At 65.5% G+C, this 55,157-nt stretch carries 53 protein-coding genes, 1 tRNA gene and 1 pseudogene (2 of these 55 cut by a window edge); 24 read left to right on the plus strand and 31 right to left on the minus strand.

Annotation, left to right across the window (positions count from 1 at the left end; translation table 11 throughout):
• Positions 1-1,229 carry the 3' portion of a YeaH/YhbH family protein gene (locus tag VA599_RS12145; RefSeq protein WP_021476279.1) on the plus strand. 52 nt of this gene lie to the left of the window's left edge, so 1,229 of the gene's 1,281 nt are visible here — the last part of the coding sequence; its start codon lies off the left edge, out of view; it ends in the stop codon at positions 1,227-1,229.
• Positions 1,226-2,767, plus strand: coding sequence for a SpoVR family protein (locus tag VA599_RS12150; RefSeq protein WP_234004346.1), 1,542 nt, complete (start codon positions 1,226-1,228; stop codon positions 2,765-2,767). The genes VA599_RS12145 and VA599_RS12150 overlap by 4 nt, the downstream gene beginning before the upstream one ends.
• Positions 2,768-2,868: 101 nt before the next feature.
• On the opposite strand, the gene VA599_RS12155 is transcribed toward VA599_RS12150, so the two are convergent.
• The 5 genes and pseudogenes from VA599_RS12155 to VA599_RS12175 all read right to left on the minus strand — a co-directional run bounded on the left by VA599_RS12155 (position 2,869) and on the right by VA599_RS12175 (position 6,387).
• Positions 2,869-3,336 (minus strand): hypothetical protein, encoded by a 468-nt coding sequence (locus tag VA599_RS12155; RefSeq protein ID WP_021476281.1) that lies wholly within the window; start codon positions 3,334-3,336, stop codon positions 2,869-2,871.
• Between the two features lie 70 nt (positions 3,337-3,406).
• A pseudogene (locus VA599_RS12160) lies at positions 3,407-4,159 on the minus strand (ABC transporter ATP-binding protein); the annotation flags it as partial.
• Between the two features lie 40 nt (positions 4,160-4,199).
• A complete protein-coding gene (locus VA599_RS12165; RefSeq protein WP_346788763.1) occupies positions 4,200-5,138 on the minus strand; it encodes a FecCD family ABC transporter permease in 939 nt (312 codons plus the stop codon).
• 62 nt (positions 5,139-5,200) lie between these two features.
• A complete protein-coding gene (gene dapB, locus VA599_RS12170; protein ID WP_346788764.1) occupies positions 5,201-6,007 on the minus strand; it encodes a 4-hydroxy-tetrahydrodipicolinate reductase in 807 nt (268 codons plus the stop codon).
• Complete coding sequence (locus tag VA599_RS12175) at positions 6,004-6,387, minus strand: outer membrane protein assembly factor BamE (RefSeq protein ID WP_021476285.1); 384 nt, start codon at positions 6,385-6,387, stop codon at positions 6,004-6,006. Before VA599_RS12175 ends, dapB begins: the two co-directional genes overlap by 4 nt.
• 97 nt (positions 6,388-6,484) lie before the next feature.
• Between VA599_RS12175 and fur the strand changes: the two genes are divergently transcribed.
• Genes fur through VA599_RS12190 form a run of 3 tightly spaced genes read left to right on the plus strand, consistent with a single transcriptional unit; the run spans position 6,485 to position 8,329 of the window.
• Complete coding sequence (gene fur, locus VA599_RS12180; RefSeq protein ID WP_021476286.1) at positions 6,485-6,916, plus strand: ferric iron uptake transcriptional regulator; 432 nt, start codon at positions 6,485-6,487, stop codon at positions 6,914-6,916.
• Complete coding sequence (aat, locus tag VA599_RS12185) at positions 6,913-7,614, plus strand: leucyl/phenylalanyl-tRNA--protein transferase (RefSeq protein WP_021476287.1); 702 nt, start codon at positions 6,913-6,915, stop codon at positions 7,612-7,614. The genes fur and aat overlap by 4 nt, the downstream gene beginning before the upstream one ends.
• On the plus strand, positions 7,601-8,329 hold the full coding sequence (locus VA599_RS12190) for an arginyltransferase (protein ID WP_021476288.1): 729 nt from the start codon (positions 7,601-7,603) through the stop codon (positions 8,327-8,329). Before aat ends, VA599_RS12190 begins: the two co-directional genes overlap by 14 nt.
• 8 nt (positions 8,330-8,337) lie before the next feature.
• Here VA599_RS12190 and VA599_RS12195 read toward each other — a convergent pair whose 3' ends face one another.
• The gene (locus VA599_RS12195) at positions 8,338-9,516 is read right to left on the minus strand and encodes an MFS transporter (RefSeq protein WP_234004347.1); all 1,179 of its coding nucleotides are present in this window, start codon (positions 9,514-9,516) and stop codon (positions 8,338-8,340) included.
• Positions 9,517-9,617: 101 nt separating this feature from the next.
• Positions 9,618-10,634, minus strand: a complete 1,017-nt coding sequence (locus VA599_RS12200; RefSeq protein ID WP_021476290.1) for an EthD domain-containing protein — start codon at positions 10,632-10,634, stop codon at positions 9,618-9,620.
• Positions 10,635-11,167: 533 nt separating this feature from the next.
• Between VA599_RS12200 and VA599_RS12205 the strand changes: the two genes are divergently transcribed.
• The 8 genes from VA599_RS12205 to VA599_RS12240 all read left to right on the plus strand — a co-directional run bounded on the left by VA599_RS12205 (position 11,168) and on the right by VA599_RS12240 (position 22,865).
• Positions 11,168-12,826 carry an FAD-dependent monooxygenase gene (locus VA599_RS12205; RefSeq protein ID WP_346788765.1) on the plus strand — a complete coding sequence of 553 codons (1,659 nt, stop codon included), beginning with the start codon at positions 11,168-11,170 and terminating at the stop codon, positions 12,824-12,826.
• Positions 12,826-13,032, plus strand: a complete 207-nt coding sequence (locus tag VA599_RS12210; protein ID WP_021476292.1) for a DUF2783 domain-containing protein — start codon at positions 12,826-12,828, stop codon at positions 13,030-13,032. The genes VA599_RS12205 and VA599_RS12210 overlap by 1 nt, the downstream gene beginning before the upstream one ends.
• 29 nt (positions 13,033-13,061) lie before the next feature.
• Complete coding sequence (locus VA599_RS12215) at positions 13,062-16,562, plus strand: indolepyruvate ferredoxin oxidoreductase family protein (RefSeq protein ID WP_346788766.1); 3,501 nt, start codon at positions 13,062-13,064, stop codon at positions 16,560-16,562.
• A 66-nt stretch (positions 16,563-16,628) separates the two neighbouring features.
• Positions 16,629-18,125 carry an acyl-CoA carboxylase subunit beta gene (locus tag VA599_RS12220; protein WP_021476294.1) on the plus strand — a complete coding sequence of 499 codons (1,497 nt, stop codon included), beginning with the start codon at positions 16,629-16,631 and terminating at the stop codon, positions 18,123-18,125.
• Between the two features lie 15 nt (positions 18,126-18,140).
• A complete protein-coding gene (locus VA599_RS12225; protein ID WP_021476295.1) occupies positions 18,141-19,358 on the plus strand; it encodes a hydroxymethylglutaryl-CoA reductase in 1,218 nt (405 codons plus the stop codon).
• Positions 19,355-20,845: an acetyl-CoA carboxylase biotin carboxylase subunit gene (locus VA599_RS12230; protein ID WP_021476296.1), complete on the plus strand. Its 1,491-nt coding sequence runs from the start codon at positions 19,355-19,357 to the stop codon at positions 20,843-20,845. The genes VA599_RS12225 and VA599_RS12230 overlap by 4 nt, the downstream gene beginning before the upstream one ends.
• 278 nt (positions 20,846-21,123) lie before the next feature.
• Positions 21,124-21,432 carry an acyl-CoA carboxylase biotin carboxyl carrier protein subunit gene (locus VA599_RS12235; protein ID WP_199776145.1) on the plus strand — a complete coding sequence of 103 codons (309 nt, stop codon included), beginning with the start codon at positions 21,124-21,126 and terminating at the stop codon, positions 21,430-21,432.
• 44 nt (positions 21,433-21,476) lie between these two features.
• Entirely contained in the window at positions 21,477-22,865 is a 1,389-nt protein-coding gene (locus VA599_RS12240; RefSeq protein WP_346788767.1) for an MmgE/PrpD family protein, read from the plus strand.
• Between the two features lie 51 nt (positions 22,866-22,916).
• Here the strand turns inward: VA599_RS12240 and VA599_RS12245 are convergent, their stop codons facing one another.
• The 9 genes from VA599_RS12245 to VA599_RS12285 form a co-directional block, all read right to left on the minus strand.
• Complete coding sequence (locus VA599_RS12245) at positions 22,917-23,369, minus strand: MarR family winged helix-turn-helix transcriptional regulator (protein WP_021476299.1); 453 nt, start codon at positions 23,367-23,369, stop codon at positions 22,917-22,919.
• 115 nt (positions 23,370-23,484) lie between these two features.
• Positions 23,485-23,946, minus strand: coding sequence for an outer membrane lipoprotein (locus VA599_RS12250; RefSeq protein ID WP_031296090.1), 462 nt, complete (start codon positions 23,944-23,946; stop codon positions 23,485-23,487).
• A 24-nt stretch (positions 23,947-23,970) separates the two neighbouring features.
• Complete coding sequence (locus VA599_RS12255) at positions 23,971-25,005, minus strand: quinone-dependent dihydroorotate dehydrogenase (protein WP_104946766.1); 1,035 nt, start codon at positions 25,003-25,005, stop codon at positions 23,971-23,973.
• Between the two features lie 73 nt (positions 25,006-25,078).
• A complete protein-coding gene (locus VA599_RS12260; protein ID WP_021476302.1) occupies positions 25,079-25,669 on the minus strand; it encodes a malonic semialdehyde reductase in 591 nt (196 codons plus the stop codon).
• Positions 25,666-26,502 carry a flagellar motor protein MotD gene (gene motD / locus VA599_RS12265; protein WP_346788768.1) on the minus strand — a complete coding sequence of 279 codons (837 nt, stop codon included), beginning with the start codon at positions 26,500-26,502 and terminating at the stop codon, positions 25,666-25,668. The genes VA599_RS12260 and motD overlap by 4 nt, the downstream gene beginning before the upstream one ends.
• A 16-nt stretch (positions 26,503-26,518) precedes the next feature.
• A complete protein-coding gene (locus VA599_RS12270; RefSeq protein WP_021476304.1) occupies positions 26,519-27,457 on the minus strand; it encodes a S49 family peptidase in 939 nt (312 codons plus the stop codon).
• Positions 27,458-27,500: 43 nt separating this feature from the next.
• On the minus strand, positions 27,501-27,860 hold the full coding sequence (locus VA599_RS12275) for a Rieske (2Fe-2S) protein (RefSeq protein WP_021476305.1): 360 nt from the start codon (positions 27,858-27,860) through the stop codon (positions 27,501-27,503).
• Positions 27,836-28,492, minus strand: a complete 657-nt coding sequence (locus VA599_RS12280) for an HAD family hydrolase (RefSeq protein ID WP_346788769.1) — start codon at positions 28,490-28,492, stop codon at positions 27,836-27,838. Before VA599_RS12280 ends, VA599_RS12275 begins: the two co-directional genes overlap by 25 nt.
• On the minus strand, positions 28,492-29,430 hold the full coding sequence (locus VA599_RS12285) for an RluA family pseudouridine synthase (RefSeq protein ID WP_346788770.1): 939 nt from the start codon (positions 29,428-29,430) through the stop codon (positions 28,492-28,494). Before VA599_RS12285 ends, VA599_RS12280 begins: the two co-directional genes overlap by 1 nt.
• Positions 29,431-29,955: 525 nt before the next feature.
• Between VA599_RS12285 and VA599_RS12290 the strand changes: the two genes are divergently transcribed.
• Both VA599_RS12290 and VA599_RS12295 read left to right on the plus strand, forming a co-directional pair.
• Positions 29,956-32,886 carry an Rne/Rng family ribonuclease gene (locus VA599_RS12290; protein WP_346788771.1) on the plus strand — a complete coding sequence of 977 codons (2,931 nt, stop codon included), beginning with the start codon at positions 29,956-29,958 and terminating at the stop codon, positions 32,884-32,886.
• A gap of 93 nt (positions 32,887-32,979) precedes the next feature.
• Positions 32,980-33,055: transfer RNA gene (locus VA599_RS12295), tRNA-Asn, on the plus strand.
• A gap of 54 nt (positions 33,056-33,109) precedes the next feature.
• Here VA599_RS12295 and VA599_RS12300 read toward each other — a convergent pair.
• Positions 33,110-34,012, minus strand: a complete 903-nt coding sequence (locus VA599_RS12300) for a ferritin-like domain-containing protein (protein WP_346788772.1) — start codon at positions 34,010-34,012, stop codon at positions 33,110-33,112.
• A gap of 349 nt (positions 34,013-34,361) precedes the next feature.
• Between VA599_RS12300 and VA599_RS12305 the strand changes: the two genes are divergently transcribed.
• The 3 genes from VA599_RS12305 to VA599_RS12315 all read left to right on the plus strand — a co-directional run bounded on the left by VA599_RS12305 (position 34,362) and on the right by VA599_RS12315 (position 37,631).
• On the plus strand, positions 34,362-34,964 hold the full coding sequence (locus VA599_RS12305) for an undecaprenyl-diphosphatase (RefSeq protein ID WP_346788773.1): 603 nt from the start codon (positions 34,362-34,364) through the stop codon (positions 34,962-34,964).
• A gap of 45 nt (positions 34,965-35,009) precedes the next feature.
• On the plus strand, positions 35,010-36,215 hold the full coding sequence (locus VA599_RS12310) for an MFS transporter (protein WP_234004348.1): 1,206 nt from the start codon (positions 35,010-35,012) through the stop codon (positions 36,213-36,215).
• 123 nt (positions 36,216-36,338) lie between these two features.
• The gene (locus VA599_RS12315) at positions 36,339-37,631 is read left to right on the plus strand and encodes an L-cysteine desulfidase family protein (protein ID WP_346788775.1); all 1,293 of its coding nucleotides are present in this window, start codon (positions 36,339-36,341) and stop codon (positions 37,629-37,631) included.
• A 50-nt stretch (positions 37,632-37,681) separates the two neighbouring features.
• Here VA599_RS12315 and VA599_RS12320 read toward each other — a convergent pair whose 3' ends face one another.
• Positions 37,682-38,485, minus strand: coding sequence for an AraC family transcriptional regulator (locus tag VA599_RS12320; RefSeq protein ID WP_346788777.1), 804 nt, complete (start codon positions 38,483-38,485; stop codon positions 37,682-37,684).
• 119 nt (positions 38,486-38,604) lie between these two features.
• Here VA599_RS12320 and VA599_RS12325 point away from each other — a divergent pair, with 119 nt between their 5' ends.
• Positions 38,605-39,759 carry an FAD-dependent oxidoreductase gene (locus VA599_RS12325; protein ID WP_346788779.1) on the plus strand — a complete coding sequence of 385 codons (1,155 nt, stop codon included), beginning with the start codon at positions 38,605-38,607 and terminating at the stop codon, positions 39,757-39,759.
• Positions 39,760-39,766: 7 nt separating this feature from the next.
• Here VA599_RS12325 and VA599_RS12330 read toward each other — a convergent pair whose 3' ends face one another.
• The 5 genes from VA599_RS12330 to VA599_RS12350 all read right to left on the minus strand — a co-directional run bounded on the left by VA599_RS12330 (position 39,767) and on the right by VA599_RS12350 (position 45,043).
• Positions 39,767-40,696 (minus strand): CysB family HTH-type transcriptional regulator, encoded by a 930-nt coding sequence (locus VA599_RS12330; protein ID WP_346788780.1) that lies wholly within the window; start codon positions 40,694-40,696, stop codon positions 39,767-39,769.
• Positions 40,693-41,763 (minus strand): sulfate/molybdate ABC transporter ATP-binding protein, encoded by a 1,071-nt coding sequence (locus VA599_RS12335; protein ID WP_346788782.1) that lies wholly within the window; start codon positions 41,761-41,763, stop codon positions 40,693-40,695. The genes VA599_RS12330 and VA599_RS12335 overlap by 4 nt, the downstream gene beginning before the upstream one ends.
• A 1-nt stretch (position 41,764) precedes the next feature.
• Positions 41,765-42,643 carry a sulfate ABC transporter permease subunit CysW gene (cysW, locus tag VA599_RS12340; protein ID WP_346788784.1) on the minus strand — a complete coding sequence of 293 codons (879 nt, stop codon included), beginning with the start codon at positions 42,641-42,643 and terminating at the stop codon, positions 41,765-41,767.
• Entirely contained in the window at positions 42,640-43,500 is an 861-nt protein-coding gene (cysT, locus tag VA599_RS12345) for a sulfate ABC transporter permease subunit CysT (protein ID WP_021476319.1), read from the minus strand. The genes cysW and cysT overlap by 4 nt, the downstream gene beginning before the upstream one ends.
• A gap of 547 nt (positions 43,501-44,047) precedes the next feature.
• The gene (locus VA599_RS12350) at positions 44,048-45,043 is read right to left on the minus strand and encodes a sulfate ABC transporter substrate-binding protein (RefSeq protein ID WP_104946780.1); all 996 of its coding nucleotides are present in this window, start codon (positions 45,041-45,043) and stop codon (positions 44,048-44,050) included.
• A 210-nt stretch (positions 45,044-45,253) separates the two neighbouring features.
• Here VA599_RS12350 and VA599_RS12355 point away from each other — a divergent pair, with 210 nt between their 5' ends.
• From VA599_RS12355 to VA599_RS12370, 4 genes are all read left to right on the plus strand, one after another.
• The gene (locus tag VA599_RS12355) at positions 45,254-46,129 is read left to right on the plus strand and encodes an EAL domain-containing protein (RefSeq protein WP_346788786.1); all 876 of its coding nucleotides are present in this window, start codon (positions 45,254-45,256) and stop codon (positions 46,127-46,129) included.
• Between the two features lie 60 nt (positions 46,130-46,189).
• A complete protein-coding gene (locus tag VA599_RS12360; RefSeq protein ID WP_152526863.1) occupies positions 46,190-46,390 on the plus strand; it encodes a hypothetical protein in 201 nt (66 codons plus the stop codon).
• Between the two features lies 1 nt (position 46,391).
• Entirely contained in the window at positions 46,392-47,369 is a 978-nt protein-coding gene (locus VA599_RS12365) for a GNAT family N-acetyltransferase (protein ID WP_021476323.1), read from the plus strand.
• Positions 47,370-47,479: 110 nt separating this feature from the next.
• Positions 47,480-47,977, plus strand: coding sequence for a P-loop nucleotide/nucleoside kinase family protein (locus VA599_RS12370; RefSeq protein WP_031296096.1), 498 nt, complete (start codon positions 47,480-47,482; stop codon positions 47,975-47,977).
• Here the strand turns inward: VA599_RS12370 and VA599_RS12375 are convergent.
• Positions 47,974-48,636, minus strand: coding sequence for a TetR/AcrR family transcriptional regulator (locus VA599_RS12375; RefSeq protein ID WP_346788789.1), 663 nt, complete (start codon positions 48,634-48,636; stop codon positions 47,974-47,976). The genes VA599_RS12370 and VA599_RS12375 overlap by 4 nt on opposite strands.
• Positions 48,637-48,731: 95 nt before the next feature.
• On the opposite strand from VA599_RS12375, the gene VA599_RS12380 reads away from it, so the two are divergent.
• Entirely contained in the window at positions 48,732-49,403 is a 672-nt protein-coding gene (locus tag VA599_RS12380; protein ID WP_021476326.1) for a DAPG hydrolase family protein, read from the plus strand.
• A gap of 14 nt (positions 49,404-49,417) precedes the next feature.
• Here the strand turns inward: VA599_RS12380 and VA599_RS12385 are convergent, their stop codons facing one another.
• The 7 genes from VA599_RS12385 to phnH form a co-directional block, all read right to left on the minus strand.
• On the minus strand, positions 49,418-49,981 hold the full coding sequence (locus VA599_RS12385) for a phosphonate degradation HD-domain oxygenase (protein ID WP_021476327.1): 564 nt from the start codon (positions 49,979-49,981) through the stop codon (positions 49,418-49,420).
• Complete coding sequence (locus tag VA599_RS12390; RefSeq protein ID WP_346788791.1) at positions 49,981-51,117, minus strand: alpha-D-ribose 1-methylphosphonate 5-triphosphate diphosphatase; 1,137 nt, start codon at positions 51,115-51,117, stop codon at positions 49,981-49,983. The genes VA599_RS12385 and VA599_RS12390 overlap by 1 nt, the downstream gene beginning before the upstream one ends.
• The gene (gene phnL, locus VA599_RS12395; RefSeq protein WP_346788792.1) at positions 51,114-51,821 is read right to left on the minus strand and encodes a phosphonate C-P lyase system protein PhnL; all 708 of its coding nucleotides are present in this window, start codon (positions 51,819-51,821) and stop codon (positions 51,114-51,116) included. The genes VA599_RS12390 and phnL overlap by 4 nt, the downstream gene beginning before the upstream one ends.
• A 4-nt stretch (positions 51,822-51,825) precedes the next feature.
• Positions 51,826-52,599 carry a phosphonate C-P lyase system protein PhnK gene (gene phnK, locus VA599_RS12400; RefSeq protein ID WP_346788793.1) on the minus strand — a complete coding sequence of 258 codons (774 nt, stop codon included), beginning with the start codon at positions 52,597-52,599 and terminating at the stop codon, positions 51,826-51,828.
• A 144-nt stretch (positions 52,600-52,743) separates the two neighbouring features.
• A complete protein-coding gene (locus VA599_RS12405; RefSeq protein ID WP_346788795.1) occupies positions 52,744-53,589 on the minus strand; it encodes an alpha-D-ribose 1-methylphosphonate 5-phosphate C-P-lyase PhnJ in 846 nt (281 codons plus the stop codon).
• Complete coding sequence (locus VA599_RS12410; protein WP_346788797.1) at positions 53,582-54,667, minus strand: carbon-phosphorus lyase complex subunit; 1,086 nt, start codon at positions 54,665-54,667, stop codon at positions 53,582-53,584. Before VA599_RS12410 ends, VA599_RS12405 begins: the two co-directional genes overlap by 8 nt.
• Positions 54,668-55,157: the 3' portion of a phosphonate C-P lyase system protein PhnH gene (phnH, locus tag VA599_RS12415; RefSeq protein WP_346788799.1), read on the minus strand. Its footprint extends 83 nt past the window's final position; only the last 490 of its 573 coding nucleotides appear in the window; its start codon lies beyond the right edge, outside the window; the stop codon is at positions 54,668-54,670. It lies immediately after the preceding gene.

The following is a 55,157-nucleotide window of genomic DNA, read 5'->3' on the forward strand; positions in this document are numbered from 1 at the left end:
ATCGTGAACGCTTTCTTCGCCGTTTCAAGGCGCAAATCAAGGAAGCCGTCTCCAAGGCGATCAAGGGGCGGAGCATCACTGATATCGAGAGCGGGGAAAAGGTATCCATCCCGGTGAAGGACATTTCCGAGCCCAGCTTCCATCATGGAAAGGGCGGCGTTTGGGAGAACATTCACCCTGGCAATGAGGAGTTCATCAAGGGGGATCGCATGCCGCGGCCCCAGGGCGGTGCCGGCGGCGGCGGCAGCAAAGCCAGCCAGGACGGCGAGGGCGAGGATGATTTCGTGTTCCAGTTGTCGCGCGAGGAATTCATGAACGTGTTCTTCGACGACCTGGCCCTGCCCAACCTGGTCAAGACGCAGCTGATGGGCATCGAGGAAATGAAAACGGTGCGCGCCGGCTATACCAACGACGGCACCCCCACAAATATCAACATCGTTCGTTCGCTGCGCGGCGCGTTGGCGCGTCGGGTGGCGATGGCCGCGCCGACGCTCAGCAGCATAGACGAGGCGGAAGAGGAGCTCGATACTCTGATCGAGTCCGACGACGACAACGCGATGGAAGTGCGCGACAGGCGGCAGCGCATCCACCAGATGAAGGAGCGGCTGGCCAGCATTCCGTGGATCGACCCGTTCGATCTGCGCTACAACAACCGCGTCAAGCAGCCCAAACCGACCAGCCAGGCGGTGATGTTCTGCATCATGGACGTGTCCGGTTCGATGGACGAGCAGAAGAAGGACATGGCCAAGCGCTTCTTCATCCTGCTGTACATGTTCCTGCAGCGGAATTACGAGAAGATCGAAGTCGTGTTCATCCGCCACCATACCAGCGCGGTTGAGGTCAATGAGCAGGATTTCTTTCATTCCCGCGAGAGCGGCGGCACCGTGGTGTCGTCGGCGCTGAATCTGATGAGCGACGTCATCCGCAAGCGCTACGCCAGCAGCGAGTGGAACATCTACGCCGCCCAGGCGTCCGACGGCGACAACTGGGACAGCGACTCGGCCAATTGCGGCCGTATTCTGGAAGAGAACCTGCTGCCGTACTGCCAGTATTTCGCCTACATCGAGATCACCGAAGGCGAGCCGCAGAACCTGTGGTACGAGTACCTGAAGGTCAAGGCTCAGTGTCCGCAGTTCGCGATGCAGAAAATCCGCTCCGCATCCGACATTTATCCGGTGTTCCGGGAGCTGTTCAAGCGCCAGCCGGCGAATGGGAGGGTGTCGGCATGAAACGGACGCGCAAGGGGGAGGGCATGACGCCGATTTCCACAGGGTCGGAATGGACTTTCGACCTGGTCGGCGAATACGACCGAGCGATACGAGAGATCGCCGTGGGCGAATTCAAGCTGGACGTGTATCCCAACCAGCTGGAAATCATCACCGCCGAACAAATGATGGATGCCTATGCCTCGGTGGGCATGCCGGTCAATTACAACCACTGGAGCTACGGCAAGCACTTCGTCTCCACGGAGAAGAGCTACAAGCGCGGCCAGATGGGGCTGGCTTATGAAATCGTGATCAACTCCAACCCCTGCATCGCCTATCTGATGGAAGAGAACTCCATGATGATGCAGGCGCTGGTGATCGCCCACGCCGCCTATGGGCACAACAGCTTCTTCAAGGGCAACTACCTGTTCCGTTCCTGGACCGACGCCTCGGCCATCATCGACTATCTGGTGTTCGCCAAGAGCTACATCATGAAGTGCGAGGAGCGCTATGGCATCGACGAGGTGGAGGAGCTGTTGGACTCCTGCCACGCGTTGATGAATTACGGCGTCGACCGCTACAAGCGGCCGCAGAAGCTGTCGCTGGCCAAGGAGCAGGCGCGCCAGGAAGAGCGCGAGCACTATCTGCAGATGCAGGTGAACGACCTGTGGCGCACGATACCGAAGCGCGACAAGGATGGCGGCGACAAGATGCCGCCGCGCTTCCCGGCCGAGCCTCAGGAGAACATCCTGTACTTCATCGAGAAGTCGGCGCCGCTGCTGGAGCCCTGGCAGCGCGAGGTGGTGCGCATCGTTCGCAAGGTGGCCCAGTACTTCTATCCGCAGCGGCAGACCCAGGTGATGAATGAGGGCTGGGCGACATTCTGGCACTACACCATCATGAATCGTCTTTACGACAAAGGCCTGATCACCGATGGCTACGTGCTGGAATTCCTGCAGAGCCATACCAATGTGGTGTCTCAGCCGCCGGTCACCGCGCGCTGGTACAGCGGGATCAATCCCTATGCGTTGGGTTTCGCGATGTATCAGGACATCAAGCGCATCTGCGAGGAGCCGACCGACGAGGATAGGGCCTGGTTTCCGGATCTGGCGGGCAGCGACTGGCGGGAGTCGCTTGAGTTCGCGATGCGAAACTTCAAGGATGAAAGCTTCATCTCCCAGTACCTGTCGCCCAAGCTGATCCGCGATTTCCGCTTCTTTTCGATCCGCGACGACGACCGCGACGACAAGCTGGAGATTTCCAGCATTCACGACGAGGAAGGATATCGGGACATCCGCAGCAAGCTGGCCGAGCAATACAATCTGGGCTCGCGCGAGCCGAATATCCAGGTGTGGTCGGTCAATATGCGCGGCGACCGCAGCCTGACGCTGCGCCACACCATGCACAACCGCCGGCCGCTGGAGGAACAGAGCGCGCAGGAAGTGCTGAAGCATGTGTGCCGGCTATGGGGTTTCGACGTGCGGCTGGAGAGCGTGGACATCAACGGCGAGGTCAAGCAGGTGTACGAGGTGCAGGCGGTGAGAGAGACTGAAACAGCCTGAAGACTTTGGGGATGTGAAACGAAACGGATGGCGCGGGCGCGCCGTCCGTTTTCTTTTCCCTGTCAGTTTGACCGGGAGGCCGGCCCGGCTCCAGGCGGTGATCAGGCGGTTCCGGCCACCGGCGACAGCCGGCAGTGGGAGCGGTCTTCGAAGCTGCCGTTGGGTTCGCCCCAGGCCTGGGCGTACAACAGTTGGCCATTGGCCTCGACGCGGATGGTGATTTCCTGGCGGAAATGCTCGCTCAGGCTGCGGGGGCCGCTGGCGAACACCACTTCCAGCACTCCGTGTCCGCCCTCCGCCTGGCGTATCGCGGGGTGGGCCAGCACATAGGGCAGCTCGTCCATCACCGGCCACAGGCACAGCGTGCCATCGGGCAGGTAGCCGAGCAGAGTGGTTTCTCGATGCAGGATTTCGCCGTCGGTGCCGCTGGCCGTGTAGTGCAGCAGCAGCGCGCGCTGGCCGGGCAAGGCCTGCCAGTGCAGGCAGCCGGTGAAGGTCTGGTCTTCGTGGTTGATGCCTTCGCCACAGAACTGGTTGGGAAGCGATTGCAGAGCGGCTAGCAGCGGCATGACTTCTCTCTTCCGGTTGTGGATGCGAGATGGTCAGGATCGCAGGTTTGCCTGGCGAATGCAATACGGGTCAGGCTTGCGGGGGCGTTTGTCCAGGCATGGGGATGAAAGCGCGCCACGGTTGCTCGGGGTGGGCCAATTCGGCCAGCCGTACGCCGTAGACGGCTTCCAGCCGTTCGCGCTGCATCATCTCGCGGTTGTCGCCGCAGCCAGCCGCGCGGCCGTCGTTCAGCAGCAGCACCCGGTCAGCGTGGCGCAGCGCCAGGTTGAGGTCGTGCACCACCGCCAGCGCGCCGATGCCCAGTTCACCGGCCAGTGCCCGGACCCGGGCCATCAGCGCGTCTGCCATCGCAAAATCCTGGGCCGCCGTGGGTTCGTCCAGCAGCAGATAGCGTTCGGGCCGGGGCGACAGCAGCAGCTGGCACAGCGCCCGCGCCAGTTGCAGCCTTTGCCGCTCTCCGCCGGAGAGGTGGGTCAGGTATCGATCGGCCAGGTCGGCGGCATCGCTGAGGCGCAGCGCCTCGGCCACGGCGGCGTCGACGCGTTGCCGTCCGGCTTCCGGGCGCAGGTAGGCGCCGGCGGCCACCAGCTCCGCCCCGCGCCAGCCGTCCGGCGTCACGGGGTGTTGTTCGACGACGGCGCGCCAGCCGGCCAGCTCCGCGCTGCGCATCCGCGCCAGCGGCTGTCCTGCGAGCAGAATGCTCCCTTGGTCCGGCTGCCACAGGCCGGACAGCAGCTTGAGCAGGCTGCTTTTCCCGGCGCCGTTGGGTCCCAGCACGGCTAGCAGCTCGCCGGGGCGCAGCGTCAGGTCTATATCGGCCAGCAAGATTCGGCCGCCTTTGCTCAGCGACAGGCCGCGGGCTTCAAGCATGGCGAGGTCCCTGGCGGCGAAGCAGCCATAGGAAGAACGGCGCGCCCAGCAGGCTGGTGATCACGCCGACCGGCAATTCCGCCGGCGCCAGCAGCGAGCGGGCCAGCCAGTCGGCGCTGACGGTCAGCCAGGCGCCCAGCAGCGGGGAGACGGCGAGCAGCCGGCGGGAGTCGCTGCCGAGCAGCTGGCGCGCCAGATGCGGCGCCATCAGACCGACGAAACCTATCATGCCGCAGCCGGATACCACCAGGCCGGCCGCGAGCGCGGCCAGCAGCACGATGCGCCATTCCTGCCCGCGCACGGAAAAGCCCAGATGGAAGGCAGCGCTTTCCCCTAGTTGCAAGGCGTTCAGGAAGCGCCAGTGGCTGAATAGCGCCAGCCAGACCAGAGGCGCGGACACGGCCAGCGCCAGGGCCAGCGGCCACTCGGCGCTGGCGAAGCTGCCCATCAGCCAGAAGGTCACTACGCGCAGAGAGCCGTCCGGCAGCATGGTGATCAGCAGGGTCAGCAGGCTGCCGAGCAGGGTACTGACCGCCAGCCCGCTGAGAATCAGCCGGTTGCCGTCCTTATCGTCGCCCAATAGCCGGGCCAGAAGCAGAGCGGCCAGGCCACCGGCGAAACCAGCCACCGCCACGCCGTACAGACTCGCGCCCAGGCTCAGGGCCAGGGCCGCGGCCAGAGCGGCACCGCTGTTGATGCCGATCAGGCCAGGCTCGGCCAGCGGGTTGCGGAAGCGGGCCTGCACCGCGCAGCCGGCGCTGGCCAGCAGCGCGCCGGCGGATGCGGCGGCCAGCAGCCGCGGCAGGCGCAGTTCCAGCAGCAGCTGCCATTCCAGAGCCGGCTGCGGATCCAGATCGAGCAGACTGGCGGGCCGCAATTGGCTGTGGTGCAGCAGGGATGCTAGAGCGGTGAGGCCGAGCAGGGGAAGCAAGATGAAGAGAAGAGAGCGGACGCGCATGGGCGGGAGAGGGAGGGGCTGAGCCCCACCGAATGTCAGCGCAGGCCGAGCACGTCCTGCATGTCGAACAGGCCGTGCGGTTTGTCGGACAGCCAGCGCGCGGCGCGCACCGCGCCGTTGGCGAAGGTGGCGCGGCTGGAGGCCTTGTGGCTGATTTCCACGCGTTCGCCCAGCGCGGCGAACAGCGCGGTGTGATCGCCGACGACGTCGCCGCCGCGCACGGTGGCGAAGCCTATCGCTTGCGGATCACGCTCGCCGGTCACGCCTTCCCGGCCGTAAACCGCGCATTGCTTCAGATCGCGGTCCAGCGCGTCGGCGATCACCTCTCCCATGCGCAGCGCGGTGCCGGACGGCGCGTCCACCTTGAAGCGGTGGTGGGCTTCGATGATTTCGATGTCGTAGCCTTCGTTCAGCACGCGGGCGGCCATGTCCAGCAGCTTGAAGGTGAGGTTGACGCCCACGCTGAAGTTGGACGCGAACACAATGCCGATCTTGTCCGCCGCGGCGCAGATGGCGGCCTTGCCGGCATCGTCGAAGCCGGTGGTGCCGATGACCATGCGCACGCCGCGCTCGGCGCAGGCCAGCATATGTTCCAGCGTGCCTTCGGGGCGGGTGAAATCTATCACCACGTCGGCGCCGTTCAGAGCGGAGATGAAGTCGGAGCTGATGGCGATGCCGCTGTTGCGGCCGCAGAACAGGCCGGCATCCTGGCCGATGAAGCCGGAGTCGGCGCGGTCTATCGCCGCATGCAGGCGGGCGCCCGGCGCATTCAGCACCGATTCGATCAGCACGCGGCCCATCCGGCCGGACGCTCCGACGATGACGATGTTCTGACTGCTCATGGTTTCTTGGTTTCCTGGGCGGGCGCCGACGCGTCCAGCTGCTTGGCCGGCGGTGCCGGCTGAGCATTGCCTTCGATGCGGTCCAGCGTGTCGCCCTTGAAATAGACGGTCAACAATTTATCGCTGGCGGGATCCACTTTGCCGCCTTTGACGTCGCTATACTTGTAGTCCCAGCGATCGGCATGGAAAGGGTCGGTCAGCAGCGAGGTGCCCAGCAGGAAGCGCACCTGGGCGCGGGTCATGCCGGGCTTGAGCTTGGCGACGGCGTCCTGGGTCACGTAATTGCCTTGCTGGACTTCCACGCGGTGGCTCCAGTCGAGCGGATTCATCGAACTGCAGCCGGCGACTGCGATGACGGCGGCGAAAATCAGGGCGCGCATGGTACTCCGATTGACTCAAACGTTTATGAGGCTGTAATTAGGCAAAGCCGTCAAAAGGCTTTATCATGATTCGAAAACCGAGACACTTTATATCACGATGAGCAAAGCCAGTCACCTCAAAGATATCGGCCTGAAAGCCACCGGACCGCGTCTGAAAATCCTCGATCTGTTCGAGCAGGGCGACGCCGGCCACATGTCCGCCGAAGACGTCTACCGCAAGCTGCTTGCGGAAAACATCGACATCGGACTCGCCACCATTTACCGCGTGCTGACCCAGTTCGAACAGGCCGGCATCCTGGTGCGCCACCATTTTGAAACCGGCAAGGCTGTGTACGAGCTGAACCAGGGTGGTCATCATGATCACATGGTCTGCGTCAGCTGCAACAAGGTGGTGGAGTTCTTCGATCCTGAGATCGAGGCGCTTCAGGACCGGATCGCAGAACAGCATGGTTTCCGCATCGTCGAGCATGCGCTGTACATGTATGGCGAGTGCCCGGACTGCCTGGGCAAGAGCGGCCGCCGCGGATGATTCCCTGGCTCGGTCCCGAGCCTGTCTTCCCGCCGGCGTCGCAGGCCCTCAGTCATCCCAACGGCCTGCTGGCGGCCGGCGGCGACCTGTCGTCGCGTCGCATTCTCACGGCCTATTCCGAGGGCATTTTTCCCTGGTTTTCCGAAGGCGAACCGATATTATGGTGGTCGCCCGCGCCCCGCATGGTGATGTTTCCCGATGAGCTCAAGGTCAGCCGTTCGCTGGCCAAAACGCTGCGCAATCTCGATTACGAGGTTCGCGTCGATGCCGCTTTCTTCGAAGTGATGCGCGCCTGCTCCGAGCCGCGGGCGGGGCAGGACGGCACCTGGATCGTCCCGGAAATGGTGGCTGCCTATTGCCGGCTGCATCAGCTGGGCTACGCCCACAGCTTTGAAACCTGGATGGATGGCGAGCTGGTCGGCGGGCTGTATGGCGTCTCCATCGGCCGCATGTTCTACGGCGAGTCGATGTTTTCGCGTCGGCGGGACGCGTCCAAGCTCGCCTTCGTCCACATGGTTCGGCACCTGCAAGCCCAGGGTGTGGCGATGATAGACTGCCAGATGCATACCGAGCACCTGGCCAGCCTCGGCGCGAGGCTGATACCGCGCGATGTTTTTCTTGCTACTCTGAAAGAGAGCATCCGGCATCCCCAGCCGGATCAGATGTGGGATTACCATTACCGCCATGAGTCATCGTGAAGCCGGCCAGGTCGCGGCCATCCATTTCTACGCCACTGCGCCATACCCGTGCAGTTATCTGTCCGGCCGGCAGGCGCGCTCCCAGGTGGCGATCCCGGCTGAGGCGATAGACAGCGGCGTCTACAGCCAGCTGGTCAGGCTGGGCTTTCGCCGCAGCGGCCTCTATACCTACCGTCCTTATTGCGATTCCTGCCAGGCCTGCATTCCGGTGCGACTGCCGGTGGATCAGTTCAGGCCCAGCCGCACCCAGCGGCGGGTGTGGCGGCGCGGCGCCGAGATGAGCGCGCGCTGGCTGCCGCTGGGCTTCGATGCCGAACATTACGCGTTGTACCGCTGGTATCAGCAGACTCGCCATGCCGGTGGCGGAATGTCGGACGACGATGCGCAGCAGTATTCCGAGTTCATTCTGAAAAGCGGAGTGGACAGCCATCTGGCCGAGTTTCGGCTGGATGGCCAACTGAAGATGGTGAGTCTGGTGGATAGGCTGGTGGACGGCTTGTCAGCCGTCTACACCTTTTACGATCCGGAGGACAGCCAATCCAGCCTGGGGGTCTACAATGTGCTGTGGCAGGTGGAGCAGGCGCGCCTGCTGGGGTTGAGCTACGTCTACCTGGGTTACTGGATCGCGGACTGCCGCAAGATGGCGTACAAGTCCGGCTATCGGCCGCTGCAGATGCTGTACGGCGGCCGCTGGCAGACGATGCCGGAAAGCTGAGCGAGTCTTTAGCCGCCGGTTTGACGGCTGGGTTGCGGGCTGCCCATTCCGAGATGGAAAAACATCGCGAGCACCCCTAGCGCGAATCCGGCGGAGGCGACGCCGTTCCAGCTCAGCATTTGCCAGCAGAATCCCCCTATGGCCGAACCCAGCGCGCCAGCCACAAATAGTCCGGTCATGTATACGGTGTTGATGCGGCTGCGTGCCGCGGGGTTCAGCGCGAAAATGATGGTCTGATGCGAGACCATGGCGACTTGCACGCCGGCGTCCAGAAGAATCACACCGGCGACCAGCCCCATCAGGTTCGGCGCCGCGCCGAACACCAGAAACGAGGCGACAACCAGCGCTATCCCCAGCTTGACGATGCCGTGTGGGCCGCGCGCGTCTGCAAGCTTGCCCGCTTGTGGCGCCAGCAGGACGCCGACCAGGCCGATGATGCCGAACAGGCCCGCTTCGCGGCTGCCCATATGGAACTCAGGCTGTTGCAACAACAGGACCAAGGTGCTCCAGAAGGCGCTGAAGGCGGCGAACAGCATGCCTTGGGTCAGGATGGCATAGCGTAACTCCCTTTCCTCGCGCGCCAGCTTGAACAAGGAGGCGAGCAGCGCCGGGTAGCCATGCCGCGCCGTCGGTTTGCTGCTCGGCAGGAAAGCCAGCAGCATCAAGCCCATGGCGATGGCCAGCGCCGCGCCCATCATGAACATCGCCCGCCAGCCCAGGTAGGCGCCGGCGAAGCCGCTCAGCGTGCGCGCCAGCAAAATGCCGCTTAGCAGGCCGCTCATCACGTGGCCGACCACCTTGCCGCGCTGCTCCGGTCCGGCAAGCTCTGCGGCGAAAGGAATGATTTGCTGGGCGATGGTTGCGGTGGCGCCGACCAGCACCGAGGCCAGCAACAGCAGCGGTGGCGTCGGGCTGGCGGCCATGCAGGCGAGAGAGGCGATCAGCGCCAGCGTCTGCGCCAGGATCAGCCGCTTGCGATCCATGACGTCCCCGAGCGGAACCAGCAAAATCAGGCCGAAGGCGAATCCCAATTGTGTCAGGGCCGGTATCAGGCCGATCAGCGGGGACTCTCCCCATTCGCGCTGCAGCAAGCCCAGCAGGGGCTGGTTGTAATAGATGTTGGCGATGGAAAAGCCGCAGGCGACGGCCATGACCAATATCAGCCTGAAGGGGAGTGCCTTGCTCATTTTGTTCTCGTGATTGCCGGGTGCGTGAAGGCCGGGATGCGCCCGGCCTGCCGGCGCGGGCGCATCCCGACCAGTTGCCCGCCGATGGCGGGAGGTCTGGCTTAGCGCGGAGTGGCGACTTCCTGTTGGATGCGGTTCACCACATTGATTCCCATCGCGGTCCAGAAGTCCGAGCGGTCCGCATCTGCGAAGCGCTGCTCGTCGCGTTCAATGGCCTGATAGTCTTCGCTCAGCATGTAGTCTTCCAGATCGTTCAGGCTGGAGAAGGCCATCAAGGTCACGCCGTCTATCTTGCTGCTGGCAGGGTGCCAGAACGGCTGGCCTTCCTGCTCCGGCCCGATCGCGTGCAGCTGGACGTAGCGGCGGACGTAACGCGCGGTGGCGGATTTGGTGCGAACCAGATCGGCGTGCTCGGCCAGCCATGGATGCTGGAATTCCTGGCGGCTCAGGCCGGCGCGGCGCTGGTGGGTTTTGACCAGCAGGATCGGATCTCGCTGAGTCGCGCTGGGAATGATGATGTGCTGTCGGGACAAGACCGGGGCCAATTCGCGGAAGATGGCCTTGTCTTCCGGAATGATGGTGGCGGCGAGGCTGGGTTGGGAGAAGACGGCGCCCATGTCGTCGGTGCTTTTGAAGCCCAGGTAGGCGATGCCGTCCCAGTCTGGGCGATGGTATGCCGGCACGTGGTCCACCACTGTGTGGAACAGCTCGCCGTCATTGTCGACCGGCGGAAGATACGGTAGCGGGCTGCCCTTGCTTGGGCCGAAGGCGAGACGGTGCACTTGATCGTAGCGGACCATGCGTTGGATGCCGCCATCCTGCGGTTTTTGAGCATACAGGAAGCGCGGGCCATGCACTTTCCGCCAATACTCGCCCCATTTCTCAAACGACACATTCACCGGGCTGTCGAAGGCCGGTCGTTGATCGCGGCTGGCCGGATCCTGGATGGATTGGCCATCGCGGTCGATCAGGAAGCCAGGGTCGCGACGGCGCTCGCTTAGCGGCGAGTTGTCCGCCCGGGCGAGCAGGGTGCACAGGACGATCAGCGGATCGCTTGCTGTCTGCAGGTCTTGCAGGTGCGGCGGACGGTAGTCGAATTCGTTGCGGGGCAGCTTCATGTTAGATCCTTGCGTGTTGGAGAAGGCTCGAGGCTTCATTCCTTCGGCCTGGACCGCTTGCGAAGCGAAGGGTGCCAGCGCTGCATACAGCAGGCTGTGTTCCAGAAACGCGCGTCGCGACAGGGTCATGCGCCATCCCTCCTGCTGGCCATCGAGCGGGGCCTGCCGAATGAAATGGGGCTGTCATGCCAAAGGATGTTTTCATCCCGGTCTTTATGACCTTCAAATATGATCGCATGCGAGTAATAACTATAGAAATAGTATTTGGATATTGATTGGATGCTCATGATTTGCCTATTAAATTGACATGCCTGCTTGCAGTGGCCGGGTGCTCTCGGTTCAGGTGCGATGTTTTTTATCTTATTGAAAAGCAAAACAATTTATTTCTGTGATGTTCTAGTTAAATTGTTTCATTCTGACTATTTTACTGAGTCGAATATACCATAATGAATAATTATGCTTGATGGATATTTATTACTAATGTAAATTCCGCCGCGGTGAATGGCTTTGTCACTTATCCGCGGGAGCAGATCATGGTGGTGAGACGTCGTACTTTTGAGCGCACGAAGTTTGATGGCAATTCATTGATAAAAAAGGAAATTGTCATTGCTGGCGCGGGGTTGGTGGGGCTGGTTCTGGCTCTTGATCTGGCTAGGCGGGGCGTGCGCACGCTGGTGATCGATCAGGATGACAAGGTTTCTGATGGATCGCGTGCGATTGTTTTTGCTAAACGCAGCTTGGAAATACTGGGACGGCTGGGTTTGGGCGAGCAACTGTTGGAAAAAGGCATCAGCTGGCATCTGGGCAAGGTGTTGCATGGGGATCGGCAGTTGTTCGAGTTCAATTATCTGCCGGAGCCGGGGCATCAGTACCCGGCCTTCATCAATCTTCAACAGTACTATCTGGAGGAGTGGCTGATCGAAGCCTGCCTGGAATCCGGCCTGGTCGAATTCCGCTGGGGGCATCGCGTTGCAGGCGTTCAGCGCGAGCCGCGCCGCGCCATTGTCGATGTCGCAACCGACCAGGGCGGCTATCAGATCCATTGCGACTGGCTGGTGGCGTGCGATGGTGTCCGATCCTTTGTGCGCCAGGCGCTACAGCTGCCTTTCGAGGGACGGACGTTCAATGACCGCTTCCTGATCGCCGATGTGCGCATGCCTGCCGCTTTGCCTGCGGAGCGCCGCTTTTGGTTCTCGCCATCCTTCCATGAGGGGCAGTCAGTCCTGATCCACAAACAGCCTGATGATGTCTGGCGCGTCGATTTCCAGCTGGGGCCGGATGCAGACCCAGTGCTGGAGCGCGAGCCGGAGCGCGTGGCGGCCAGGCTGCGCAGGATGTTCGGCGACGGTATCGATTTCAAACTTGAATGGGTCAGCGTCTATACCTTCCGTTGCCGCCGGCTGGCTCGCTTCGTGCATGGACCGGTGGTGTTCGCCGGAGACAGCGCGCATGAGGTTAGCCCTTTCGGCGGCCGCGGCGGAAATGGCGGCATTCAGGACGCTGACAACTTGGGTTGGAAACTGGCTGAAATCATTGCAGGACGGGCGGGGCCGGCTTTGCTGGACAGTTACGGCGAGGAGCGTGGTCTGGCGGCTGACGAGAATATTCTCAACTCCAGCCGCAGCGCTGACTTCATTACGCCGCGTTCGGAGCGCGCCAGGCTGCTCAAGGAGGCGGTGCTGCTGTTGTCTGCCGAGCATGAGGCCATCCGCCCCATGGTCAATTCCGGACGGTTGTCGCGGCCGGCGTCGCTGGCGGGTTGCTGCTTGCTGCAGCCTGCCGGACATCGGGAAGGACCGGGGCCGGGCGATGCCGCTCTGGACGCGCCGGTGTTGCTGGCGGGCCAACCCGCCTGGCTGCTGGAGCGCATCGGCAACCGCTTCACTTTGCTGTATTTCGTCGATGGCGAGTCTGACGTGGATGCCGCGTGGCATTTCTGCCGCCTGCACGGCGCGGCGCTGTTGACGGTGGGCCGTTCGGGAAGCGAAGGCGGCGATGGCCGCATTCATGTTGTCGATGACGCCGGATTGGCCCATGAGCGCTACCGAGCGGCGCAACGCCGCGTTTATCTGATCCGCCCCGACCAGCATATCTGCTATGCCGCCGACCTGCTTGACACGGTCGAGCTGGCCGCGGCTCTGCGGCTGGCTTTGGGCCACTCCGTTTCCTCCACTTTCGAAAGGCGCGCCTGATGTCCGGCAATTTGCAAGCCCATATGCAGCCGTCTGCCGACGAGCTGTTTTCCATGCTGCTGGAGGCCGGGCAGGACTTGCCGGACGAGCAGGCCAGGCTGGTCGATGCGCAGTTGCTGGTATTGCTGGCCAGCCGGGTCAACGACAGGGCGGCAATCGCCGATGCGATCGCAACCGCCAGGCGGTTGGCGCAGCGATCCGACTAGCGAGCAACCATAAAAGATGGAGATGCTTCATGGAAATTGGCAATGGTTTTAGCGGCGCAGACCGCTATGAAATCGGAATTTCCCGCCCGGGCGGCCGCATTATGTTGTCGGGAACGCAAGCCATCGTGCGGATGATGCTGGCTCAGGCCGCGGCGGATCGCGAGGCGGGCCTGAATACCGCGGGTTTCGCCAGCGGCTACCGGGGTTCGCCCTTAGGCGCGGTGGACATGGAGATGTGGAAGGCGAAGAGGGTTCTCGAGCAGGCGGCAATCCGTTTTTTGCCGGCGATCAACGAGGAATTGGCGGCGACCGCCGTGCTCGGCACGCAACGGGTGGGCAGTGATGCCGACCGCAAGGTGGATGGCGTGTTTGGCCTCTGGTATGGCAAGGGGCCTGGAGTGGATCGCGCCGGCGACGCGTTGCATCATGGCAATGCCTATGGCTCATCCGAGATGGGAGGCGTGCTGGTCATCGTCGGCGACGACCACGGCTGCGTGTCGTCATCGATGTCCCATCAGTCGGATCAGACCTTGATCGCCTGGGGCATGCCGGTCATCCATCCGGCCTCGGTCGCCGATTACGAAGCATACGGTTTGTGGGGCTGGGCGGCGTCGCGGCATTCCGGCTTGTGGATCGGATTCAAGGCTATCAGCGAAACGGTGGAAAGCTCGGTTTCTTGCCACTCCGTCGAGCGCCGCTCTTTCACGCTGCCGCCAGTGGATCCGGGCAATGACGGCCTGCACTGGCGCTGGCCTGATCTGCCGGGGCCGCAGATGGAACAGCGGATGGCGTTCAAGCTGGAGGCGTTTGCCGCCTTCGCCCGCGCCAATCCGCTGGATAAGCTTACCTTTGGCCAGGCTGCGCCGCGCTTGCTGATCGCGGCGATCGGCAAGGCGCATGGCGATGTGATGGAAGCTTTGCGTCAGTTGGGGCCGAGCGAAGCCGAGCTGGAATCGTCTGGCATCGCCCTGCTGCAGGTCGGGCTGGTGTGGCCTTTGTCCCCGTTGCTGGCTGAGATGGCGGAGACGGCGGAAGCGGTGCTGGTGGTCGAGGAGAAGGCCGCTGTAGCGGAGGCGCTGCTGAAGCAGCATCTGTACAACGTGCCGGAAGAGCGACGGCCCGTAGTCATCGGCAAGGAGGATGAAGAGGGCCGGCCTTTGCTGCCGGTGGCGGAAGAGCTGCGCCCGTCCCGCTTGGCGCCGTTGCTGCTGGAGCGCCTGCAGGCGCTGGGCATCAGCGCCGGCCTGCCTGTCTGCTGGCGGCAGCCTGCTCTGGAGCATCCCGCCGGTTTGCTGAAGCGGACGCCATATTTTTGTTCCGGTTGCCCGCATAACCTGTCGACATTGGTGCCCGAGGGCAGCCGGGCGCAGCTGGGAATCGGCTGCCATGCGATGGCGGCTCGGATTCCAGAGCGCAATACCAGCGGCAGCGTGCAGATGGGGGGCGAGGGCGTGGACTGGCTCGGCTCCGAAAGCTTTGTCGGCACCGGCCATATCTTCCAGAACATGGGGGATGGCACTTTCTTCCATTCTGGGCATCTGGCGATCCGCCAGGCGGTGGCTGCCGGCAGCAACATCACTTACAAGCTGCTTTACAACGATGCGGTGGCGATGACCGGGGGGCAGCCTATCGACGGCAAGCTGACGGTGCCGCAAATCGTCAGGCTGGCGCTGGCGGAGCGGGTGGCGAGAGTGGTGGTGGTGGCCGACGATCCCGGACGATATGTCGGCGACAATGCCTTGCCTGGCGACACCCGCGTCTATCATCGCGACCGCATGGACGAGGTGCAGCGTGAGCTGAGGGAGCTTAACGGAGTTTCGCTGTTGATCTACGACCAAGTCTGCGCGACCGAGGCCAGGCGGCGCCGCAAGCGCAAGCAGGCGCCGGCGCTGAACCGCAGCGTGGTCATCAACGAACAGGTCTGCGAGGGGTGCGGCGATTGCCAGAAAGCCTCCAACTGCCTGTCGGTTGTGCCGCTGAAGACGGATCATGGCGTCAAGCGGCGCATCGATCAGAATTCCTGCAATACCGACCTGTCGTGCTTGAAGGGATTCTGCCCCAGCTTTGTGACGCTGAAGGGGCGGCCCCGCGCCAAGCGGGCCGACGCGGCGTTGCAACAGGCCGTCGGACAGGCCGCCGCGCGCTTGCCGGAGCCGGGAACAGTGCTTGGCGCCGAACCGTACGAAATACTGCTGACTGGTGTCGGCGGCACCGGCGTGGTGACGGTGTCGTCCATCGTGGCGATCGCCGCGCATCTGCAGCAGGCCGCGGTCTCGGTGCTCGACTTCACCGGCTTCGCTCAGAAAGGCGGTTCGGTGCTGAGCCACATCCGCCTGGCGCGCGATCGCGCGCAGCTGCATCAGAACCGCATAGACCGGGGCGGCGCCGATGCCCTGATCGCCGCCGACCTGGTGGTGGCCACGGAGCGCGAGGCGCTGGATTGCATCCGCGCCGGGCGGACGCGCATCGCCGCCAACCTGCATGAAACTCAGGTTGGGCTGATGCTGCGCGATCCGACGCTGCAGGTCGACAGCGGCGGCATGCTCGCTCTGCTGGAGCGGCGCAGCGGCATCGAGGCGTTGGCGATGGATGCCAAGGCGCTGGCGGAGCGTTTCGCCACTCCGCTCCAGGCCAATGTCTTGTTGCTGGGTTTCGCTTGGCAGGCCGGTCTGGTGCCGTTGCGGCTGGACGCCGTGCGGCAGGCGATACGGCAGCAGGGCGGCAACGGCGACGACAATCTGGCTGCCTTCGATTGCGGTCGCCTGGCGGCCGGCGATCCGGAAACGCTGCGGCAACTGGACGGCGGAGAACGGGCGGAGGATGAGACCGATGATTACGAGCGGCTGAAGCTGAACCGAACCCGCTTGCTGGCGGAGTACCAGAACCCTGATTACGCGGCCCTCTATCTGCGGCGGCTGGGCAAGGTGGAGCAGGCCACCCGCGACTGGCAGGGCGAGGACGCCGTCCAGGCCGAGGCGTTGCGGATCGCCGTCGCGCGCAATCTCTACAAGCTGATGGCCTGCAAGGACGAGTACGAGGTGGCGCGGCAGTTGAGCGATCGCGGCTTTCTGCAGCGATTGGCCGAGGAGCATGGCAGCCTCGATGGCTTGCGCTTCCATCTGGCGCCGGACGTATTCAACTTCTGGCGCAAGCAGCCGCGCAAGGTGGCTGTCGGCCGCTGGATTCTGCCGCTGATGCGCGGATTGGCCCGTCTGCGCTTCCTGCGGGGCTCCGCGTTCGATCCTTTCGCCGGCCAGGAAGACCGCCGGGCGGAGCGGCTGCTGCTGGCCGATTACGAGACCTTGCTGGACACCCTCTGCGCCGGCCTTGAGCGCGGCAAGCTGGCTATTGCCGTGGAGCTGGCCAGGCTGCCGGAATCCGTGCGCGGTTACGGCCACGTCAAGCTGGCCTCGATCCCGGCGATGGGCAAAAGAAAGGCCGAATTGCTGCTGGCCTTCTCGGAGCCGTCGACCGGACAGGCCCAGCCTGCGCAGGCCCGGTACCGGCATATCCCGATCGTGGCCAGATAACACGGCGGTTGCCGCGTTCCGGCCATGGAGTTGAACGATGTTTGATCACAGAGAAGGCAAGCGACGATGACGACGGTTCAGGCCTCTTTTTCCGCTACGGGCACGCCGCGGCGGGATTCCGCGGTATGGCAGGCCATAGAGTGGCTGGTCGATAGCGGCAGTTTTTACCAGCTGGACGCGCTGAGCGAGCATGATTGCCAGCATTTCGGCACCGCCGGCCGCAAGGTGCCCGGCGATGGCCTGGTGACCGGACATGGCCGGATCGACGGCCGGCCTGTGCTGGTGTACGCGCATGACCGCGATTTTCTCGGCGGCAGCTCCAGCCGGGTGCATGCGGTGCGGATAGGCAAGCTGCTGGACATGGCGCTGCAGCTCGGCCTGCCGGTGATAGGCCTCAACGATTCCTCCGGCATACGGATACACGAAGGAGTCGATGCCGGCGCGCAGTTCAGCGAAGTGTTCCACAAAACGGTCAAGGCCTCCGGCGTGGTGCCGCAGATCTCGGTGATATTGGGGGACTGCGCCGGCGGCGCGGCCTACGCGCCGGCCCTGACCGACTTCATCGTCATGGCGGGAGCGGAGTCGACGATGTTCCTGACCGGGCCGTCGGTGATCCGTTCGGCGACAGGCGAAAGCGTCACCAAGGAGGAGATCGGCGGCGCGCAGCTGCATGCTGAAGTGACCGGCTTGGCCCATTTCAATTGCGATGGGCGCGAGCAAGCGGTGGCGTTGGTGCGGGAGCTGCTCGGCTATCTGCCGCAGAACAACGCCAGTCCGGCGCCGCGCGTCGATCGCGGCGACACCGGTCCCAGGCGCACCCCGCGCCTGGAGCAGCTGATTCCGGCTAATCAGAACGAACCCTACGATGTGCTGGATGTCGTCGCCGAAATCGCCGACAACAACGAATTCCTCGAAGTCCAGGCCGAGTACGCTCCCAATCTGGCGACCGGCTTCGCCCGTTTCGGCGGGCGTACTGTCGGCGTGCTGGCCAGCCAGCCGCTGCAGCGGGCGGGCTGCCTGGATGTCGACTCCTCGCTGAAGGGCGCGCGCTTCGTGCGCTTGTGCGACAGCTTCGATATCCCGCTGTTGACGCTGCTGGACGTGCCCGGCTACTTGCCCGGCCGCGAACAGGAGACGCGCGGTATCATCGGCGCCGGGGCCAAACTGCTGCATGCCTATTGCGAGGCCAGCGTGCCCAAGCTGGCCATCGTGCTGCGCAAGGCTTACGGCGGCGCTTATCCGACGCTGGCCAATTGGTCCGCGACCGACTTCACCTTCGCATTGGAGCGGGCGGAAATCGCCGTGATGGGGCCGGAGGGTGCGGTCGACATCATTTTCCGCAGAGAGCTGGCCGCGGCCGCGGATCCTGTGGCGTTGAGAGAGAAGCTGCTGGACGACTACCGCGCGGCGCATGCCAATGCGTCGTATTCCGCCAAGAAAGGCTATGTGGATGGGCTGCTGGCAGGCGCCGATGTGCGCAACGCCGTGCTGTCCCATCTGCAGCTGCTGGCGGACAAGGTGAGCGGCACCCCGGCTCGCCGTCATTCCAACATCCCGCTTTAGAAAGGTCTGTTTCCCATGAAGATTCCCCGCTCCAAGGAAGACGATTACAGCCAGGAAATCATCGCGCAACGCCACGGCTGGCTGGAGACGTTCACCGGGCAGCATTTTCCGTATTTGCAGGGAAGGCCCTACGAGCCGGGCTCGGTGCTGGGCACTTGCGAGAACTATGTCGGAACCGTCGGCGTGCCGGTCGGCCTGGCCGGGCCGCTCGCCATTCACGGCAGCCGGGCTCAGGGCGAGTTCGTGGTGCCGATGGCGACGACGGAAGGCGCGCTGGTGGCGTCATTCTCGCGCGGCATGAGCATCATCACTGAAAGCGGCGGCTGCCATGTGCTGAGCCCGGGCAATGTCCTGCCGGGCGAGACCGGGCAGCCGTACCGCGTGCTTGGCGACGCCTTGACCAAAGTTTCCGCTGTGGTGCTGCGGGACGCGGCCGAAGCCGGTCGTTTCGACGGCTGGTTGCGCGAACATTTGCCGCAGATTGTCGCCGCAGCCAATGCCACCAGCCGATTCGCCAAGCTGTTGGAAGTCAGCCCGCTGTTCCATGGCGATCTGGTCGGCCTCGCTTTCACCTACTCCACCGATCAGGCGATGGGGCTGAACATGGCGACCAAGGCCAATGAGGCGGCTTGCCGCTATATCCTCGCCCACAGCGGCGGTCTGGCCATCGACTATTTCAATACGCTGGGAGGGGACAAGCGTTTTGTGCCGGACCAAGCCAAGGGACGTTATGTGTCGGCCAGCGTCAGAATCCCGGCCCAACTGCTGCAACAACGGCTGCGCACCACGGCGCACCGGATGCGGAGATTTCTCGGGGCTTGCAATATCCTGCTGGCACAGCGCGGGGCCACGGCGCCCAACATCCACATCGCCAATGCGCTGACCGCGATGTTCATCGCTTGCGGACAGGACCCGGCTTTCGTCACGGTGTCGTTCAAGAATGCCAGTACCACGTTCGAGCCGCAGAGCAACGGCGATCTGCTCGCCTCTGTGACGCTGCCGAACCTGTTGTTGGGTACGGTTGGCGGCGGCGTCAAGCTGCCGGGACAGCAGGAATGCCTGCGGATGCTGGGCTGCGAGGGCGATGTGATCAAGCTGGCCGAGATCATCGCCGCCGTCGCGCTGGCCGGCGAGGTGTCGGTGGCAGGCGCCGTGACGGCGGGCGAGTTCACCCACGCGCATACCGTGCTGGGACGCGGGCTGCACGGCGAAACTGCGGAGCGCAAGGCATGATACGGCGGCTTTTGCTCTGTTGCCGCGGCGAAATCGCGCTGCGTTTCATCCGCACCTGCCGGCTGATGGGCGTAGAAACCGTGGTGGCCTATCCGGCGGAGGATGACGGCCATCCATACGTTTTGGCCGCCGATCAGCGGTTCCCCATTGAGGCGGCCAGCGCCGGCAGCGCGATGGCCGAGGTATTGCAGGTTGCCCGGTTGTCGCAGGCGGATGCGATCGCGCCGGGTTATGGTCCTTTGGCAGAAAACGCCGAATTCGCCGCCGCTTGCGCCGAGGCCGGTTTTATTTTCGTCGGGCCGAGGCCCGAGGCCATCCAGCAGTCCGGCGACAAGCTGCGCGCCCGAGAGGCGGCTCGGCTGGCCGGCGTGCCGGTGATTCCCGGCGGCCATCCCGGAGACGGGCTGGGGCAATCGCTGGGCCTGGCGCGGGAAATCGGTTTTCCAGTGCTGATCAAGGCGGTGATGGGGGGCGGCGGCCGAGGCATACGGGTGGTGGAAACGGCGGAGGCTTTCGCCGGCGCGCTGGACGAGGTGAAGAGCGAGGCGCTGTCCGCGTTCGGCTGCGGCGATGTCTATCTCGAGCGCTTTCTCGGCACCGCCATCCGCCATATCGAGGTGCAGGTGCTGGGCGACAAGCACGGCACTGTGCTGCATCTGGGCGATCGCGCTTGCAGCGTTCAGCGCCGCAGGCAAAAACTGGTGGAGGAAGCGCCTGCGCCCGGACTGGACGCGGCGCTGAGGAGCGAATTGCGGCTGGCGGCGCTGGCGATCGCGCGGCAGCTGGGCTACGACAGCGCCGGCACGGTTGAATTCCTGGTCGCCGACGACGGGCGCTTCTACTTCATCGAAATGAACGCGCGCATCCAGGTCGAACACCCGGTGACGGAGGCGATCACCGGAATCGATCTGGTCGAGCAGATGATCCATGTCGCCGGCGGTGGTCGCTTGTCGCTGCGCCAGGACGACATCGAGTTTCGCGGCCATGCGGTCGAGTTCCGGCTGTGCGCCGAAGATCCGCGCAATCATTTCTTCCCGGCGGCCGGCAGGGTCGCCAGCTATGCCGTGCCTGAGGGCGAGGGCGTGAGGCTGGACTCGGGCGTGGCCAGCGGAATCGCGCAGTCGCCGCGATTCGACAGCCTGTGCGCCAAGCTCATCGTCCATCAGTCCAGCCGTGAGCGCGCGCTGGCTCGGGCATCGCATGCGCTTGGCGAGTTCCGCCTGTTCGGTTTTCCTACCAATCTCCCGTTCCATCGCTGGCTGCTGGAGCAAGCCCAGTTTCGCAATGGCAGCTACGACTTGTCGTTGCTGGAGGGGTTCGAACTGCCTTCGGAGCAGCTGCATGCCGTCGATCGGAGGGCGGTGTTTGCTGCCGCGTTGGCGACGGCGCTGGCTGGCGCGGCCGAGCGCAAGCCGGAGGGCTCGGCCGCGGTGTCGGGGTGGAAACTGCGCAACGATCCGCTGCTGGCGGCCGGCGCGCGAGGCTAGGAGAGGATTGGATGAGCGATAGAGCGGATATGGGGGGCGGTGTGACGCTGCGGCTGAACGCTGCATTGCCGGGTGGTTGGCAAGGGGGCGTTGAGTTGCGTGGGGATGCCGGGACAGGATTTCGGATGAATGCGGAGGGACTTCTGCCTGCCGACGGCGAACTATTATATTTCGATGTCGACTCGTTCCGGCAGGGGAAGGCTGGCCGACTGCAGTATCGGTTGGATGGAGAGTTAGTTGAGTGTTCTGTGATGGCGGGCCCGTCCGGGAAGGTTTGCGTGTTGGCGGACGGGTTCTACAGCGAGGTCGGATTGTCCGATTCGTTGTCAGCGCGTTTTTCCGCGCGCCGCTCCGGCCGCGCCTCGGCGGAGGAGGGGGGGGTATTGCTCTCGCCGATGCCGGCGACGGTCACTGAGTTGCTAGTGGAGCCCGGCCAGGCGGTGGCGGCAGGCCAGCCTGTGTTGCGGATAGAGGCGATGAAGATGGTGATGACGCTGCCCGCGCCGAAGGATGGGGTGGTGATAGAGGTGGCGGTGGCGCCGCGGGATCCGGTTTTGGCTGGCCAGCGGCTGATGGTGTTCGAGTAGGCGGTCCCGCGGGGCCGAATCATTACGCTTGAGGAGAAACGATCTTGAGTCTTGAAGCAAGCATTGCCCGCTATGCGGCGACGATCCAGTTTGAGCAATTGACGCCCGGGGCGGTGGAGATCGCCTTGCAGGCCATCACGGATATTCTGGGAGTGACGATCGCCGGCGCCGAGGATCCGGATGTCGGAATTCTCGCCGGAGTGGTTGAGAGTTGGGGAGGCGCGCCGCAAGCTGCCGTGCTCGGCCGCCGGACGCGGCTGCCGGCTCCCATGGCGGCGCTGCTCAATGGCGCGGCATCGCGGGTTCTGGATTTTGACGATGTCGCCGATCCGCTCGGCACGCATCCCAGTGTCGCGTTGTTCCCGGCGTTGCTGGCCATCGCCGAACAGACCCAGCCGGGCGTCAGCGGCCGGGAGTTCATCACCGCATTCGCCATTGGGCAGGACCTGTCGGTGCGCTTGGCGGAAGCGCGCCGAGAGACCCTGCTGCAAAGCGGCCGCTATGATTTGAGCAAGGTTATCGCCGCTACCGCGGCCGCTGGTCGGCTGCATCGGCTCAGCGAGGAGCAGCTGCGCCATGCGATGGGCATCGCCTATACCTCGGCGCTTGGAGAGGCGCAGTGCATGATAGACGGCGCGCCGACGGTGTCCTATCAGCAAGGACTGGTCGCTTCCAATGCCGTCAAGGCGGTGCTGCTGGCCAAGGCGGGTTTCGGCGGCACGGTGAATTTCCTCACCGGGCGCTGGGGCTATTATTCCGCGTTCGAGCCGGGCTCGGACTTGTCCAAGGTGTCCGGCGAGTTGGGGGAGCGTTTTGCCGGAGAGGGCGGCGTGGCGTTCAAACCCTATCCGACCTGCCGGCCCAATACCTCGGCCGCAGCGGTGACGCTGGCGCTGACGGGCGGCCGCCGCTACCGTGCCGAAGAGATCGAAACCATCTCGATCCGCACCAACCAGCAGATATACGATCTGGTCAGCGCGCCGGTGGAGCAGAAGCGCGAGCCGCAGACCATAGTGGACGCGCGTTTCAGCATCGCTTACAACGTCGCGGTGGCGTTGGCGACCGGCGATGTGTTCATCGACGACTTCACCGAGGAGGCGATACGGCGGCCGGAAGTGATCGCGATCAGCCGTCTGATCCATCCGGAGACGGCCCAGGAGTGCGAGATCGCCGAATTGGGCACTCACGGCCTGATCAAGGTGGAGATCCGTCTGCGGGATGGTTCGACGTTGAAGGGGCAGATCGACTATCCGAAGGGCAATCCGCGGAATCCGATGACTCAGGACGAGATCCAGGCCAAGTTTGTCAAATGCGTTTCGCGCAGCCGGAAGGCCGCGTTGGCGGGCCGAACCCAGGATATACTGCGCGCGATAGACAGGCTGCCGGAACAGGATAGCCCATTCAGCAGCTTGCTGGGCTTGTTGTGCGATTAAGCACCGCTTGACGGATGATTGAGTGGAATCCCGCGCTTGCCGCGGGATTTTTCATTCCCTGATTTTGTCGGCTGCCCGGGAAATGGAGTCCAGCGCCTGGTCCGTGATATGCAGCGCCTCGGCGCTGACGTCCTGCAGCAGCCGTTCGCGAATGCCGCGCACGACCTGATCGACTTGCGCCGCCATCGACTTGCCCGCTTCCGTCAGCATCAGCACCTTGGCGCGGCGGTCGGTTGGGTCGTCCCGGCGCACGACCAGTCCGGAGCTTTCCAGATGATCGATAAGCCTGACTAGGGATTGGCCCTCGATGCCGAGATGTTCGGCCAGCGCGCGCTGGCGCAGCCCCTCTCCCAGGCGGCCGATCAGCCATAGAGGCGTTGTTGTGGCTTCGGACAGGCCGTACTTCTTCAGCTCCTCATCGGCTACTTGGCGCCATAGGCGGGCGGCGCGCTGCAGTCGCAGGCAGAAACTGTCGTTGGCGACAGAGAGCAGGCTGATGGACAAGAATTTCTCCCGTGGGCGGTGGCGCTTCCGCGAACCGGGTTGGCGTATCGCGGCAGATCATGCCATATGATACGCCAACATCGGCTTGGCGACGAAACGCCGCGTTCAGGGAAAATCAGTACGGCACGACGCGGTCGTTGCCGCCGCCGCTCAGCACTTTGACGCGCTGATTGGCGACAAAGGGGATGTCGGCTTCCTGAACGATGGAGATGGTGCGGCCGGTATCCAGCTTGACGGTGATTTCCAGCGCGTTCTTGGTCATCGCGCGTTGCGCGGCCTGGGTGCCGAAGCCGCCGGCCAGCGCGCCGACGATGCCGCCGGCGATCTGGCCCTTGCCGCCGCCGATATTGCTGCCGGCCAGGCCGCCCAGCGCGGCGCCGCCCAGGGTCAGCAATTCGTTGTTCTGGCCTTCCATTTTCACATTCTGCACCGACAGCACGGTGCCGAGCTGCACGGTCTGCGCCTGGCGCATCTGGCCTTTGGAGTACACGGCTGCGGAATCGGATGTCGAGCAGCCGGCGAGCACGCCGACGCTCAGCAGGCTGACCAGGGTAATGCGGCTGATGGAAGAAATCATTTTTTCCTGCTCCATTCTTTCTATTTAGTTGCGAGCTTGTAGATATTGCGCCGCCGCCCGCGCGCATTCGCCGACCAGCTCCGGACCGCGATAGATCAGGCCGCTGTACAGCTGCACCAGGCTGGCGCCGGCATCCAGTTTTTCCACGGCGTCGTTGCCGGAAAGGATGCCGCCAACTCCTATGATAGGCAGAGCGCCGCCAAGTTCCTTGTGCAGTTTGCGTATGACTTCTGTGGCGCGGCTGCGAACCGGCGCGCCGGACAGGCCGCCGGCCTCGTTTTCCAGCGGATGGCCGGCCACTTCGCGGCGCGACAGCGTGGTGTTGGTGGCGATGACGCCGTCTATGCCGTTGCCGGTCAGCAACCGGGCGATCTCGGCTATCTGCTCGTCGTCCAGGTCCGGCGCGATCTTCACCGCCAGCGGCACGTAGCGGCCGTGCTGGTCGGCCAGCGCCTGTTGGCGCTGCTTCAGCGCGGCCAGCAGCCGGCCCAGCTCGTCCCCTTGCTGCAGTTGGCGCAAGTTCTTGGTGTTGGGCGAGGAGATGTTGACGGTGACGTAGCTGGCGGCGGCGTAGACCTGATCCAGGCAGGCCAGGTAGTCGTCCACCGCGTTTTCTATCGGCGTGATCGCGTTCTTGCCGATGTTGATGCCGAGCACGCCCTTGAATTTGCAGCGGCGCACATTGTCCAGCAGCGCGGCGACGCCATGGTTGTTGAAGCCCATCCGGTTGATGATGGCCTCGTGTTCCGGCAGGCGGAACAGCCGCGGCCTGGGGTTGCCGTCTTGAGGGCGCGGGGTGACGGTGCCGATTTCGATGAAGCCGAAACCGAGCGCGGCCAGCGCGTCGATGTGGGCGCCGTTTTTGTCCAGGCCGGCGGCGAGGCCGATGGCGTTCGGGAAGGTCAGGCCCATCGCCTGCACCGGCTGGCGCGCGGCGGGGGAGGCGGCCAGCGGCGTCAGGCGCAGCCGATGCGCGCGGTCGAGCATCTTCAATGTGTGCTCGTGGGCGGTCTCCGCGTCGAATTTGAACAGCAGCGGGCGCAGCAGCGGGTACAGCATGGCATTCTCCGGGCAGACAAATGCCCGGCATTATAACCGGGCATCGGGATCAGGCCAGTGGCAAATGCGCGGCTTACAGAATCCGGCAGGCCTCGTCGAAGTCGAAGCGCGGCGAGCGCGGGAACAGCTTGTCGGCTTCTCCGTAGCCGAGGTTGATCAGGAAGTTGGACTTGAAGCGGCCATCAGGGAAGAAAGCCGCGTCGACGGCGGCGTTGTCGAAACCGGACATCGGGCCGCAATCCAGGCCCAGCGCGCGGGCGGCCAGGATCAGGTAGGCGCCTTGCAGCGTGCCGTTGCGGAAGGCGGTGGTGTCGATCAGCGGCTGATTGCCCTCGAACCAGCTCTTGGCGTCGGCGTGCGGGAACAGTTGCGGGAGGTGCTCGTAGAAGCGGGTGTCGTGGGCGACGATCACGCAGACCGGCGCGGCCAGGGTCTTGTCTACGTTGCCGGCGGCCAGGCAGGGCTTCAGCTTGGCCTTGGCTTCGTCGCTCTTGACGAACACCAGGCGGGCCGGCGAGCAGTTGGCGCTGGTCGGAGCCTGCTTCAGCAACTCATGCAGTTGATGCAGCAACTCGTCGCTCACCGGACGCGGCTGCCAGTGGCTGTGGGTGCGGGCGTTCAGGAACAGCTGTTCCAGCGTGGCGTGGGAGAGGGGAGTGCTCATGGTCTTACCTCGGTTGGGGTGGGGTGTTGTTGTTTGGCGTCTCCGGCGGAGGGCGCGGAGTTTTGAGGAGCTGCGTGTTCTTCGAAGGTGTTGGCCTGAACGGAGACGGTGACGCGGCGGTTGCGGGCGCGGCCGTCTGCGGTGGCGTTGTCCGCCACCGGCAGATTGGAGCCATGGCCGACCGCCACCATGCGTTGCGCCGAGATGCCGTTTTCCTGGAACAGCCGCACCACGCCGCCGGCGCGCGCGGCCGACAGCTCCCAGTTGGAAGGGAAGGCGGGCGTGCGGATCGGCGCGTCGTCGGTGAAGCCTTCCACTTTGATCGAGTTGTCCACGTTTGACAGCAGCTTGGCCATATTGGACATCAGCGGCAGCGATTGCTGGTTCGGTTCGGCTTGGCCGATGGCGAACAGCGCGCTGTCGCGGATGTCGATATTGATTCCCTGATCGGTCTGGGTGATGGTGACCTCGCCGCTTTGCACCAGCGGGCTTAAAACTTTGGCCAGGTTTTGCGTCAGCTGGCCCAGCTTGGCGGCCTCTTCCTCCTTGCGGCCGTGGGAGACGGCCTTGGCGATGGGCTTGGTCTGCGGAATCTCTATCATGGTGTTGGCGCCGCCCGAGGGGGGCGTCGACTGCACTGTGACCACCGTGCCGTTGCGGAAGGCGTCCATGATGGCGGACGACATCACTCGGTATTTGCCCTCGTTCAGCGAGGAGATCGCGTACATCACCACGAAGAAGGCGAACAGCAGCGTGATGAAGTCGGCGTAGGAGACCAGCCAGCGCTCATGGTTCTCGTGCTCTTCTTCCTGCTTCTTGCGTCGCGATGCCATCTCCGCCTCCGCCTGATCAGAACAGCTGGGTGTCGAACAGCGATTTCACGCCGCCGGCGAATTCCACGCCGATGCGGCGCGCCACCCGGCTGGAGAAGTCATCCTGCTGGGTGTAGTCCACGGTTTTTTCCGCCTTCACCACGTCGCGGGCCACCGAGGCCACGGTGCCGTAGCCGTCTGCCAGTCCAAGCGGAATGGCTTTTTCGCCCAGCCATACCATGCCGCTGAACATCTGCGGGTCTTTCTTCAGTCTCGGGCCGCGGCCGTTTTCCACCGCCTGGATGAACTGAGCGTGGATGTCGTCCAGCAGTTGCTGGCGGATGGCGTCGTGTTTGGGGTTGGGCGGGGAGAACGGGTCGCCCATCGCCTTGTTCTCGCCGGCGGTTTTCAGCCGGCGGTCTATGCCCAGCTTTTCCATCGCGCCAGTGAAACCGAAGCCGTCTGACAGCACGCCGATGGAGCCGACGATGCTGGCCTTGTCGACGAAGATCTTGTCCGCTGCGGCGGCGATGTAATAGCAGCCGGACGCGCAGACTTCGCTCACCACCACGTAGACCGGAATGTCCGCGTGCTTTTTCTTCAGAAGCCGGATTTCATCGTAGACCATGCCGGACAGCACCGGGCTGCCGCCAGGGCTGTTGGCGTCGATGATCACGCCCTTGGTGTTCTTGTCGCGGAAGGCGTGATCCAGCGCCGAGATCATCTTCTTGCCGGTTTCATTCTCGCTGGTGATGGCGCCGTCCAGCTCGATCACCGCGGTGTGGCCGCCGCCGGCCAGGCCGACCGCGCTTTTTTCCTCGCCGCGCATGAACACGCTGGCGGCGATCATGCCGATGATGACCAGCCAGGCCAGGCGGAAGAAGATTTTCCACTGCCGGCTGCGGCGCTGCTCAACCAGGGAGGCCGAGGCGAGCTTCTCCAGCAGTTGTCGTTCCCAGTTTTGGGTGTCGCTCATTTTTCGAATCTGTTCCAGGATAATCCCGTGAGTCTAGCAAAATTCAGGCGGGCATGACATTCAGCCAGACTTGGCTGTCTTCTTCGACGATGTCCAGCGCCGTCAGGGATTGGCCGCGGCAGGGGCCCCAGGTGCAATAGCCGTTGTCGGGGCGATAGCGCGCGCCGTGCATGCTGCAGATCAGGTAGTGGCCGGAGAGGTCGAATAGATTGCCGTCCTGCAGATCCAGCTCCACCGGGATGTGGCGGCAGCGGTTCAGATAGCCGTAAACCCGGCCGCGGTAGCGGATCACGAAGGCGGGCAGCGGCTCGCCATCCGCCTGGGCGATCTCGAAGCGGCGGGCAAGGCCGCCGTCTTCCAGATCGGAGGAGCGGCAGATCAGCAGAGCCTGGGGAGCAGCCATGACGACAGCTCGGACAAGGAGTGGACGATGGCGCGGGGCTCGCAGCGGATGAGCTCGGCGCTGTCGTGGGCGCCGTGGCTGATGCCGACGCCGTGGCTGCCGGCGTTTCGCGCCATCAGCAGATCATGGCTGGTGTCGCCCACCATTACGGTGCGATCGAGCGCCACGCCGAACAGGTCGGTCAATTGCAGCAGCATGTCCGGGTGCGGCTTGGAGTGGCATTCGTCGACGGTGCGGGTGGCGTCGAACAGATTTTTGATGCCGGCGGCCGCCAGCGCGCGGTCCAGGCCGGCGCGGCTGCTGCCTGTCGCGATGGCGACGAAAGCGCCGCAGTCGCGGATCGCTTCCAGCGTGTCGCGGGCGGCGTCGAACAGCGTGACGCGGTCGAGTCCGGACTGGTAATGGCGGCGAAAGGCGTCCACCAGTTCGGGCAGACGGCTGGCCTGGTCCGGCGGACAGAACTGCTGCATCGCCTCGGCTAGGCGCAGGCCGATCACGTGGCTGGCGGCCTCGCGGCCCGGCACCGGCAAGGCCAGGTCGCGGCAGGCCTGCTGGATGGCATTCACGATATGGGCGGTGGAGTCCATCAGGGTGCCGTCCCAGTCGAACACTACCAGATCGTATTCACGCATCAGCGCGGCTCCAGGGTTTTCAGGAATTTCTGCAGCTCAGGCGGCAGCGGCGCTTCCAGCTTGAGGGGCACGCCGGTCAGCGGGTGCGGCAGCGTCAGGCTTTTCGCATGCAGGAACATTCGCTTCAGTCCTCGCCGCGCCAGCTCCTTGTTCAGCGCGAAATCGCCGTATTTCTCGTCGCCGGCGATCGCGCAGCCGTTGGCCTGCATGTGAACGCGGATCTGATGGGTGCGGCCGGTGCGCAGGTGCGCCTCCACCAGCGTAAATTCAGTGTAGCGCTGCTGGATGGAGAAGTTGGTGTGCGCGTATTGGCCATCGTCGCCTTCGGCCACTTTCACCCGGCGCTCGCCATCCGGCGTATGGAACTTGAACAGCGGCAGCTTCACCTGCTTGATGTTTTCAGGCCAGGGACCGGTAGCCAAGGCGAAGTAGCGCTTGTCCGGCACGTTGTCGCGCATCATGTCGTGCAGCTTGGTCAGTGCGGAGCGCTTCTTGGCCAGCATCAAGAGGCCGGATGTTTCGCGGTCCAGCCGGTGCACCAGCTCCAGGTAGCGCCATTCCGGGTGGGCACGGCGCAGTTGCTCGATCACGCCGAAGGACACGCCGCTGCCGCCATGCACGGCCACGCCGGCGGGTTTGTCGATCACCAGCAGCGCGTCGTCTTCGTAAACCACGGGGAAGGTGGCGGCGGGCACATTCTTTTCCGCGCGTTCCGCGACGCGGATCGGCGGAATGCGCAGCGTGTCGCCGGCCGCCACGCGGTAGCTGGCGTCGACGCGGCCCTTGTTCACCCGTACTTCGCCGGAGCGCAGAATGCGGTAGATATGGCTCTTGGGAACCCCTTTCAGCAGGCGTTGCAGGTAGTTGTCCAGCCGCTGGCCGGCATCTTCTGCGTCCACTTCAAGGAAGGTTACGGAATCTTTGCGAATGTCTGTCATATTGCTTATACTTATGGCGCTGTCCGCAGTGCGAATGCACCCAGAGCGGGCGGCGGTCGGAAACCAAGGTCACGGCCTGTTTAGCGTGATGCTGCTGCGGAAACCGATAATGGCCGGCAGGGGCCAACTCCTGACCTGATGCCGTTTGCACAGCCGCAGCCAAGGTTAACTCGCTCACCGAAAAGTAGCGATGGTAATGCATTTATACGCATAACGCACTCACGAGTATTCCATCCCTTGATGCAAAGCCAGTCAGGGGATTTTGCAGCGAAGTTTGACCCGGCATGCCAGCCGTCCTGCAATGTTTGTCCCGCCTGGTAGGCGGGATCGGCGACAACGCCGATGCGCCGTTTGCGCACAGAATCGCGGGGCTGCATGTGACCAAAATCAGGAAGTCGGCTTTCATAGCAAATCAGCTTTTCTCGATCTTTACCTCGACACTTCTTTCGGAAAGCGCCCATCAATAGTCACTGGGCCGTCAAATACTGGCTGCATCCTTGCGTGAGTGCTGCGCAAGGAATGTAAATGAAACGTATGTTGTTCAATGCGACGCAAGCCGAAGAGCTGCGCGTCGCGATTGTCGACGGGCAGAAGCTCGTCGATCTCGATATCGAGACCGTAGGCAAGGAACAGCGCAAAGGCAATATCTACAAGGGTATCATCACCCGGATCGAGCCCTCGCTGGAAGCCTGCTTCGTCGATTACGGCACCGAGCGTCATGGCTTCCTGCCGTTCAAGGAAGTGTCCCGCTCCTATTTCCAGGGCTATGAAGGCGGCCGTCCGCGCATTCAGGACGTGCTGCGCGAAGGCATGGAAGTTGTGGTGCAGGTGGAGAAGGACGAGCGCGGCAACAAGGGCGCGGCGCTGACCACCTACATCAGCCTGGCCGGCCGCTACCTGGTGCTGATGCCGAACAACCCGCGCGGCGGCGGCGTATCGCGCCGCATCGAGGGCGAAGAGCGCCAGGAGCTGAAGGATCTGCTGTCGCAGCTGGAAGTGTCGCATGGCATGAGCCTGATCGCGCGCACCGCCGGCATCGGCCGCAATCTGGAAGAGCTGCAGTGGGACCTCGGTTACCTGATGCAGCTGTGGCGCGCCATCGAGGGCGCCGCCGGAGCTCAATCCGCGCCGTTCCTGATTCTGCAGGAAGGCAGTCTGGTGATCCGCGCGATCCGCGACTATTTCCATCCGGACATCGGCGAAGTGCTGATCGACACCGATGAAATCCACGATCAGGCCCGCCAGTTCATGAGCCATGTGATGCCGAACATGCTGTCGCGTGTGAAGGTGTACAAGGATCATGTGCCGCTGTTCTCCCGCTTCCAGATCGAACACCAGATCGAAACCGCCTTCTCGCGCAGCGTGCAGCTGCCGTCCGGCGGCGCGATCGTGATCGACCACACCGAAGCGCTGGTCTCCATCGACGTGAACTCGGCTCGCGCCACCAAGGGCGCCGACATCGAGGAAACCGCGGTCAAGACCAACTTGGAAGCGGCGGAAGAGATCGCCCGCCAGCTGCGCTTGCGCGACTTGGGCGGCCTGGTGGTGATCGACTTCATCGACATGGAAAACCCGAAGAACCAGCGCGACGTGGAAAACCGCCTGCGCGACGTTCTGAAGCATGACCGCGCCCGCGTGCAGATGGGCAAGCTGTCCCGTTTCGGCCTGCTGGAACTGTCCCGCCAGCGTCTGCAGCCGTCCCTGGGCGAGACCAGCCACGAGCCATGTCCGCGCTGCCACGGCATCGGCTTCATCCGCGGCACCGAATCGTCGGCGCTGCACATCCTGCGCATCATCCAGGAAGAAGCGATGAAGGAAAACACCGGCGCGGTGCACGCGCAGGTGCCGGTTGACGTGGCCACCTTCCTGTTGAACGAGAAGCGCGCCGAGATCCACTCGATCGAAGAGCGCCTGGATGTCGACGTGGTGCTGATCCCGAACATCCATCTGGAAACCCCGCATTACAAGATCGTGCGCGTGCGTCACGACGACTTGGCCGAGCTGGGCGAAGCGCCGAGCTACAGCCGCGTTGAAGTGCAGGAAGAGGACGTGATCACCAATTTCGGCCAGGAAAAGCCGAAGGTGGAGCGCCAGGAGGCCGCGGTCAAGGGCATCACGCCGCAGCAGCCGGCCCCGAGCGTGGAAGCCAAGCCGGCCAAGCCTGTGGAGCAAGGCGGCCTGTTCGCCGGCATCGCGGCCTGGGTCAAGAGCTTGTTCGCCGAGCCGGAAAAGGCGCCTGCGCAGGATGCCAAGAAAAAACCGGCGCCGGCCGCTGCGCGCAACAACGAGCAGCGCGGCAACCGCCAGCGGCAGCAGGAGCGCCGCACCGGCGGCCAGGCTCGCCGCGAGCACGACCAGCGTCGCCATGCCCAGCAGGATGAGGGCAAGGCCCGTCGCCAGGACGAGCGCAAGGATGCCGATCGCGCTGAGCGCGCCGAACGGAAGGAAGCGCCGAGCCGCGAGCGTGAAGAGCGCAGCGAGCAGCCGCGCGAGCCGCGAGGCAACCGCCGCCGCGAACGCGAGGGCCGCGAGCCGCGTGAGCCCAAGGAAGTCCGCGAGCAGGCTCCGCGAGAAGATCGCGTGAGCGAGAAGGCGGAAAAGCAGGACAAGCCGCAACAGGAGCCGCGTCGCCGTCAGGCGCCGGCAGCCGCTCCGGCTGAAGCCGTCGAGAAGCCGGTGCAGGAAGAGCTGCGTCTGGATGCGGAAGGCGAGCAGGCCGAGCAGGAGCGCGGCGAACGCCGCCGCCGCCGCAGCCGCCGCGATCGTCGCCGCGACAATCCGGAAGCTCAGCAGGAAGGCGTGGCGGAGGCGGCTTCTGAGTCGCAGGCCGCGCCGGTGGCTGAAGCTGCTGGAGCCGCTGTAGCGGCAGCTGTCGCTGCCGTGGCGGTGGAAGCCGCTGTGGACGCGGTTGAGTCCAAGCCGCAGGCGGAATCCGAAGCCAAGCCGGTAGTTGAGCCGGCTCCGGTCGAGGCGGTTGTCGCCGAGCAGCAAGCGCCGGTCGTCATCGTGGCCGAAGCTCAGCCTGAGGCTGTAGTGGTCGAGTCGGCGGTGGTTGTCGAGGCCGAGCAGGCGCCGGTTGCCGAGCCGGTGGCGGTGGAGCCGGTTGTCGTGGCGAAAGCCGAGGCTCAATCCGAGCTTGCCGCTCCGGAAGCGCTTGTCGCGGAAGAAGCCGCGCCAGTAGTGTTGGCGAAGGTGGAAGAGGCTCCGGTTGCGGAAGCGCCGGCAGCCAAGATCGAGGCGATTGCCGTCGAGTCGAAGCCGGTTGCTGTGGAGTCCAAGCCTTTGGACCTGGGCGGCCTGGTGATGATCGCGACCAAGCCGGTGTCTCAGCAGCCCTCGGCGGCGTCGGAGCCGGAGCTGCCGCAAGGCCCGCGCCGCCGCGATGTCGCCGCCGCAGCTGAAGCTGCGGTTGTCGAGCCGGCGCAACTGATGCAGATCGAAACCCGCAACGGTTGAGCGTGACGCGGAGCGGAGAGGGCGGCGCCCTCTCCGCGGGCTTCATGTGTTGACAGTCGCGTTGATCTGAATTAGAATCGCTTTCTCTGATGTTCCCTGATAGCTCAGTTGGTAGAGCGACGGACTGTTAATCCGCAGGTCGCAGGTTCGAGCCCTGCTCGGGGAGCCAGGAATTCAAAAAAGCCCATGCGTTCGCGCATGGGCTTTTTGCATTTCGCGCGGGCTATCCGCTTGGCGTATGCGGGTCTGAATGGAAAGGGTCGCCGACCGGCTTGGCTGCGTCGACGAAGCAAAGGCCGATGGGCGGAAGGGGCTGGGGATGTCCGGGCGAGATGACGATGGCCGGGTTCATCAGGCCCGCAGCCAGCAGCCGGAGATCGAACAACAGGTCCCGAGCATGGGCCATCGCCGAGGCGCGGCCGTGGAACGCGGCATCCAGATTGCGGAGCAGGTCGGCGTAGCATGCCGAGAAACGCGCAAGCAGCGACTGTTCCGGGCTGCCGGGCGGATGGTCGTCGGCGCGGACATTCGCCGGCATCGGCCATACGCCGTCCGGATCGAAGCCGGGAGGAGAGCCTGCCGCGGCGAAGGCCGCCAGTCCGTCGACAAGCGGCGCATCATGGGCGCCCAGCTCGTTGAGCGCCGCCAGCGCGTCGTCCGGCCCGCGGATGGGGGCGATCGGCGTGCCGGGAACATGGTCGACGGCCTGGCGTCGCCTAGCGTCGAAATCCAGCGGCTCATGGCACTGTTGGAGCCCTTTCCGCAGCGAAAGATAAAACCCGGCCGCTCCGGCATGCCTGTTTTCACCATTGGAAGAGAGCGCGATCTGCGGCAGTAGAACATCGCGCAGCAGGCGGGGGCTGAACCGTTCTATGCCTATGGGCGGCGCCCCCGGCGCCAGCGGCGGCGATGACGGGTAGGTCGGCACAAAGCCGGGCAGCGCCACGCTCGGCTGTCCGCCGATGGCGATCTGCAGGTTGGCGGCCAGCGCCATGCGCCGCATCTGCGACGCGATCGCCTCCTCAAGCAGAATGGACAGCGCGCGGTTGGCCGCGGGCTTCAGCGACAGCCAAGCGGCGAGCAGGGGCGGGATCAGGCTATGTTCGCGCCGCAGCGCCTGCTGCAACAGGGCGGGGAGCCTGGCGGCGAATTCCGCGCCGGACAGGCTTTGTATGTTGCGGGCGCCTGCATGCTGCGCCGTTGCTTGCCTAAGGGGGCGGTGCGATACGCTCATGCCGGGTTTTCCTTGGGAGAGGGCGCGCCGCTGCCGGCGCCGCCAACGGTGGAAGCATGGCGGCGCGGTTTCCCCGCTGGGAACTGTTCTTTGGTGTAGACGGCTCTGCGGGCAATGGGCGAGAGGTGGAATGTCGTTGGTATTTTTGCGGCGGGGGGAACCAAACCGCCGCCATTCGCCATAATATGTCGTTTTTATTACGAGTCTTCGCGCCCGTGCGGCCGCGTTTCACTGCAAGCCGATGCCCCAAATCGAAATCCTGAATCAATCGCTGTTCCTGCTGATCAACGCCACGCCGGAAACCTCTCCTCTGGCCATCAAGCTGGCCGCCTTTATCGCCCAGGACGTCATGCGCCTGCTGCCGCTGTGGCTGGCCGCGCTGTGGCTGTGGGGCCGGCCGGCCCTGCGCGGCGTCATTCTGAAATCGGTGGCGCTGACGATTGTGGCCTTGCTCGGCAATTGGCTGATCGGTCTGGCCTGGCCGCATCCGCGGCCGTTCGCCGTCCCGCTTGGCCACACTTTCCTGCTGCACGATGCCACGCCGTCCTTCCCGAGCAATCACGGCACCATTTTCGCGATGATGGCTTTGTGCTGGTGCTTCAGCCCGGCGCGAGGCTGGGGCTGGCTGCTGGCGATCGCCGGCGCGGCGGTGGCCTGGTCGAGGGTATTCCTCGGCGTGCATTTCCCGCTGGACATGCTGGGGGCCTTGCTGGTATCCGTTTTCTGGTACGCTGGCTTGTCGCCGTTGTGGTCCCGCCGCGGCGCAGCTTTGACCGAGTCCCTGGAGTCGCTGTACCGCCAGTTGTTGGCCAAACCGATCGCCGCCGGGCTGATCAGGCGCTGAGCTCGCCTGAGGCTCCCGGCGCGCGCGATGCCGACGGGAGCTTTCGTGCCGCAATCTTCCACTCCGCTTCCAGCCGCCCGCCCGGCCATGCCGCGCGGCGTCTGGGTTTTGGGTTTCGTCAGCCTGCTGATGGACGTGTCGTCCGAGCTGGCGCATAGCCTGCTGCCGCTGTTTCTGGCCGGCACCCTCGGGGTACCGGTGCTGGCCATCGGCTTGATCGAAGGCGTGGCCGAAGCCACCGCGCTGATCTGCAAGGTGTTCTCCGGCACGCTCAGCGACTGGCTGGGCAAACGCAAACCGCTGGTCATGCTGGGCTACGGCCTGGCGGCTTTCTCCAAACCGCTGTTTCCTCTCGCAGACTCCGCTGCCACCGTGCTGCTCGCGCGCTTTGTCGACCGGGTGGGCAAGGGAGTGCGCGGCGCGCCGCGGGACGCGCTGATAGCCGACATCACGCCGCCGGATATCCGCGGCGCGGCTTTCGGCCTGCGCCAGAGCATGGACACCATCGGTGCGGTGCTGGGCCCGCTGCTGGCGATAGCGCTGATGTTTCTTTACCGCGACGATATCCGCAGCGCGCTGTGGTGGTCGCTGCCGCCGGCGCTGTTGGCGGTGGCCGCCATCTGGCTGTGGGTGCGGGAGCCGGCGGAGCATGGCGCGGCGCGCGCGCCTGCCTCTCTGTTCAGTCGAGCTGTCTTTTCTCAATTCTCAGCAGGCTTCTGGGGCGTGGTTGGGCTAGGAGCGGTGTTCACGCTGGCGCGCTTCAGCGAAGCTTTCCTGGTGTTGCGCGGCGCGCAGCTGGGCTTGCCGCTGGCCTGGGCGCCGTTGGTGTTGGTGGCGATGTCTATCAGTTACGCGCTCAGCGCCTATCCGCTGGGTTGGCTGTCGGACCATGTCAGCCGCGCGCGGCTGCTGCAGTCGTCCCTGCTGTTGCTGATCGCGGCCGATCTGGCGCTGGGAGCAGCCGCGGGTCCGGCGATGTTGCTGGCGGGCGCGCTGCTATGGGGCCTGCATCTGGGCTGCAGCCAGGGTTTGTTGTCGGCGCTGGTGGCCCAGACCGCGCCGCCTGGTCTGGCGGGATCGGCATTCGGCCTGTTCAACCTGATCTGCGGCGCGGCGACGCTGTCGGCCAGCGCGCTGGCCGGCGCTTTGTGGCAGACGTGGGGCGGGGCGGCGACCTTCCACGGCGGCGCGGCGTTCGCGGGGGCGGCGCTGCTGCTAGGCCTGGTTTTGCGTCCGTTGCGACAGTTTTGACAGATAGTGTTTTGACTGTGCGCACATTGCCTGTTTTTTAAGCGCACAAAACGGCAAGTTGGTGGTAAAGTAAATGTAAAGTTATTTGCTTATATCAATTTGTTATGTGTTGGCGGAGTGAGCATGTCTGAACGTGAAGTTAGGTTGTGGCCGGAATTCGTCAAGGCCCTGAAGCAGGAAGTGGTGCCGGCCCTAGGCTGTACCGAGCCGATCTCGCTGGCGCTGGCGGCGGCGTTGGCGACCCGCGAGCTGGGCAAGGCGCCGGAGCGCATCGACGCCTGGGTATCGGCCAACCTGATGAAGAACGGCATGGGCGTGACCGTGCCCGGGACCGGCACTGTCGGCCTGCCGATCGCCGCCGCCGTCGGCGCGCTGGGCGGCGACCCGGACGCCAAGCTGGAGGTGCTGAAAAACCTGACCGTCGAGCAGGTGGCGGCTGGCAAGCAGATGCTGGCCGACGGCAAGGTCAAGCTGGGCGTGGCCGCGGTGCCCAACATCCTGTACGCAGAGGCATGTGTCTGGCATGGCGACGAGTGCGCGCGCGTCGCCATCGCCGACGCCCACACCAATGTGATCAAGATCGAGCTCAACGGCGAAGTGAAGCTGAAGCGCGAGGACGCCGACGCCAAGCCCGTGGAAACCTATGATCTGGGCGACGCCACCGCGCGCGACGTTTACGAATTCGCGATGCGCGCGCCGCTGGACAGCATCGCCTTCATCCACGATGCGGCGGTGCTGAACAGCGCGCTGGCCGACGAGGGCATGAGCGGCAAGTACGGCCTGCACATCGGCGCCACGCTGCAGCGGCAGATCGAGGCCGGCCTGCTGTCCGAGGGCCTGCTGTCCAACATCCTAACCCGCACCACCGCGGCGTCCGACGCGCGAATGGGCGGCGCCACGCTGCCGGCGATGAGCAATTCCGGCTCCGGCAACCAGGGCATAGCCGCGACCATGCCGGTGGTGGCGGTGGCCGAGCACGTCAAGGCTGACCAGGAAACCCTGATCCGCGCGCTGGCGCTGTCGCACCTGATCGCCGTCTATATCCATACCAGGCTGCCGAAGTTGTCGGCACTGTGCGCGGTGACCACCGCGTCGATGGGCGCGGCAGCTGGCATGGCCCAGTTGCTGAATGGCGGCTATCCGGCGGTCAGCATGGCGATCTCCAGCATGATCGGCGATCTGGCCGGCATGATTTGCGACGGCGCGTCCAATAGCTGTGCGATGAAGGTGTCCACCTCGGCCGGCTCCGGCTACAAGGCGGTGCTGATGGCGCTGGATGGCACCCGCGTCACCGGCAACGAGGGCATCGTCGCCCACGATGTCGACGTGTCCATCGCCAACCTGGGCAAGCTGGCCACCCAGGGCATGGCGCAGACCGACACCCAGATCCTGCAGATCATGATGGACAAGCGCTGAGCGCGGTTCACCAACGATGCGACAAGCCCGGCGACGCCGGGCTTTTTCGTTTACGACGCCGCGCCGCGCGCGTGCAGGTACTGGGCCGGCGGCGTGCCCAGCGCGCGCCGGAACATGGCGATGAAGTTGCTGGGCGAGGCGTAGCCCAGCGCGTCCGACACCTGGGCGACGGTGCGGCCGGACGCCAGTTGCTCCATCGCCCAGACCAGCTGCGCCTGTTGCCGCCAGCTTGAGAAGCTCATGCCAGTGTCTGCCTGGATCAGCCGGCGCAGGCTGCGGCCGGACAATGCGCCCTGTGCCGCCCATTCGTCGGCTGAGCGGTCCGCGGCCGGATCGGCCAGCATCGCGCGGGCGATCCGCTGCAGCCGGGGATCGGACGGCATGGGCAGGTGCAGCGCCTCGCGCGGCGCCAGCCGGATTTCGTCGAGGATGACGGCAGCGATGCGCCGCTGTTCCGGCTGATGCGGCGCATCGGGCCGCCATGAGGCCGCCCGCCGCACCAGCTCGTGCAGCAGCGGCGTGATGGCCAGCACGCAGGGCCGTATCGGCAGCTGGCCGCAGCTGGCGGGCAGCAGGAAGACGCTCCAGCCGCTCAGCGCCCCGCTGATGCGCACTCGGTGCGGCGTGCCCGGCGGAGTATAGCCGGCGCGGTGCGGCGGCAACAGCCAGGAGCCCGCCGGCGTCTGGACGTGGATCAGCCCGTCGCTCACGCAAAACAGCTGGGCGCGCGCATGACTGTGCCAGTCGTATTCGCGGGTGCCCAGCCGGTACTCGCGGCCGGCCTCGTCGCCGCCGGCCAGCGCGATCAGCTCCGGGCCTTCTAGCCATTCGCTGAGGTCGGTAGTCGATTCCATGATGGCCATTATTCACTATTTTCTGTCCATATGGCGTTACTGAGTCAGCGCCGGGCGCGCCGACAATGATTGGCGCGCGGCCGGCACGGCCGCGGCATCCATTTGAACGGAGAGTCATTATGAAGAGCGTGATCATTGTCGGCGCCGGCATCGGCGGCCTGTGCCTGGCGCAGGGGCTGGCCAAGGCGGGCGTCGGGTTTGAGGTGTGGGAGGCGGACGCCGGGCCGCAGGTGCGGGGCCAGGGGTATCGGCTGAGGATCGACGCGATGGGGCAGCGGGCGCTGCGCCAGTGCCTGCCGCCGGACTTGTTCGAACTGTTCCGCGCCAGCTGCGCGGTCAGCGGGCCGGCGCGCTTCGTCGATCCGCAGTTGAATCCCTTGCCGGGACGCCGGCCGGAGAACTGGCGGGAGAATGCCGGCGAGGGCGAGGCCGACGGCGATTTGAGCGCGGACCGGCAGGTGCTGCGGGACATTTTGAGCCATGGGTTGGCGCCGCGCATTCGCTGGGGGCGGCGGGCGAAGGGATTCGAGCGCGAGGGCGACGGGGTGGCGCTGCATTGCGTCGATGGCCACGCGCATCGGGCGAATCTGGTCGTCGCCGCCGACGGCCTGAACTCGCGGCTGCGCCGGCAATGGCTGCCGCAGGCGGAGCCGGAGGCGATAGGCGCGTTGAATCTGTACGGCAAAGTATCGCCGGCAGGCGTCGATCCGGCCTTGCTGGCTGGCCCGACCATCGTTTTCGCCGACGGTTGGACGCTGGTGATCGAGCCGATGCGTTTTGGCGCGGCGATGAGCGAGCTGGCCGCCCGCCACACGCCGGATTGCCGTTTGAGCGCGACGGGCGATTACGTCTACTGGGCGATGTTCGGCAGGGAGGCTTGCCTGGGCGGAAGCCTGTCCGCTGAGGAGGATGCCGCTGGATTGCGGCGGCGGATCGAGGCGATGTCGAGCGGCCTGCATCCCAGCTTGTCCGACTTGCTGCGGCGCACGGCGCCGGAGGCCGTCATGGGGCGGCCGGTCAGAATGGCGGCCGGCGTTCCGTCATGGCAGCCGGGACGCTTGACCGTGCTGGGCGACGCCATCCACGCGATGAGCCCGGCCGGCGGCGTCGGCGCCAACACCGCGCTGGCCGACGCCGCGATGCTGGCGGCTTGCCTGGCCGATGGCGGCATCGCCCAGGCGGTGGCCCGCTACGAGGCCGACATGCGCAGCCGGGCCGAGCAGGCGCTGGCGGCGACGCGCGCCGGGACCGAGCGCCTGCTCAGGCGGCTTTGATCCCGGCTTATTCCTGCAGCGCCGGGCTCAGCGCCTGGCGCACGCTCTGCTCGTTCAGCGCCGGCGCGCACAGCTCGATGAAGCGGTAAGCGTAGCTGCGCAGGTAGTGGCCGCGGCGGATGGCGATGCGGCTGGTCTGCTGGCCGAACAGCGGCGGGCCTTCCACCACCTGGACGCCGGCGTCGCGGCGCGGGTCAACCGCCATGGAGGCGACGATGCCGACGCCCAGCTCCAGCTCGACGTAGGTCTTGATCACGTCGGCATCCAGCGCCGCCATCACGATGTCGGGCGCCAGGCCGGCCTCGGCGAAGGTGTTGTCTATCTTGGCCCGGCCGGTGAAGCCGTGGTGGTAGGTGACGATGGGGTGCTCGGCCAGCGCACCCAGGGTCAGCGGCTCCCGGTGCAGCGGATGCTCGGGCGGGGCGATCACGCAGTGGTGCCAGCTGTAGTAGGGGAAGGACACCAGTTCCGACACTTCGGTCACCGCCTCGGTGGCGATGCCGATGTCGGCGTCGCCGGCCAGCAGCAGCCGTACCAGCTCTTCCGGGCTGGCCTGGTGCAGCACCAGGTGTACGCGGGGGAAGGCGCGCTTGAACTCGGTCACCACCTGCGGCAGCGCGTAGCGCGCCTGGGTGTGGGTGGTGGCGATGGTCAACTGGCCTTCGTCGCGCAGGCTGAACTGCTGCGCCAGGCGCTTGATGTTGCCGGCGTCCAGCAGCATGCGCTCGACGATGGTCAGCAGCTCCTTGCCAGGGTCGGTCAGGCCGAGGAAGCGCTTGCCCTTGCGGATGAACAGCTCCACGCCCAGTTCGTCTTCCAGGTCCTTGATGTGCTTGCTGACGCCGGATTGGGAGGTGAACAGCGCGTTGGCCACCTCGGTCAGGTTGAAGCCCTGGCGCACGGTTTCGCGGATGATGCGCAGTTGCTGGAAGTTCATGCCTGGTCTCCTTCCGCGGCGAACACGCGCGCGGCGCGCGCCTGCAGCCGCACCGCCTGCCCGACGGCGAGCCCGGCCAGCAGCGGCGAGTCGGCCGGCAGTTCGGCGTCGAAGGACTGGCCGGCCAGTTCGCCCAGGCCCTCCAGTTCGATGCGGGACAGCCCGCCCAGGGTCAGCACCCGCTGTACCCTCGCCGGCAGGCCCGCACCGTGTTCCGGCGCGATGGCCAGCTCGTGCGGGCGGATGAAGGCCTCCACCGGCTGGCCGTGCGGCAACTGGTGGTCGGCGTTCAGCGTCTGGCCGCCGACCGTCACGGCGCCGGCGGCGCTGACGCCGCGGACGCGGTTGGCGCTGCCGAGAAAACCGTAGACGAAGGCGCTGGCCGGCTGGGCGTACACCTCGGCCGGCGAGCCGATCTGCTCCACCTGGCCGTGGTTCATCAGCACCACCCGGTCCGCCACTTCCAGCGCTTCTTCCTGGTCATGGGTGACGAAGATCGAGGTAATGTGCAACTCGTCGTGCAGCTTGCGCAGCCAGCGGCGCAGCTCCTTGCGCACCTTGGCGTCCAGCGCGCCGAACGGCTCGTCCAGCAGCAGCACGCGCGGCTCCACCGCCAGCGCGCGGGCCAGGGCGATGCGCTGGCGCTGGCCGCCGGACAGCTGGGCCGGCAGGCGGTCGGCCAGCCAGTCCAGCTGCACCAGGTCCAGCAGCGCGTGGACCTTGCGCGCGATCTCGGCTTCGAACGGCCGCTCGCGGCGCGGCTTCATCCTGAGGCCGAAGGCGACGTTGTCGAACACGCTCATGTGGCGGAACAAGGCGTAGTGCTGGAACACGAAGCCTACCTGGCGTTCTCGCACGTGGGTGGCGGAGGCGTCCGCGCCGTCCAGCAGCACGCGGCCGGCGTCGGCTTGCTCCAGGCCGGCGATGATGCGCAGCAGCGTGGTCTTGCCGCAGCCGGACGGGCCCAGCAGCGCCACCAGCTCGCCGCCGGGGAAGTTGAGGCTGACGTCGCCCAGCGCGACGAAGTCGCCGAAGGCCTTGCGGATGTTTTCTACTTGTATGCTCATCTCAGTTTTCCTTGACGCTGCGCCATTCCACCCAGCTCTTCAGCGCCAGCGTGACCAGGGCCAGCAAGGCCAGCAGGGACGCCACGGCGAAGGCCGCGGCGAAATTGTACTCGTTGTAGAGGATTTCCACGTGCAAAGGCAGGGTATTGGTCTCGCCGCGGATGTGGCCGGACACCACCGACACCGCGCCGAACTCGCCCATCGCCCGCGCGTTGCTGAGGATCACGCCGTACAGCAGCGCCCAGCGCACATTGGGCAGCGTCACGTGCCACAGCACCTGCCAGCCGCGCGCGCCCAGCACCACCGCGGCTTCCTCCTCCTCGCGGCCCTGGGCCTCCATCAGCGGGATCAGCTCGCGGGCGACGAAGGGTACGGTGACGAACAGCGTGGCCAGCACGATGCCGGGCACCGAGAAGATCACCTTCAGGCCATATTCCGCCAGCCATGGCCCCAGCCAGCCCTGCTGGCCGAACACCAGCACGAAAATCAGGCCGGCGACGACCGGCGATACCGAAAACGGCAGGTCGATCAGCGTGATCAGCAGCTGCTTGCCGCGGAAGTCGAAGCGGGTGACCGCCCAGGCGGCGGCGATGCCGAAGGCCAGGTTCAGCGGCACCGACACCGCCGCGGCCAGCAGCGTCAGCCTCACCGCCGCCAGCGCGTCGGGCTCGGACAGCGCGGTCAGGTAGGTGTCCCAGCCCTTGGCCAGCGCCTCGGCGAACACGACGAACAGCGGCAGCAGCAGGAACACGGCGAAGAAGCCCAGCGACAGTGTCAGGATGGTCCACTTGATGGCGCGCGACTCGCGGGTGGCGGCGCGAGCCTCTAGCTGCTGGGCCTTGTCCGCGGCCGGGCGCGGATGGGTGATGGCGGCGCTCATCGGGCGCCTCCCGCGCGACCGTGGCGGCGCGCGCTCCAGAACTGCAGGCCGTTGATCGCCAGCAAGAGCAGGAAGGACGCGGCCAGCATCACGCTGGCGATGGCGGCCGCGCCGGCGTAGTCGAACTGCTCCAGCTTGCTGATGATCATCAGCGGGGTGATCTCCGACACCATGGGCACATTGCCGGCGATGAAGATCACCGAGCCGTACTCGCCGACCGCGCGGGCGAAGGCCAGCGCGAAACCGGTCAGCAGCGCAGGCTGCAGCGTGGGCAGGATCACATGGCGGAAAATCTGCCAGCGGCGCGCGCCCAGGCAGGCGGCGGCTTCCTCCAGCTCCGACTCCAGGTCTTCCAGCACCGGCTGCACCGTGCGCACCACGAAAGGCAGGCCGATGAAGATCAGCGCCACCAGCACGCCCAGCGGGCCGAACGCCACCTTGACGCCTAGCGGCTCCAGGTATTGGCCCAGCCAGCCATTGCCGGCGTACAGCGCGGTCAGCGCGATGCCGGCCACCGCTGTCGGCAGCGCGAACGGCAAATCCACCAGCGCGTCCACCAGCCGCTTGCCGGGAAAGCGGTAGCGCGTCAGCGACCAGGCCAGCAGCAGGCCGAACACGCTGTTGATGGCGGCGGCGGCCAGCGCCATGCCGAAGCTCAGCCGGTAGGACGCCAGCACGCGCGGCGAAGCGGCGGCCTGCCAGAAGCTTTCCAGCGGCTGGCCGGCGGCGCGCAAGGCCACCGCGGCCAGCGGAATCAGAACCAACAGCGACAGGTAGCTGACGGTGAAGCCCAGCGACAGGCTGAAGCCGGGCAGGACGCGGGGAGGGCGGGGTGGCGGGGCGAGTGTCGCTGACATCGTGGATTCCAATTCATATAACCGAATAAACGATATCTGTGAGGCCCTTATTCTGAAAATAAGTATTTCTTCAATGCTTATTCGATATTATGCAAAACGGGCGATGGGTGCTGGGTATGGGTATGGGGGGATCTTGTTTACGTAAGCGGAGAAGCGTGGATTGGCGAAGTTTCGATGATTGCGAGGCACCCTAATTCCCCTTTCAGGACGCGCAGTCCGAAAAGTCGAGGGCAAGGTTTTAAGCTGGCTTTTGTTTGAGGCGCGGGACGTTAGCGCGCGCCGAGTTAGCCAGCGCCTTGCCCTCGGCTTTTGGGGCGGGAGATCGCGGCCTGTAGGGGCGGCCTGGAGTTGTCTGCGTGCGAATCTTTGATTCGCTCAGCGATAGAGGGCTGGCCGCACAGCCCTCTTACCCGTTCGGCGGGCGGAACCGCCATCTAAAGCATTGTCCGCGCAGCGGACACATTCGCTCGCTTATGTACAAGCGACAGGGATAACCAAAACAAACCGCCCGGCGTCACGCCCGGGCGGTTTTGAATAGCGGGGAGTTTCAGCGCGCCACAATCTGGTCGAACACGCCGCCGTCGGCGAAATGGGTCTTCTGCGCCTTCTGCCAGCCGCCGAAAGTCTGGTCTATGGTGAACAGCTTCACCTTGCTGAACTGGCCGGCGTACTTGGCCGCCACTTGCGGATCGCGCGGGCGATAGTAGTGCTTGGCCGCCAGGGCCTGGCCTTCCGGGCTGTACAGGTATTTCAGGTAGGCCTCGGCCACCTTGCGGGTGCCGCGCTTGTCCGCCACCTTGTCCACCACGCTGACCGGCGGCTCGGCCAGGATGGAGACGGACGGGGTGACGATGTCGAACTTGTCCGGTCCCAGCTCCTTGGTGGCCAGGAAGGCTTCGTTTTCCCACGACAGCAGCACGTCGCCGATGCCGCGCTGGGTGAAGGTGATCAGCGAGCCGCGCGCGCCGGAGTCCAGCACCTTGACGTTGCCGTACAGTTTCTTGACGAAGTCCTTGGCCTTGGCGTCGTTGCCGCCGGGCTGCTTCAGCGCGTAGCCCCAGGCCGCCAGATAGTTCCAGCGCGCGCCGCCGCCGGTCTTCGGGTTCGGCGTCACCACCTCCACGCCGGATTTGACCAGATCGTTCCAGTCCTTGATGTGCTTGGGATTGCCCTTGCGCACCAGGAACACGATGGTGGACGAGTACGGCGACGCGTTGTTGGGCAGCCGTTGCTGCCAATTGGGCGCGATGGTCTTGGCCTGGCTGGAGATCTCGTCGATGTCGTAGGCCAGAGCCAGCGTCACCACGTCGGCGTCCAGACCGTCTATCACCGAGCGCGCCTGCTTGCCGGAGCCGCCGTGCGACTGCTTGACGGTGACGGTCTCGCCGGTCTTGGCCTTCCAGTGCTTGGCGAAGGCGGCGTTGTAGTCCTGGTAAAGCTCGCGCGTCGGGTCGTAGGAGACGTTGAGCAGGGTCACGTCGGCGAAGGCGGAGGCGCTGCCGGCGAGCAGCAGGGCGATGGCGAGGCGGTGCAGGGGGCGCATGGCTTTGTTCCCGTGATGATGAATGTTCTGATGGGGAGCACTGTAGGCAGGCGCGGACACTGGCGGGAAACAAGAAAATCTGCAATCGATATCGAAAATACGGCAAAAGCCGGCATTCCGGAAAAACAGATAGGCTTATCGGCAAATCGTATATGACCTTGTCACGGCCGGGGCTATAGTTGCGCCAATTCCACCACCCGGGGTCCGGTCATGAAACGATTCAAGCCCGCCAAAGCCCTGCCGGCCGGCTTCACGCCGGCGATGCTGGCCGCCTGTCAGCAATTGCTGCAGCAAGAGGGCGTGCAGGTGAAGCTGCAGTGGAACGAGCAGGAAGTCTTCGCCAGTTTCGACGGCTGGTGGCTGTGCAGCAGCTTCATTCCTCAGGCCCGGGTGCGCGATGGCCGTTGCCAGCTGCAGCAGTACGCGGCCCGGCTGCGCATCTTCGGCCAGTTCGGCCAGGCGCTGCCGGCCAATTGGCTGTTCGCGATGAATTACGGCGAGACCAAGGCGGTGGCGCTGCTCAAGCTGATCCGCGTGCTGCACGTCCTCAATCATTTGGGCCGCAACGGCCGCCACCTGCCGCTGCGGATAGACGTCGACCCGCGCATCTGCCACGCCTACAGCGACCGCATCGTAGACTTCACAGCCCGCCTGCTGGAAACGCTGGAGTTTCCGGCCAATCTGTCGCAGATGCTGCTGTTCCTGGACGAGCGCACCGGCGAGCTGGGATTGTCGCTGCTGCGGCGCTACCGCCAGCATGGCCACCGGCTGGCTTTGGGCGACTTTGGCGCCGGCGGGCAGGATCTGCTGCGGCTGTGGCGGCTGGAGCCGGACGGATTGGCGCTGGCCCCGCGCTTCATGAGCCGGGCAGTGATGTATCCCCGCGTGCGCGACCAGTTGCTGCAGCTGGCCCCGCAACTGGTGGAGCAGGGTTTCGCGCTGGCGGTGGAGGACATCGTCTGTCAGAACATGCTGGGCCTGGCGCAGCGGATGTGCGCGGAGCACTGTTCGGGCCCGCTGTTGTCGGAGCGGCTGAAGCGGCAGCGCGCGGCGCGCGAAGTGGCTTTGTCGGGCATCGCCTGTTAGGATATTTGCATTTTTGACCGTCCCGTCAATTGCATGATTCGATATCCGAGCAGAGGCGAAATGAAACAACTGGCAATGGCGATGATGTGCGCGTGGGGCTTGTCCGCCTGCGTGATCGGCAATACCGACGGCTACCGCGACGCGGCCCAATTGCAGCGTATGACGGACCAGGCGCAGAAGACCTGCGGCCAGGGCAAGGTCAAGTCGGTCAGTTACGGCAGCTTCACCTGCGCGGCCGGCGACGCGACGGCGGAGAAGTAGTATGGCGGTTACCGATGCGAACGGCGGCCTGTCGATCCGCCTGTTGTGCGCCGCCGACGCCGACGCCTACCAGGCGATCCGCGTCGCGGCCGCCACCCACGATCCGGCATCCATTCACGCCGGCGCCGCCGAAATCGCCGCGCTAGGCCGGGACGCCATCCAGAGGCAGATCGAGCCCGGCGACGCGCAGCGGGCGCTGGGCGCCTTCATTGCCGGCGAGCTGGTCGGCGTGGCCGCGTTGCGGCGCAACGTCCTGGCCAAAATCCGCCACCGCGCGACGGTGCAAGGGGTGTTCACCCGGCCGGAATGCCGCGGCAGGGGCGTGGCGCGCAGCCTGATGCAGGCGGTGCTGGACGAGGCCGCCAAGCTGCCGGGACTGTTGTCGCTGGAGCTGGCGGTGCACGCGGAAAACGGGCCGGCCAAGGCATTGTACCAGTCGTTCGGCTTCCGCCGCGTGGGCTTGATTCCCGGCGCGGTGATGCTGGATGGCCGCAGCCTGGATGAAGTGCTGATGCAGCGCCCGCTGAACTTCTCATCTTCCGCCGCCGCGCCGGCCTTTATTCCAGACAGCGATGATTACGCCTTGATCGAGGCGGCGCCCGATGTCGACACTTATCGCCGCATGCGGGCCGAATCCGGCCTCAGCCCCAAGACAGAGGAAGCCGCCCGCCGGGGCCTGGCCGGCACGCTGTTCGCGGTGCAGCTGCGCCATGGCGGCGAAACCATAGGCATGGGCCGGGTGATAGGCGACGGCGGCGGCTTCTACCAGGTGGTGGACATCGCCGTGCTGCCGGCGCATCAGGGCCGCGGGCTGGGCAAACGAATCATGGCGGCGATCCGCGGCTACATCGACCGCGAATTGCCGGTCAGCGCCTACGTCAGTCTGATCGCAGACGGCGACGCGAGGCATTTGTACGCCCAGTTCGGCTTCGAGCCCACCGCGCCGCGCTCGGAAGGCATGGCGCTGTTCAAGCGCTGATCCGAAATCTGCCGTCTTGCCCATTGCTTGGACCGAATCATCTTGATGCCGGCGCGGGAACTTCCCAGCCGCCACCGGGGCGGCGTCGTTCTTTAGAAAAGGTAGTGCCAGTGACTCAATTGCATCTGGTGTTTGGTCCGCAAGGGGCCGGCAAATCCACTCACGCGCGCAAGCTGGCCGAAGCCGAGCAGGCGGTGCATCTGGCGATAGACGACTGGATGGGCCAGCTGTTCGGCCCCGACCTGCCGCAGCCGCTGGACTTCGGCTGGGTGATGGAACGGGTGGCGCGCTGCGAGCGGCGCATCTGGCTGACGGCGCTGGCCATCGTCCGCGGCGGCGGCCGCGCGGTGCTGGACCTCGGCTTCATGAAGGCCGCCAGCCGCGGCCGTTTTCTGGCGTTGGCGGATGAGCATGGCTTGAGCGCCAAGCTGCACTGCGTGACGGCGCCGGCGGAAATCCGCCGCCAGCGCGTATCGCAGCGCAATGCCGCGCGCGGCGATACTTTCTCCTTCGAAGTGACGCCGGCGATGTTCGATGCGATGGAGGCTCTGTTCGAGCCGGCCACGGCTGAGGAGCTGGCCTTGGCCGCGGTGGTCGCCACCGGCTAGCCTGCCGGCCGCATCCCCTCGTAGCACAGCCGCACCGCTGCCCGCATGCGGGCGCGCAGGGCCGCGTCGACGCCGGGCGCGGCCAGGCCGAGGGCCATTTGCCGCAGCGGTTCGGCGATGGCCATCGCCAGCAGCAGTTCGGCGCAGGTCGCCGGGTCGTCCATTTTCAGCAGGCCGCGGCGTTGGCGTTCGGCCAGCCAGTCCGCCAGCAGCGACGCGCTGTGGCGGATGCCGTGCCCGGTATACGCCGCCAGCGCCTGTTCGCGGCCGGGAAAATCGTTGATCAGCAGCTTGAACATGCCCACGGCTTCCGCCGACAGCACCCGTTCGGCGATGGACAGCAGCAGCGCTTCCAGCGCCTGCGGCAAATCCTTCCCTTGATCCATAGGCGTTTCGACGGCGCAGACCAGTCCGGCGGTCCAGTCGTCGACGATGGCCGCCAGCAACTGTTCCCGGTTGTCGGCGAAACGGTACACCGTCTTTTTGGCCACGCCGGCGCGCTTGGCCACCGCCTCTATGCTCAAGGCCCGATAGCCATCGCCAAGCAGCAGCCCGGTCGCTGCCCGCAGCACCTGGCTGCGCAGCATCTGTTCCGAGGAGGCGGGGCGGCCGCGCGGCCGAGGCGGCGGGGATGCGGAAAGGTCAGGTGGACTTGACATGGCTTCTCATGTTGCTGGAATATGGAAACGTTAATCGTTTCTTAATTGGCCGCGCATTCGCGGGGTCCAGACGATCAAACAGCGAGGAGTGTACTGTGAATGCTCAGAATCGGATATCCAGCCATGATGAACTGCTGTCGCCGCGCCCGTTGCCATTGGAAACCGGCATCCGCCGGCTGGACGACGGCCGGCTGCTGGTAGCGGTGAGAACCGAGCTGCCGGGCTGCGCCGGCCGGATGGTCGAATGGTGGTTCAAGTTCTTCGAAACCACCCAGCACATCCGCTGGTGGCATCCGCACGACCATCACCGGATGCATGGCTGGGACCAGCATTGGCGGCGGGGCGAGAGCTATGTCGGCGCCTGCGTGCGGGCGGAGGAGTCGCTGGGCGATTTCCCGCCGGTGGCGGCGGTGCTGAAGTTTCACGAGCCGGCGGATTTCTTCACGGCCGACGCGCTGGCGCAGGCGAGGCGCGAGCAGGCGGTGTCCGGGCTGGTGTGCGCGCGGATCGCTTTCGGCGACGAGCCTAGGCTGGCGGCCGACGGCGACCCGCTGGACGGCGAGATGATCCACCTGGCGCGGGACAAGCCGCAGGGCGCGGTGCTGCGCAGCCGCTTCGTGCTGGGCGGCGATTCGCCGGTGCCGGACGAGCTGGGCCTGGGCCTGATGCAGCATTGCTATAACGAGTTCAGCAGCCTGGCGCGTTTCCTGCCGTCGCTGTACTACGGCGAGCACGCCAACGGCGAGAAGGGGCCGTTGGCGTGGTGAGCGCGTAAAAGGGGCTACGCGCCAGGACGCTGCTTGGCCAGGTGGCCGGCCATCAGCGGCCACACCCAGTCGGCCGCGTCCAGGCTCCAGCCGCCGTCCTTGGCCGCCTCGTCCAGCTTCCGCAGCGCCAGGATGTCGGCCAGGTCCGGCTGGCGCGAGAAGGCGTCAGCCTCTTCCGCGCGCATCGGCCCGCCCTGGTAGCCCAGCGTGGCGGCGCTGGCCGGCGACAGCGCCGCCAGATACGCCGGGTCGACCGCGCACAGGTAGCGTTTGGCTTCGACGTGCATGCCTACCAGCCGCGCCAGTCTAGGTGAGAAACCCAGCTGCAGCAGGCAGTCGCGCGCCAGCTTGTCATGGGCCATCACGCCGTAGTCGCCCATGGCCTCCGCGCCGTCGTGCTCCAGCAGGTGGCCAACATCGTGCAGGAAGGCGGCCAGCGTCAGTTCGTCGCCGCAGCCGGCGTCGCGCGCCAGCGTGGCGGCCTGGATCGCGTGGTCGAACTGGCTGATGGCTTCGCCGTAGTGGCGCGCGCCGTGTTCGCGGTACAACTGCCGCAGCGCGGCGATGGCGTCGAACATCAGAATACCCTCCCGCCCAGCTTCCACACGCTCCGCACCAACGGCGCGTCGCCGCGCGCCGTCATCGCCACCAGGTCGGCGCGCTGGCCGACGGCGATGTCGCCGCGGTCGGCGAGGCCTACCGCGCGCGCCGGATTCAGGCTGACGGCGGCGACGGCGCGCGGCAGGCTCCAGCCCGCCTGCGCGTGCAGCAGCCAGGCGCCGTGCAGCAGGCTGGCCGGCACGTAGTCGGACGACAGGATGTCTAGCAAGCCATGGCGAGCCAGCTCCAGCGCCGCCACATTGCCGGAGTGGGAGCCGCCGCGCACCACATTGGGCGCGCCCATCACGGTGGCGAGGCCGTGCCGCTTGGCCGCCGCGGCCGCCTCCAGCGTGGTGGGGAATTCCGATATCGCCACGCCGTCGCGCAGCGCTTCCGCGATGTGCGCCTCGTCGGTGTCGTCGTGGCTGGCCAGCGCGATGCCGCGGGCCCGGGCCATTTCCACCACCGCCTGCTTGTGGCGGCCGGCGAACTCGGCCTGCTTGGCCTTGCGTTCTTCTACGGCGGCGAGGAAGGTATCTTGGCTCCAGCCCACCTTCTTCTTGCCGTAGTACTTCTTGTATTGCTCCAGGTCGCGGTACTGGCGCTGGCCTGGCGTGTGGTCCATCACCGATACCAGCTTCACGGCCGAGTGGGCGATCAGCGGCAGCAGCTCGTCCATCAGTTGGGGGTAGGCCAGCTCGCAGCGCAGGTGGAACAGGTGGTCGGCGCGCAGCGCGTCCTCGCGCATGCCCTGGTCTATCGCCTGGAAGGAACTGTGCAGGGTATCCAGCCGCACGCTTTCGCCTTCCAGATCGCCCACCGCCAGCGCGTCCAGCACCGTGGTGATGCCGGCGGCCACGCATTGGGCGTCGTGGGTGATCACCGCCGGCAAAATCGGCCACAGCACGCCGTTGCGCGGCATCAGGTGTTTTTCCAGATTGTCGGTGTGGATTTCCACCAGTCCGGGCAGCAGCAGCGCGCCGGCCAGGTTTTCGCCAGTCGGCAGCGGCTGTTCGTGTATCGCGGCGATCAGCCCGTTCTCGATCTCCAGCGCGCCGTTGTCGATCACGTGGTCGGCCAGCACGATGCGGGCGTGGTTGAGAATCTGTTTCATGCTGCGATTTCCGTTTGTCGCGCCAGGGGAACCTGGAACACGCGGGTGGCGATGGCGTCGCGGGTGGGGGCGTCGTGGAAGATGCCGATCAGCGCTGCGCCGCGCGCCAGCGCTTCGCGCATCAGTTGCACCACCACGTCGCGGTTGGCGGCGTCGAGGGATGCCGTCGGCTCGTCCAGCAGCAGTATCGGCCGCGGCGCGATCATGCCGCGCGCGATGTTGACTCGCTGCTGCTCGCCGCCGGAGAAGGTGGCGGGCGGCAGGCTCCACAGCCGCTCGGCGATGTTCAGCCGCGCCAGCCATTCGCCGGCGACCAGGCGCGCCTCGGCGTCGGTCGCCCCCCATTCGCGCAGCGGCTCGGCGACGATGTCCAGCGCCGACACCCGCGGGATCACCCGCAAAAACTGGCTGACATAGCCCAGCGTATGGCGGCGCACGGCGGCGATCTGATGCGGCAGCGCGCGCGCCATGTCCACCCACTCGCCCTGGTGGAACACGCCGATGCGGCCGCTTTCGACCAGATAATTGGCGTACAGCGCCTTCAGCAAGGTGCTCTTGCCGGCGCCGGACGGGCCGGCCAGCGCCACGCATTCGCCGGCGGCCGCCTGCAGCGAGACCTCGGTCAGCACCGGCAGCCGCAGTCCGCCCTGTTGGTGCAGGGTGAAGGTCTTGCTTAGTTTTTGCGCGTCTATCAATAGATTCATGATTTCAGGCCTGCAGGATGGAAGACACCAGAAGCTGGCTGTACGGATGTTGCGGATCGTCGAGAATCTGGTCGGTGAGGCCAGCCTCCACCACGCGGCCTTTCTGCATCACCAGCGTGCGCTGCGCCAACAGCCGCGCCACGCCCAGATCGTGCGTCACCATGATGACGGCGATGCCGGCGTCGCGCACCAGGCGGCGGGTCAGGTCCAGGAAGCGCGCCTGCACCGACACGTCCAGGCCGCCGGTGGGTTCGTCCATGAACACCAGCCGCGGCTGCGTCACCAGATTGCGGGCGATCTGCAGCCGCTGCTGCATGCCGCCGGAGAAGGCAGACGGCTTGTCGTCCAGCCGCGCGCGGTCTATCTCCACTTTTTCCAGCCAGTCGCCGGCGGTCTGCCGCAGCCGGCCGTAATGGCGCTGGCCCAGCGCCATCAGCCGTTCGCTGACGTTGGCGCCGGCGGAGACGCCCATGCGCAGGCCGTCGCGGGCGTGCTGGGTGACGAAGCCCCACTCGCTGCGCGCCAGCCGGCGGCGCTCGGCCTCCGGCAGGCAGGTCAGCTCATGCGCCGCGCCGTCGCGGTCGGCGAAGCGCACGCTGCCGGCGTCGGCGGCCAGGCGGCCGGCCAGGGTGGACAGCAGCGTCGATTTGCCGGAGCCGGATTCGCCGACGATGCACAGCACCTCGCCTGGGTACAGCTCGAAGCCGACGTCGAAGCAGCCCTGGCCGTTGCCGTAGTCCTTGTTGAGCCCGTTCACGGTGAGGATGGCTTGATTCATGTTAAAACCCCTTTTGCCACGAAAACCACGAAAGAACACGAAAGTTATCCAGTGACTTCGCGGTTCCCGCCCAGTGCGGCAGGATGTGCGCGGGGGACGTCATTTTTCCGTGTAGTTTCGTGGGCCTGCTTGTTTTTCCCGGCTTCATCGCGAAGCCTCCTGCCGCTGGCAGTAGTCGGTGTCGGAACAGACGAACAGCCGGCTGCCGGCGTCGTCGGTGACGATTTCGTCCAGGTAGCTGTCGCGCGAGCCGCAAATCGCGCAGCCTTGCTCCCAAGTCTGGGCCTCGAACGGGTGGTCGTCGAAGGCCAGGCTTTCCACTTGGGTGTAAGGCGGAATCGCGTACAGCCGCTTTTCGCGGCCGGCGCCGAACAGCAGCAAGGCCGGGCTCATGTTCAGCTTGGGGTTGTCGAACTTCGGAATCGGCGACGGCGAGGCCAGATACCTATCGTTCACCATCACCGGGTAGTCGTAGCTGGTGGCGATATGGCCGAAGCGGGCGATGTCCTCGTACAGCTTGACGTGCATCAGGCCGTATTCCTGGTGCGCATGCAGCTTGCGCGTTTCCACCTCGCTGGCTTCCAGCGTGCGCAGCGGCTCCGGCTCCGGCACCTGGAAAATCAGGATTTGGCCGGGCTGCAGCGGCGTTTCCGGGATGCGGTGGCGGGTCTGGATCAGCGTCGCCTTGGCGGTGGCTGTGGTGGTGGCGACGCCGGCCACGCGGCCGAAGAAGCGGCGGATGTTGACGGCGTTGGTGGTGTCGTCGGCGCCCTGGTCTATCACTTTCAGCACGTCGTCGCGGCCGATCACGCTGGCCGTCACCTGGATGCCGCCGGTGCCCCAGCCATAGGGCAGCGGCATTTCGCGGCTGCCGAACGGCACCTGGCAGCCGGGGATCGCCACCGCCTTGAGTAGCGAGCGGCGCAGCATGCGCTTGGTGTTCTCGTCGAGGAAACCGAAGTTGTAGCGGTCGTGGCGGGAATCAGTCATCGGCCTTCTCCTGGTCAGCGGCGGCGCGCAACTGGCGGATCAGCGCCAGCTCGGCCTGGAAGTCCACGTAATGCGGCAGTTTGAGGTGCTGGACGAAGCCGGAGGCTTCGACATTGTCGCTGTGGTACAGCACGAATTCCGCCTGCTGCGCCGGCGCGTGGGCGGCTTCGCCCAGCTCCTCGGCGCGCAGGCTGCGGTCCACCAGCGCCATCGCCATCGCCTTGCGCTCGGCCTCGCCGAAGCTCAGGCCGTAGCCGCGGGTGAATTGCGGCGGCGCGGTCTTGCTGCCGGCGAACTGGTTGATCATCTGGCATTCGGTCAGCGTGATTTCGCCGATGTCGATCTCGAAGCCCAGCTCTTCCGGGCAGACCATCACGCTGACTTCGCCCATGCGGATCTCGCCGGCGAAAGGGTGGCTCTCGGCGTAGCCGCGCTGGGTGGAGTAGGCGAGGCCCAATAGCCAGCCTTCGTCGCCGCGTGCCAGGTTCTGCAGCCGCGCCGGCCGGCTGGCCGGAAACATCAGTGGCTCGCGGGTCAGGTCGACCGGTTCTGGGTCGCCAGGCGGCGGCTGGTCGGCTTCGATCAGGCCTTCTTGGTCCAGCAGTTGCAGCACGCCGGGCAAGGCGTCCGGCAGCGGCGCGTCGGCCTGTTCTAGTTCCATCTTGTCCGTAGCGTCCATCAGACTGAAATCCAGCAGCCGCTGGGTGTAGTCGGCGGTGGGGCCGAGAATCTGGCCGCCCGGCACGTCCTTGAAGGTGCCGGATACGCGGCGGCGCACCCGCATCGCGGCGGTGTTGAGCGGCAGTGTCTGGCCAAAGCGCGGCAGCGTGGTGCGGAAGGCGCGCAGCAGGAACACCGCCTCGATGCTGTCGCCGCTGGCCTGTTTCAGCGCCAGCGCGGCCAGCTCCTCATCGTACAGCGAACCCTCCTGCATCACGCGGGCCACGGCCAGGCGCATTTGTTGGCGGATTTGGGCGATGCTGAGCTCCGGCTCGGCTTCGTCGCCGCGGCGCGAGGCGGCCAGCAAGTCCCAGGAGCGGGCGATGGCGGTTTCCCCGCCTTTTACGGCTACGTACATTCAACCCTCCCGGATGCGGGCGCTGCGCGGCAGGCCGGCGACGTGGGTGTCGGTAATCAGCACGGCGTCCACACCCAGCGGGAAGCAGGCATGGTTGCGCCGCCACTCGGTCCAGAAGCCGGACGGCAGGCCGGCGGCGCCGAAGCGGCGCGGCGCGGCGAAGCCGGGGCCGCTGCCTTCCACCTGCTCGGCTCCGAAACCATCCACTTCGATCAACAGCGTGGCCGAGCGGTCCGGGTATTCGGCGCTGCCGGCTTTCAGGCTCATCAGATCCGGCAGAGGCATGCCGGCGGCGATCACGATGAAGTCGGCTTGTTCCGGCAGATCGGTCACGCGCATGCCGGTGTGGAAGCGCAGGCTGGAAACGGTCTCGTTCGGCAGCGCCGGCAGCCAGACGCTTATGTCCTGATCGGCCAAGGTGTACAGCAGGGCAGCGGTGGAAGCTTTCAAGCCGGGCAGCGCCGGCGGCAGAGCCGGCAGCGCGCGCGGC

The sequence above is a fragment of the Chromobacterium indicum genome, assembly GCF_039708975.1.
GTDB lineage: Bacteria > Pseudomonadota > Gammaproteobacteria > Burkholderiales > Chromobacteriaceae > Chromobacterium > Chromobacterium piscinae.

What these genes read in the sequence shown, in the direction of transcription:
- VA599_RS12150 (WP_234004346.1), top strand. Translation starts at nt 1,226, where the DNA reads ATGAAACGGACGCGCAAGGGGGAGGGCATGACGCCGATTTCCACAGGG.
- VA599_RS12155 (WP_021476281.1), bottom strand. Translation starts at nt 3,336, where the DNA reads ATGCCGCTGCTAGCCGCTCTGCAATCGCTTCCCAACCAGTTCTGTGGC.
- dapB (WP_346788764.1), bottom strand. Translation starts at nt 6,007, where the DNA reads ATGAGCAGTCAGAACATCGTCATCGTCGGAGCGTCCGGCCGGATGGGC.
- VA599_RS12175 (WP_021476285.1), bottom strand. Translation starts at nt 6,387, where the DNA reads ATGCGCGCCCTGATTTTCGCCGCCGTCATCGCAGTCGCCGGCTGCAGT.
- fur (WP_021476286.1), top strand. Translation starts at nt 6,485, where the DNA reads ATGAGCAAAGCCAGTCACCTCAAAGATATCGGCCTGAAAGCCACCGGA.
- aat (WP_021476287.1), top strand. Translation starts at nt 6,913, where the DNA reads ATGATTCCCTGGCTCGGTCCCGAGCCTGTCTTCCCGCCGGCGTCGCAG.
- VA599_RS12190 (WP_021476288.1), top strand. Translation starts at nt 7,601, where the DNA reads ATGAGTCATCGTGAAGCCGGCCAGGTCGCGGCCATCCATTTCTACGCC.
- VA599_RS12195 (WP_234004347.1), bottom strand. Translation starts at nt 9,516, where the DNA reads ATGAGCAAGGCACTCCCCTTCAGGCTGATATTGGTCATGGCCGTCGCC.
- VA599_RS12200 (WP_021476290.1), bottom strand. Translation starts at nt 10,634, where the DNA reads ATGAAGCTGCCCCGCAACGAATTCGACTACCGTCCGCCGCACCTGCAA.
- VA599_RS12205 (WP_346788765.1), top strand. Translation starts at nt 11,168, where the DNA reads ATGGTGGTGAGACGTCGTACTTTTGAGCGCACGAAGTTTGATGGCAAT.
- VA599_RS12210 (WP_021476292.1), top strand. Translation starts at nt 12,826, where the DNA reads ATGTCCGGCAATTTGCAAGCCCATATGCAGCCGTCTGCCGACGAGCTG.
- VA599_RS12215 (WP_346788766.1), top strand. Translation starts at nt 13,062, where the DNA reads ATGGAAATTGGCAATGGTTTTAGCGGCGCAGACCGCTATGAAATCGGA.
- VA599_RS12220 (WP_021476294.1), top strand. Translation starts at nt 16,629, where the DNA reads ATGACGACGGTTCAGGCCTCTTTTTCCGCTACGGGCACGCCGCGGCGG.
- VA599_RS12225 (WP_021476295.1), top strand. Translation starts at nt 18,141, where the DNA reads ATGAAGATTCCCCGCTCCAAGGAAGACGATTACAGCCAGGAAATCATC.
- VA599_RS12230 (WP_021476296.1), top strand. Translation starts at nt 19,355, where the DNA reads ATGATACGGCGGCTTTTGCTCTGTTGCCGCGGCGAAATCGCGCTGCGT.
- VA599_RS12250 (WP_031296090.1), bottom strand. Translation starts at nt 23,946, where the DNA reads ATGATTTCTTCCATCAGCCGCATTACCCTGGTCAGCCTGCTGAGCGTC.
- VA599_RS12255 (WP_104946766.1), bottom strand. Translation starts at nt 25,005, where the DNA reads ATGCTGTACCCGCTGCTGCGCCCGCTGCTGTTCAAATTCGACGCGGAG.
- VA599_RS12260 (WP_021476302.1), bottom strand. Translation starts at nt 25,669, where the DNA reads ATGAGCACTCCCCTCTCCCACGCCACGCTGGAACAGCTGTTCCTGAAC.
- motD (WP_346788768.1), bottom strand. Translation starts at nt 26,502, where the DNA reads ATGGCATCGCGACGCAAGAAGCAGGAAGAAGAGCACGAGAACCATGAG.
- VA599_RS12270 (WP_021476304.1), bottom strand. Translation starts at nt 27,457, where the DNA reads ATGAGCGACACCCAAAACTGGGAACGACAACTGCTGGAGAAGCTCGCC.
- VA599_RS12275 (WP_021476305.1), bottom strand. Translation starts at nt 27,860, where the DNA reads ATGGCTGCTCCCCAGGCTCTGCTGATCTGCCGCTCCTCCGATCTGGAA.
- VA599_RS12280 (WP_346788769.1), bottom strand. Translation starts at nt 28,492, where the DNA reads ATGCGTGAATACGATCTGGTAGTGTTCGACTGGGACGGCACCCTGATG.
- VA599_RS12285 (WP_346788770.1), bottom strand. Translation starts at nt 29,430, where the DNA reads ATGACAGACATTCGCAAAGATTCCGTAACCTTCCTTGAAGTGGACGCA.
- VA599_RS12290 (WP_346788771.1), top strand. Translation starts at nt 29,956, where the DNA reads ATGAAACGTATGTTGTTCAATGCGACGCAAGCCGAAGAGCTGCGCGTC.
- VA599_RS12305 (WP_346788773.1), top strand. Translation starts at nt 34,362, where the DNA reads ATGCCCCAAATCGAAATCCTGAATCAATCGCTGTTCCTGCTGATCAAC.
- VA599_RS12315 (WP_346788775.1), top strand. Translation starts at nt 36,339, where the DNA reads ATGTCTGAACGTGAAGTTAGGTTGTGGCCGGAATTCGTCAAGGCCCTG.
- VA599_RS12320 (WP_346788777.1), bottom strand. Translation starts at nt 38,485, where the DNA reads ATGGAATCGACTACCGACCTCAGCGAATGGCTAGAAGGCCCGGAGCTG.
- VA599_RS12325 (WP_346788779.1), top strand. Translation starts at nt 38,605, where the DNA reads ATGAAGAGCGTGATCATTGTCGGCGCCGGCATCGGCGGCCTGTGCCTG.
- VA599_RS12330 (WP_346788780.1), bottom strand. Translation starts at nt 40,696, where the DNA reads ATGAACTTCCAGCAACTGCGCATCATCCGCGAAACCGTGCGCCAGGGC.
- VA599_RS12335 (WP_346788782.1), bottom strand. Translation starts at nt 41,763, where the DNA reads ATGAGCATACAAGTAGAAAACATCCGCAAGGCCTTCGGCGACTTCGTC.
- cysW (WP_346788784.1), bottom strand. Translation starts at nt 42,643, where the DNA reads ATGAGCGCCGCCATCACCCATCCGCGCCCGGCCGCGGACAAGGCCCAG.
- cysT (WP_021476319.1), bottom strand. Translation starts at nt 43,500, where the DNA reads ATGTCAGCGACACTCGCCCCGCCACCCCGCCCTCCCCGCGTCCTGCCC.
- VA599_RS12350 (WP_104946780.1), bottom strand. Translation starts at nt 45,043, where the DNA reads ATGCGCCCCCTGCACCGCCTCGCCATCGCCCTGCTGCTCGCCGGCAGC.
- VA599_RS12355 (WP_346788786.1), top strand. Translation starts at nt 45,254, where the DNA reads ATGAAACGATTCAAGCCCGCCAAAGCCCTGCCGGCCGGCTTCACGCCG.
- VA599_RS12360 (WP_152526863.1), top strand. Translation starts at nt 46,190, where the DNA reads ATGAAACAACTGGCAATGGCGATGATGTGCGCGTGGGGCTTGTCCGCC.
- VA599_RS12365 (WP_021476323.1), top strand. Translation starts at nt 46,392, where the DNA reads ATGGCGGTTACCGATGCGAACGGCGGCCTGTCGATCCGCCTGTTGTGC.
- VA599_RS12375 (WP_346788789.1), bottom strand. Translation starts at nt 48,636, where the DNA reads ATGTCAAGTCCACCTGACCTTTCCGCATCCCCGCCGCCTCGGCCGCGC.
- VA599_RS12385 (WP_021476327.1), bottom strand. Translation starts at nt 49,981, where the DNA reads ATGTTCGACGCCATCGCCGCGCTGCGGCAGTTGTACCGCGAACACGGC.
- VA599_RS12390 (WP_346788791.1), bottom strand. Translation starts at nt 51,117, where the DNA reads ATGAAACAGATTCTCAACCACGCCCGCATCGTGCTGGCCGACCACGTG.
- phnL (WP_346788792.1), bottom strand. Translation starts at nt 51,821, where the DNA reads ATGAATCTATTGATAGACGCGCAAAAACTAAGCAAGACCTTCACCCTG.
- phnK (WP_346788793.1), bottom strand. Translation starts at nt 52,599, where the DNA reads ATGAATCAAGCCATCCTCACCGTGAACGGGCTCAACAAGGACTACGGC.
- VA599_RS12405 (WP_346788795.1), bottom strand. Translation starts at nt 53,589, where the DNA reads ATGACTGATTCCCGCCACGACCGCTACAACTTCGGTTTCCTCGACGAG.
- VA599_RS12410 (WP_346788797.1), bottom strand. Translation starts at nt 54,667, where the DNA reads ATGTACGTAGCCGTAAAAGGCGGGGAAACCGCCATCGCCCGCTCCTGG.